At 68.0% G+C, this 54,809-nt stretch carries 55 protein-coding genes and 1 other RNA gene (2 of these 56 only partly in view); 27 read left to right on the top strand and 29 right to left on the bottom strand.

The genetic code is table 11. The annotated features are described in order from the left end of the window. From AC07YS_RS03605 to AC07YS_RS03580, 6 genes are all read right to left on the bottom strand, one after another. Window positions 1-997, bottom strand: partial view of a 2-isopropylmalate synthase gene (locus tag AC07YS_RS03605; protein ID WP_070060915.1) — the 5' portion only. 542 nt of this gene lie to the left of the window's left edge; only the first 997 of its 1,539 coding nucleotides appear in the window; the start codon lies at window positions 995-997; the stop codon falls past the left edge of the window. Window positions 998-1,050: 53 nt separating this feature from the next. After that, window positions 1,051-2,754 (bottom strand): 2-isopropylmalate synthase, encoded by a 1,704-nt coding sequence (gene leuA, locus AC07YS_RS03600; RefSeq protein WP_495267498.1) that lies wholly within the window; start codon window positions 2,752-2,754, stop codon window positions 1,051-1,053. Window positions 2,755-2,962: 208 nt separating this feature from the next. Beyond that, the gene (gene pssA / locus AC07YS_RS03595; protein WP_062478071.1) at window positions 2,963-3,787 is read right to left on the bottom strand and encodes a CDP-diacylglycerol--serine O-phosphatidyltransferase; all 825 of its coding nucleotides are present in this window, start codon (window positions 3,785-3,787) and stop codon (window positions 2,963-2,965) included. Window positions 3,788-3,980: 193 nt separating this feature from the next. Further along, window positions 3,981-4,997: a ketol-acid reductoisomerase gene (ilvC, locus tag AC07YS_RS03590; RefSeq protein ID WP_062478069.1), complete on the bottom strand. Its 1,017-nt coding sequence runs from the start codon at window positions 4,995-4,997 to the stop codon at window positions 3,981-3,983. Between the two features lie 148 nt (window positions 4,998-5,145). Then, window positions 5,146-5,637: an acetolactate synthase small subunit gene (gene ilvN / locus AC07YS_RS03585; protein WP_062478068.1), complete on the bottom strand. Its 492-nt coding sequence runs from the start codon at window positions 5,635-5,637 to the stop codon at window positions 5,146-5,148. A 129-nt stretch (window positions 5,638-5,766) separates the two neighbouring features. Further along, complete coding sequence (locus AC07YS_RS03580; RefSeq protein WP_062478065.1) at window positions 5,767-7,551, bottom strand: acetolactate synthase 3 catalytic subunit; 1,785 nt, start codon at window positions 7,549-7,551, stop codon at window positions 5,767-5,769. 283 nt (window positions 7,552-7,834) lie between these two features. Between AC07YS_RS03580 and AC07YS_RS03575 the strand changes: the two genes are divergently transcribed. Genes AC07YS_RS03575 through AC07YS_RS03550 form a run of 6 tightly spaced genes read left to right on the top strand, consistent with a single transcriptional unit; the run spans window position 7,835 to window position 11,288 of the window. After that, window positions 7,835-8,401 carry an RNA polymerase sigma factor gene (locus AC07YS_RS03575; RefSeq protein WP_062478063.1) on the top strand — a complete coding sequence of 189 codons (567 nt, stop codon included), beginning with the start codon at window positions 7,835-7,837 and terminating at the stop codon, window positions 8,399-8,401. Next, the gene (locus tag AC07YS_RS03570; protein ID WP_062478060.1) at window positions 8,398-8,823 is read left to right on the top strand and encodes a DUF3619 family protein; all 426 of its coding nucleotides are present in this window, start codon (window positions 8,398-8,400) and stop codon (window positions 8,821-8,823) included. The genes AC07YS_RS03575 and AC07YS_RS03570 overlap by 4 nt, the downstream gene beginning before the upstream one ends. Window positions 8,824-8,882: 59 nt before the next feature. Further along, a complete protein-coding gene (locus AC07YS_RS03565) occupies window positions 8,883-9,698 on the top strand; it encodes a DUF3106 domain-containing protein (protein WP_495267497.1) in 816 nt (271 codons plus the stop codon). 12 nt (window positions 9,699-9,710) lie between these two features. After that, a complete protein-coding gene (locus AC07YS_RS03560; RefSeq protein ID WP_495264208.1) occupies window positions 9,711-10,271 on the top strand; it encodes an RDD family protein in 561 nt (186 codons plus the stop codon). Then, window positions 10,268-10,666: a diacylglycerol kinase gene (locus AC07YS_RS03555; protein WP_062481435.1), complete on the top strand. Its 399-nt coding sequence runs from the start codon at window positions 10,268-10,270 to the stop codon at window positions 10,664-10,666. Before AC07YS_RS03560 ends, AC07YS_RS03555 begins: the two co-directional genes overlap by 4 nt. A 31-nt stretch (window positions 10,667-10,697) precedes the next feature. Next, entirely contained in the window at window positions 10,698-11,288 is a 591-nt protein-coding gene (locus AC07YS_RS03550; protein WP_095950203.1) for an LOG family protein, read from the top strand. A 132-nt stretch (window positions 11,289-11,420) separates the two neighbouring features. On the opposite strand, the gene AC07YS_RS03545 is transcribed toward AC07YS_RS03550, so the two are convergent. Next, on the bottom strand, window positions 11,421-11,759 hold the full coding sequence (locus AC07YS_RS03545) for a P-II family nitrogen regulator (protein WP_056580191.1): 339 nt from the start codon (window positions 11,757-11,759) through the stop codon (window positions 11,421-11,423). Beyond that, window positions 11,756-13,453, bottom strand: a complete 1,698-nt coding sequence (locus AC07YS_RS03540; RefSeq protein WP_062481432.1) for an NAD+ synthase — start codon at window positions 13,451-13,453, stop codon at window positions 11,756-11,758. The genes AC07YS_RS03545 and AC07YS_RS03540 overlap by 4 nt, the downstream gene beginning before the upstream one ends. 19 nt (window positions 13,454-13,472) lie before the next feature. On the opposite strand from AC07YS_RS03540, the gene AC07YS_RS03535 reads away from it, so the two are divergent. Beyond that, window positions 13,473-14,714 carry a GNAT family N-acetyltransferase gene (locus AC07YS_RS03535; RefSeq protein WP_495267496.1) on the top strand — a complete coding sequence of 414 codons (1,242 nt, stop codon included), beginning with the start codon at window positions 13,473-13,475 and terminating at the stop codon, window positions 14,712-14,714. Window positions 14,715-14,791: 77 nt separating this feature from the next. Continuing rightward, window positions 14,792-15,544: a hypothetical protein gene (locus AC07YS_RS03530; RefSeq protein ID WP_495267495.1), complete on the top strand. Its 753-nt coding sequence runs from the start codon at window positions 14,792-14,794 to the stop codon at window positions 15,542-15,544. Window positions 15,545-15,585: 41 nt separating this feature from the next. Here AC07YS_RS03530 and ppa read toward each other — a convergent pair whose 3' ends face one another. Further along, a complete protein-coding gene (gene ppa, locus AC07YS_RS03525; protein ID WP_007834256.1) occupies window positions 15,586-16,113 on the bottom strand; it encodes an inorganic diphosphatase in 528 nt (175 codons plus the stop codon). A gap of 254 nt (window positions 16,114-16,367) precedes the next feature. On the opposite strand from ppa, the gene AC07YS_RS03520 reads away from it, so the two are divergent. The 7 genes from AC07YS_RS03520 (at window position 16,368) to AC07YS_RS03490 (ending at window position 24,830) form a co-directional block, all read left to right on the top strand. After that, window positions 16,368-18,884 (top strand): sodium-translocating pyrophosphatase, encoded by a 2,517-nt coding sequence (locus tag AC07YS_RS03520; RefSeq protein WP_495267494.1) that lies wholly within the window; start codon window positions 16,368-16,370, stop codon window positions 18,882-18,884. A 1-nt stretch (window position 18,885) separates the two neighbouring features. Further along, entirely contained in the window at window positions 18,886-19,254 is a 369-nt protein-coding gene (locus AC07YS_RS03515) for a nuclear transport factor 2 family protein (RefSeq protein ID WP_495267493.1), read from the top strand. 73 nt (window positions 19,255-19,327) lie between these two features. Beyond that, window positions 19,328-20,059, top strand: a complete 732-nt coding sequence (locus AC07YS_RS03510; protein WP_495267492.1) for a MerR family transcriptional regulator — start codon at window positions 19,328-19,330, stop codon at window positions 20,057-20,059. Between the two features lie 5 nt (window positions 20,060-20,064). Beyond that, the gene (locus tag AC07YS_RS03505) at window positions 20,065-21,501 is read left to right on the top strand and encodes a TolC family protein (protein WP_495267491.1); all 1,437 of its coding nucleotides are present in this window, start codon (window positions 20,065-20,067) and stop codon (window positions 21,499-21,501) included. A gap of 2 nt (window positions 21,502-21,503) precedes the next feature. Beyond that, the gene (locus tag AC07YS_RS03500) at window positions 21,504-22,490 is read left to right on the top strand and encodes an HlyD family secretion protein (protein WP_495267490.1); all 987 of its coding nucleotides are present in this window, start codon (window positions 21,504-21,506) and stop codon (window positions 22,488-22,490) included. 13 nt (window positions 22,491-22,503) lie between these two features. Next, the gene (locus tag AC07YS_RS03495; protein WP_495267489.1) at window positions 22,504-23,688 is read left to right on the top strand and encodes an ABC transporter permease; all 1,185 of its coding nucleotides are present in this window, start codon (window positions 22,504-22,506) and stop codon (window positions 23,686-23,688) included. Then, entirely contained in the window at window positions 23,688-24,830 is a 1,143-nt protein-coding gene (locus AC07YS_RS03490) for an ABC transporter permease (protein ID WP_495267488.1), read from the top strand. Before AC07YS_RS03495 ends, AC07YS_RS03490 begins: the two co-directional genes overlap by 1 nt. Here AC07YS_RS03490 and AC07YS_RS03485 read toward each other — a convergent pair. Further along, window positions 24,827-25,456 (bottom strand): TetR/AcrR family transcriptional regulator, encoded by a 630-nt coding sequence (locus tag AC07YS_RS03485; protein WP_062473073.1) that lies wholly within the window; start codon window positions 25,454-25,456, stop codon window positions 24,827-24,829. The genes AC07YS_RS03490 and AC07YS_RS03485 overlap by 4 nt on opposite strands. Before the next feature lie 118 nt (window positions 25,457-25,574). On the opposite strand from AC07YS_RS03485, the gene AC07YS_RS03480 reads away from it, so the two are divergent. Next, window positions 25,575-26,411 carry a metal-dependent hydrolase gene (locus tag AC07YS_RS03480; RefSeq protein ID WP_495267487.1) on the top strand — a complete coding sequence of 279 codons (837 nt, stop codon included), beginning with the start codon at window positions 25,575-25,577 and terminating at the stop codon, window positions 26,409-26,411. A 15-nt stretch (window positions 26,412-26,426) separates the two neighbouring features. On the opposite strand, the gene AC07YS_RS03475 is transcribed toward AC07YS_RS03480, so the two are convergent. From AC07YS_RS03475 to AC07YS_RS03440, 8 genes are all read right to left on the bottom strand, one after another. Beyond that, the gene (locus AC07YS_RS03475) at window positions 26,427-27,020 is read right to left on the bottom strand and encodes a hypothetical protein (protein ID WP_095950214.1); all 594 of its coding nucleotides are present in this window, start codon (window positions 27,018-27,020) and stop codon (window positions 26,427-26,429) included. 226 nt (window positions 27,021-27,246) lie between these two features. Continuing rightward, the gene (locus AC07YS_RS03470; protein ID WP_056580179.1) at window positions 27,247-27,495 is read right to left on the bottom strand and encodes a hypothetical protein; all 249 of its coding nucleotides are present in this window, start codon (window positions 27,493-27,495) and stop codon (window positions 27,247-27,249) included. Further along, the gene (locus tag AC07YS_RS03465; RefSeq protein WP_370680636.1) at window positions 27,482-27,841 is read right to left on the bottom strand and encodes a hypothetical protein; all 360 of its coding nucleotides are present in this window, start codon (window positions 27,839-27,841) and stop codon (window positions 27,482-27,484) included. Before AC07YS_RS03465 ends, AC07YS_RS03470 begins: the two co-directional genes overlap by 14 nt. A gap of 26 nt (window positions 27,842-27,867) precedes the next feature. After that, window positions 27,868-28,779 carry a DUF6999 family protein gene (locus tag AC07YS_RS03460; RefSeq protein WP_095745535.1) on the bottom strand — a complete coding sequence of 304 codons (912 nt, stop codon included), beginning with the start codon at window positions 28,777-28,779 and terminating at the stop codon, window positions 27,868-27,870. Next, window positions 28,763-30,682 (bottom strand): iron-containing redox enzyme family protein, encoded by a 1,920-nt coding sequence (locus tag AC07YS_RS03455; protein WP_495267486.1) that lies wholly within the window; start codon window positions 30,680-30,682, stop codon window positions 28,763-28,765. Before AC07YS_RS03455 ends, AC07YS_RS03460 begins: the two co-directional genes overlap by 17 nt. Window positions 30,683-30,686: 4 nt before the next feature. Continuing rightward, the gene (locus AC07YS_RS03450) at window positions 30,687-31,628 is read right to left on the bottom strand and encodes a fatty acid desaturase family protein (protein ID WP_495267485.1); all 942 of its coding nucleotides are present in this window, start codon (window positions 31,626-31,628) and stop codon (window positions 30,687-30,689) included. Continuing rightward, a complete protein-coding gene (locus AC07YS_RS03445) occupies window positions 31,609-32,382 on the bottom strand; it encodes a sterol desaturase family protein (protein WP_095745538.1) in 774 nt (257 codons plus the stop codon). Before AC07YS_RS03445 ends, AC07YS_RS03450 begins: the two co-directional genes overlap by 20 nt. Window positions 32,383-32,391: 9 nt before the next feature. Continuing rightward, window positions 32,392-33,957 (bottom strand): phospholipase D family protein, encoded by a 1,566-nt coding sequence (locus AC07YS_RS03440; RefSeq protein ID WP_062473093.1) that lies wholly within the window; start codon window positions 33,955-33,957, stop codon window positions 32,392-32,394. A 131-nt stretch (window positions 33,958-34,088) separates the two neighbouring features. Here AC07YS_RS03440 and AC07YS_RS03435 point away from each other — a divergent pair, with 131 nt between their 5' ends. Further along, complete coding sequence (locus AC07YS_RS03435) at window positions 34,089-34,646, top strand: peroxiredoxin (protein ID WP_307588537.1); 558 nt, start codon at window positions 34,089-34,091, stop codon at window positions 34,644-34,646. Window positions 34,647-34,701: 55 nt separating this feature from the next. Next, entirely contained in the window at window positions 34,702-36,135 is a 1,434-nt protein-coding gene (locus tag AC07YS_RS03430) for an aldehyde dehydrogenase family protein (protein ID WP_095950218.1), read from the top strand. Between the two features lie 25 nt (window positions 36,136-36,160). Here AC07YS_RS03430 and AC07YS_RS03425 read toward each other — a convergent pair whose 3' ends face one another. Next, window positions 36,161-37,084 (bottom strand): ZIP family metal transporter, encoded by a 924-nt coding sequence (locus AC07YS_RS03425; protein WP_492676802.1) that lies wholly within the window; start codon window positions 37,082-37,084, stop codon window positions 36,161-36,163. Window positions 37,085-37,103: 19 nt separating this feature from the next. Then, on the bottom strand, window positions 37,104-37,742 hold the full coding sequence (locus AC07YS_RS03420) for a superoxide dismutase (RefSeq protein ID WP_495267484.1): 639 nt from the start codon (window positions 37,740-37,742) through the stop codon (window positions 37,104-37,106). A 239-nt stretch (window positions 37,743-37,981) separates the two neighbouring features. Between AC07YS_RS03420 and AC07YS_RS03415 the strand changes: the two genes are divergently transcribed. From AC07YS_RS03415 to moeA, 4 genes are read left to right on the top strand one after another with little or no spacing between them, the layout of a single operon-like run. Continuing rightward, entirely contained in the window at window positions 37,982-39,271 is a 1,290-nt protein-coding gene (locus tag AC07YS_RS03415) for a serine hydrolase domain-containing protein (protein ID WP_495267483.1), read from the top strand. 49 nt (window positions 39,272-39,320) lie between these two features. Next, on the top strand, window positions 39,321-40,460 hold the full coding sequence (moaA, locus tag AC07YS_RS03410; protein ID WP_070060941.1) for a GTP 3',8-cyclase MoaA: 1,140 nt from the start codon (window positions 39,321-39,323) through the stop codon (window positions 40,458-40,460). Window positions 40,461-40,471: 11 nt separating this feature from the next. Continuing rightward, window positions 40,472-41,116 (top strand): molybdenum cofactor guanylyltransferase MobA, encoded by a 645-nt coding sequence (mobA, locus tag AC07YS_RS03405; protein ID WP_495267482.1) that lies wholly within the window; start codon window positions 40,472-40,474, stop codon window positions 41,114-41,116. Next, a complete protein-coding gene (gene moeA / locus AC07YS_RS03400) occupies window positions 41,113-42,429 on the top strand; it encodes a molybdopterin molybdotransferase MoeA (RefSeq protein WP_495267481.1) in 1,317 nt (438 codons plus the stop codon). Before mobA ends, moeA begins: the two co-directional genes overlap by 4 nt. A 22-nt stretch (window positions 42,430-42,451) precedes the next feature. Here moeA and rnhA read toward each other — a convergent pair whose 3' ends face one another. Together rnhA and AC07YS_RS03390 are read right to left on the bottom strand one after the other, a co-directional pair. Continuing rightward, complete coding sequence (gene rnhA, locus AC07YS_RS03395; protein ID WP_095745544.1) at window positions 42,452-42,901, bottom strand: ribonuclease HI; 450 nt, start codon at window positions 42,899-42,901, stop codon at window positions 42,452-42,454. 66 nt (window positions 42,902-42,967) lie between these two features. Continuing rightward, the gene (locus tag AC07YS_RS03390) at window positions 42,968-43,729 is read right to left on the bottom strand and encodes a class I SAM-dependent methyltransferase (protein WP_223301333.1); all 762 of its coding nucleotides are present in this window, start codon (window positions 43,727-43,729) and stop codon (window positions 42,968-42,970) included. Here AC07YS_RS03390 and gloB point away from each other — a divergent pair. The 3 genes from gloB to AC07YS_RS03375 all read left to right on the top strand — a co-directional run bounded on the left by gloB (window position 43,728) and on the right by AC07YS_RS03375 (window position 47,933). Next, complete coding sequence (gloB, locus tag AC07YS_RS03385) at window positions 43,728-44,507, top strand: hydroxyacylglutathione hydrolase (protein WP_492676791.1); 780 nt, start codon at window positions 43,728-43,730, stop codon at window positions 44,505-44,507. The two genes, AC07YS_RS03390 and gloB, sit on opposite strands and share 2 nt — an antisense overlap. After that, the gene (locus tag AC07YS_RS03380; protein WP_495267480.1) at window positions 44,504-46,108 is read left to right on the top strand and encodes a transglycosylase SLT domain-containing protein; all 1,605 of its coding nucleotides are present in this window, start codon (window positions 44,504-44,506) and stop codon (window positions 46,106-46,108) included. Before gloB ends, AC07YS_RS03380 begins: the two co-directional genes overlap by 4 nt. A 64-nt stretch (window positions 46,109-46,172) precedes the next feature. Next, window positions 46,173-47,933, top strand: a complete 1,761-nt coding sequence (locus tag AC07YS_RS03375; RefSeq protein WP_492696939.1) for a monovalent cation:proton antiporter-2 (CPA2) family protein — start codon at window positions 46,173-46,175, stop codon at window positions 47,931-47,933. Window positions 47,934-47,951: 18 nt separating this feature from the next. On the opposite strand, the gene AC07YS_RS03370 is transcribed toward AC07YS_RS03375, so the two are convergent. The 7 genes from AC07YS_RS03370 to dnaX form a co-directional block, all read right to left on the bottom strand. Further along, on the bottom strand, window positions 47,952-48,785 hold the full coding sequence (locus tag AC07YS_RS03370; protein WP_062473112.1) for an ABC transporter permease: 834 nt from the start codon (window positions 48,783-48,785) through the stop codon (window positions 47,952-47,954). Beyond that, window positions 48,782-49,597, bottom strand: a complete 816-nt coding sequence (locus AC07YS_RS03365) for an ABC transporter ATP-binding protein (RefSeq protein WP_307586782.1) — start codon at window positions 49,595-49,597, stop codon at window positions 48,782-48,784. Before AC07YS_RS03365 ends, AC07YS_RS03370 begins: the two co-directional genes overlap by 4 nt. 52 nt (window positions 49,598-49,649) lie before the next feature. Then, the gene (locus AC07YS_RS03360) at window positions 49,650-50,687 is read right to left on the bottom strand and encodes an ABC transporter substrate-binding protein (protein WP_062473116.1); all 1,038 of its coding nucleotides are present in this window, start codon (window positions 50,685-50,687) and stop codon (window positions 49,650-49,652) included. A 138-nt stretch (window positions 50,688-50,825) separates the two neighbouring features. Beyond that, window positions 50,826-51,218: an MAPEG family protein gene (locus AC07YS_RS03355; RefSeq protein ID WP_070060948.1), complete on the bottom strand. Its 393-nt coding sequence runs from the start codon at window positions 51,216-51,218 to the stop codon at window positions 50,826-50,828. Between the two features lie 51 nt (window positions 51,219-51,269). Then, on the bottom strand, window positions 51,270-51,860 hold the full coding sequence (recR, locus tag AC07YS_RS03350) for a recombination mediator RecR (protein ID WP_062473120.1): 591 nt from the start codon (window positions 51,858-51,860) through the stop codon (window positions 51,270-51,272). A gap of 7 nt (window positions 51,861-51,867) precedes the next feature. After that, complete coding sequence (locus tag AC07YS_RS03345; protein ID WP_007836669.1) at window positions 51,868-52,200, bottom strand: YbaB/EbfC family nucleoid-associated protein; 333 nt, start codon at window positions 52,198-52,200, stop codon at window positions 51,868-51,870. 73 nt (window positions 52,201-52,273) lie between these two features. Continuing rightward, entirely contained in the window at window positions 52,274-54,121 is a 1,848-nt protein-coding gene (gene dnaX / locus AC07YS_RS03340; RefSeq protein WP_495267479.1) for a DNA polymerase III subunit gamma/tau, read from the bottom strand. A gap of 114 nt (window positions 54,122-54,235) precedes the next feature. Here dnaX and ffs point away from each other — a divergent pair. Both ffs and AC07YS_RS03330 read left to right on the top strand, forming a co-directional pair. Beyond that, window positions 54,236-54,332, top strand: an RNA gene (gene ffs, locus AC07YS_RS03335) — signal recognition particle sRNA small type. A gap of 110 nt (window positions 54,333-54,442) precedes the next feature. After that, window positions 54,443-54,809: the 5' portion of a GNAT family N-acetyltransferase gene (locus tag AC07YS_RS03330; RefSeq protein ID WP_495267478.1), read on the top strand. It continues 56 nt past the right edge of the window; 367 of the gene's 423 nt are visible here — the first part of the coding sequence; its start codon is at window positions 54,443-54,445; the stop codon falls past the right edge of the window.

The raw sequence follows: 54,809 nt of genomic DNA, 5'->3' as shown, positions 1-54,809 counted from the left end.
TGAGCTTGCCCAGCACGATCTTGTTGGCAGTCCAGCCCACGTCTTCGGCGCGCATGATCTCGTAGGTGTCGCGCGCCTTGAGCACGCCGTCCTGGTGGATGCCCGAGGCGTGCGCGAACGCGTTGGCGCCCACCACGGCCTTGTTGGGCTGCACCACGAAGCCGGTGGTCTGGCTGACCATGCGGCTGGCGGCCACGATGTGCTGGGTGTCGATGTTCAGGTCGAGCCCGAAGTAGTCCCTGCGCGTCTTCACGGCCATGACCACTTCTTCGAGCGAGCAGTTGCCCGCGCGCTCGCCCAGGCCGTTGATCGTGCACTCGACCTGGCGCGCGCCGCCGATCTTCACGCCGGCCAGCGAGTTCGCCACGGCCATGCCCAGGTCGTTGTGACAATGCACCGACCAGATCGCCTTGTCGCTGTTGGGAATGCGCTCGCGCAGCATCTTGATGAAGTTGCCGTACAGCTCGGGGATGGCGTAGCCGACGGTGTCGGGCACGTTGATGGTGGTGGCGCCCTCGTTGATCACGGTTTCGAGCACCCGGCACAGGAAGTCGGGGTCGCTGCGGTAGCCGTCTTCGGGGCTGAACTCGACGTCGGCGATCTGGTTGCGCGCGAAGCGCACGGCCAGCTTGGCCTGCTCATGCACCTCGTCGGGCGACATGCGCAGCTTCTTTTCCATGTGCAGCGGCGAGGTCGCGATGAAGGTGTGGATGCGCCCGCGTGCCGCGCCCTTCAGGGCCTCGGCCGCGCGTGCGATGTCGCGGTCGTTGGCGCGCGAGAGACCGCACACCGTCGAGTCCTTGATCGCGTTGGCGATGGCCTTCACGGCCTCGAAGTCGCCGTTCGAACTGGCCGGAAAGCCGGCTTCGATGACGTCGACCCTGAGCCGCTCCAGCAGCTTGGCGATGCGCAATTTTTCGTCGCGCGTCATCGAGGCGCCGGGCGACTGTTCGCCATCGCGCAAGGTGGTGTCGAAAATAATGAGTTGGTCGGTCATCGTGGATCTCCTTGGTTCGTTCCCACCTTGCGCGTGCGGCTGGTGCCGGTGCGTCAGGCGACTTCAGCCACCGATTGTGCGCTGCGCGCGCCCCGGCCCCTGGCCCGCTGCACCCCCGACACGATCGCCTTCAGCGAGGCCGAGATCACGTTCGCATCGATGCCGACGCCGAACAGCGTCTGCGACTCGTCCACGCGCAGCTCGAGATAAGCCACCGACTTGGCGTCGGCGCCCGCGCCGATGGCGTGCTGGTGATAGTCCATGACGCGCACCGTGTGGCCGGTGGCCTGGCTCAGCGCCTGCGTGAAGGCGTCGATCGGGCCGTTGCCGCGTCCTTCGATGGCACGCGTTTCACCGTCCCACGGCAGGTCGCCGCGCAGCACCACGGTGGCCTCGGCGCCCTCGCCTTCTTCCTGGATCACGCGATGCTGCAAGGCCTTGGCGGTCTCGATGCCGTACTCGTTCACGAAGATCTGCCAAAGGTCGGCGGCGGTGAGCTCCTTGCCGCCCACGTCCATCACGCGCTGCACGACCTGCATGAATTCCATCTGCAGGCGGCGCGGCATCTCGAGGCCGTACTCGCTCTCGAGCAGGTAGGCCATGCCGCCCTTGCCCGACTGGCTGTTCACGCGGATCACGGCTTCGTAGCTGCGGCCCACGTCCTTCGGGTCGATGGGGAGGTACGGAACGTCCCAGATGTCGCCGTCCTTGCGCGCGGCGAACGCCTTCTTGATCGCGTCCTGGTGCGAGCCCGAGAACGAGGTGTAGACGAGGTCGCCGACATACGGATGGCGCGGGTGTACCGGGATCTGGTTGCAGTGCTCGACCGTGGCACGGATCTCGTCGATGTTCGAGAAGTCGAGTTCCGGCGAGACGCCCTGCGTGTAGAGGTTGAGCGCGACATTCACGAGGTCGAGGTTGCCGGTGCGCTCGCCGTTGCCGAAGAGGCAGCCTTCGATGCGCTCGGCGCCGGCCATCAAGGCCAGCTCACCAGCCGCGGTGCCGGTGCCGCGGTCGTTGTGCGGGTGCACGCACAGCACGATCGAGTCGCGGCGTGCGAGGTTGCGGTGCATCCACTCGATCATGTCCGCGAAGATGTTCGGCGTGGAATGCTCCACCGTGGTGGGCAGGTTGACGATGCACTTGCGCTCGGGCGTCGGTGCCCAGACTTCGGTGACCGCGTCGACCACGCGCTTGGAGAAGACCACGTCAGTGCCCGAGAACATCTCGGGCGAATACTGGAAGGTCCACTTCGTGTTCGGCTGCTTTGCGGCGAAGTCGTTGAACATGCGGGCATGGCTGCTCGCGAGTTCGACGATCTGGTCTTCGTCCATGCCGAGCACCACGCGGCGCATCACGGGGGCCACCGCGTTGTAGAGGTGGACGATGGCGCGCGGCGCACCTTGCAAGGCTTCGAAGGTGCGTTCGATGAGGTGATCGCGCGCCTGCGTGAGCACCTGGATCGTCACGTCGTCGGGAATGCGGTCTTCCTCAATGAGCTTGCGAACGAAATCGAATTCGACCTGCGACGCAGAGGGAAAGCCGACTTCGATTTCCTTGAAGCCGATGGCCACGAGGGTTTCGAACATGCGCATCTTGCGCGCGATGTCCATGGGTTCAACCAAGGCCTGGTTGCCATCGCGCAGGTCCGTCGACAGCCAGATCGGGGCCTTGGTCAGCACGGCATCGGGCCAGGTGCGGTCCTTGAGACCGATCGGGGCGAATGCGCGGTATTTGGCTTGAGGTTGCTTGAGCATGTCGATTTCTCTGTGATGGTTGGAACTCAACCAGCAACCCCAAAAGACAAACGGCCCGTTGCTGGTGCGAACGGGCCGTGATGAAGGATTAGCGCGTGCGCTACCGTCTCCGCCCGTGAGGGAGGGCTAGTAGGGCCAGCAGCGAAATCTTGGTCATGAGGGTTGCGAATGTAGCACAGCCTTCGCGGGCCTGTGAAGGCCCGGGGCTTCAGTTGTGCAGCCCCCGCTCGTCGGGCTCTTCGGTCGAGGTGCTGATCACGCTCACCGGCTGGCCCTTGGCCTTGCGCCACGCGTACACCACGTAGCCGCTCAGGCCATAGGCCACGAAGAGGCTGAACAGCACCGTCGGCGGATGGATGTTGATGACCGCGATGCCCAGCGCGATCAGCACGATCACGACAAAGGGCACGCTCTTCTTCATCTGGATGTCCTTGAAGCTGTAGAACGGCGCATTGGTCACCATGGTGAGGCCCGCGTACAGCGTGAAGGCGAAAGTGACCCAGGTGATCTGCGTCCACGAGAGGTACAGCACCTCGCCACCACGCTTGCCCCATTCGTTGACGAGCCAGATGAAGCCCGCCACGAGCGCCGCGGCCGCCGGCGACGGCAGGCCCTGAAACCAGCGCTTGTCGACCACGCCCGTGTTGACGTTGAAGCGCGCGAGCCGCAACGCGGCGCAGGCACAGTACACGAAGGCGGCGATCCAGCCCCAGCGTCCGAGGCCCTTGAGCGACCACTCGTAGGCAATGAGCGCGGGCGCGGCGCCGAACGACACCATGTCGGACAGCGAATCCATCTGCTCGCCGAACGCGCTCTGTGTGTTGGTCATGCGGGCCACGCGCCCATCGAGGCTGTCGAGCACCATCGCGGCGAAGACGCCGAGCGCGGCCAGGTCGAAGCGCGCGTTCATGGCCATCACGACCGAGTAGAAGCCGCCGAACAACGCCGCCAGCGTGAACAGGTTCGGCAGGATGTAGATGCCCTTGCGACGCTTGCGTGGCTGCGCGTCGTCGGGGACGGTGTCGTCATGCATTGAATTGGCCTCCGTCCCTCGTGGGAACTGCCCGGTCAGCTATCCATTCGATAGCATCTTGGTCTGTGAATCGCATGCTTCGCAGTGTAGTTCAGGGGACCTGTGCGCTCCCCTTCAAACAAAAGGGCCACCGCGACGGGTGGCCCTCCGAAACAGGGTGCCGAAGCACCCCGTTGGCTCTTGCCTCTGAAGATCAGTTGCGGGTCTGGTCGACCAGCTTGTTCTTCTTGATCCAGGGCATCATCGCGCGCAGCTTTTCGCCGACGACTTCGATCTGATGCTCAGCGTTCAGGCGACGGCGGCTGATCAGCACCGGCTGGCCGGCAGCGGCTTCGAGCACGAAGCTCTTGGCGTATTCGCCGGTCTGGATGTCCTGCAGGACCTTCTTCATGGCCTTCTTGGTCTCGTCGGTCACGATGCGCGGGCCCGTGACGTACTCGCCGTATTCGGCGTTGTTCGAGATCGAGTAGTTCATGTTGGCGATGCCGCCTTCGTAGATCAGGTCGACGATCAGCTTCAGCTCGTGCAGGCATTCGAAGTACGCCATTTCGGGCGCGTAGCCGGCTTCCACCAGCGTTTCGAAACCAGCCTTGATCAGCTCGACCGTGCCGCCGCACAGAACCGCTTGCTCGCCGAACAGGTCGGTCTCGGTTTCTTCGCGGAAGTTGGTCTCGATGATGCCGGCCTTGCCGCCGCCGTTGGCGGTGGCGTAGCTCAGCGCGAGGTCACGCGCCTTGCCGCTCTTGTCCTGGTGCACCGCGATCAGGTGCGGCACGCCGCCACCTTGCGTGTACGTGCCGCGCACGGTGTGACCCGGAGCCTTGGGAGCGACCATCCACACGTCGAGGTCGGCGCGCGGCTGCACGAAACCGTAGTGCACGTTGAAGCCGTGCGCGAAGACGAGCGAAGCGCCTTCCTTGATGTTCGGGGCCACGTCGTTCTTGTAGACGGCGGCGATCTGCTCGTCGGGCAGCAGGATCATGACGACGTCGGCCGACTTCACGGCGTCAGCGACTTCAGCGACCTGCAGGCCGGCCTTGCCGACCTTGTCCCACGAAGCGCCGCCCTTGCGCAGGCCGACCACGACCTTGACGCCGCTGTCGTTCAGGTTCTGCGCGTGTGCGTGACCTTGCGAGCCGTAGCCGATGATGGCAACCGTCTTGCCCTTGATCAGGCTGAGGTCCGCGTCCTTGTCGTAATAAACCTTCATGATGTTCTCCAGATAGATAAGCGAGTTGCAGTGTGTTGTTGTGCCGTTCGTCCTGAGCCTGTCGAAGGGCTCAATGCAGTCCCCGCTCGCGCGGAGGCTTCGACAAGCTCAGCCCGAACGGGCAGCGACTGAGCTCCGAATCATGGTGTCAGACCCGCAGGATGCGTTCGCCGCGCCCGATGCCGCTGGCGCCGGTACGCACCGTCTCGAGGATGGCGCCACGGTCGATCGCTTCCAGGAAAGCGTCGTTCTTGCCGTGGTCGCCAGTCAGCTCGATGGTGTAGCTCTTGTCGGTCACGTCGATGATGCGGCCACGGAAGATTTCCGCCATGCGCATCATTTCCTCGCGTTCCTTGCCCACCGCACGCACCTTCACCATCATGAGCTCGCGCTCGGTGTAGGCGCCTTCGGTCAGGTCGACCACCTTCACGACCTCGATGAGGCGATTCAGGTGCTTGGTGATCTGCTCGATCACGTCGTCCGAGCCGTTGGTGACGATGGTCATGCGCGAGAGGCTTGCGTCCTCGGTCGGCGCCACGGTCAGCGATTCGATGTTGTAGCCACGGGCCGAGAACAGGCCCACCACGCGGGAAAGAGCACCCGGCTCGTTTTCCAGCAGCACTGCAATGATGTGTTTCATGTTGGCGTGACTCCTCTTTTCGCCTACGCGGAAGCTTTCGCTTTCGCCGCCCTCCCCCGTGCACGGTAATGCGCGGGCTTGGCGGGCAATAGATTCGTCAGTAAAGGTTGAACGAACGAATGTTCCGGATCAGAGATCTTCGGAACCCAGCAGCATCTCGGTGATGCCCATGCCGGCCTTGACCATCGGGAACACGTTCTCGGTGGGGTCGGTACGGAAATCCATGAACACCGTGCGGTCCTTGAGCTTGCGCGCCTCGCGCAGCGCCGGCTCCACGTCTTGTGGACGCTCGATTAGCATGCCGACGTGGCCATAGGCCTCGGCAAGCTTCACGAAGTTGGGCAGCGCATCCATGTAGCTGTGGCTGTAGCGGCCGGAGTATTCGATCTCCTGCCACTGGCGCACCATGCCCAGGTAGCGGTTGTTGAGCGAGCAGATCTTGATCGGCGTGTTGTACTGCAGGCAGGTCGAGAGCTCCTGGATGCACATCTGCACCGAGCCTTCGCCGGTGATGGTGAACACTTCCGAGTCTGGCTTGGCGAGCTTGATGCCCATGGCGTAGGGAATGCCCACGCCCATGGTGCCCAGGCCGCCCGAATTGATCCAGCGGCGCGGCTCGTCGAAGCGGTAGTACTGGGCGGCCCACATCTGGTGCTGGCCGACGTCCGACGTGATGTACGTGTCGGCGTCCTTGGTCATGTTCCAGAGGGTCTCGACCACGAACTGCGGCTTGATCACGTCCTTGTTGTCGCGGTCGTACTTGAGGCAGTCGCGCGAGCGCCAGCTTTCGATGGTCTTCCACCAGTCGGCCAGCGCGCCGGCGTCGGGCTTGGTGGTGCTCTCGCGGATCATCGAGATGAGCTCGGTGAGCACGTCCTTCACGTCGCCGACGATCGGGATGTCAACCTTCACGCGCTTGGAGATGCTCGACGGGTCGATGTCGACGTGGATGATCTTGCGTTCGTTCTGCGCGAAGTGCTTCGGGTTGCCGATCACGCGGTCGTCGAAGCGCGCGCCCACGGCCAGCAGCACGTCGCAGTTCTGCATCGCGTTGTTGGCTTCGATGGTGCCGTGCATGCCCAGCATGCCCAGGAACTTGCGGTCGCTCGCCGGGTAGGCGCCCAGGCCCATCAGCGTGTTCGTGACGGGGTACCCCAGCATGTCGACCAGCGTGCGCAGTTCGTTCGTGGCGTTGCCCAGGAGCACGCCGCCGCCGGTGTAGATGTAGGGGCGCTTGGCCGCCAGCAGCAGTTGCAGCGCCTTGCGGATCTGCCCGCCGTGGCCCTTGCGCACCGGGTTGTACGAGCGCATCTCGACCTTGTCGGGATAGCCGCTGTACGGAATCTTCTTGAAGGACACGTCCTTCGGCACGTCCACCACCACGGGGCCGGGACGGCCGCTGCGTGCGATGTGGAAGGCCTTCTTCATCGTCATGGCCAGATCCTTCGGATCCTTGACGAGGAAGTTGTGCTTGACGATGGGACGCGTGATGCCGACCGTGTCGCATTCCTGGAAGGCGTCCAGGCCGATCGCGGCCGTCGGCACCTGGCCGGAAATGATCACCATCGGGATCGAGTCCATGTACGCCGTCGCGATGCCGGTGACCGCATTGGTCAGGCCGGGACCGGAAGTGACCAGTGCCACGCCGACTTCGCCGGTGGCGCGCGCATAGCCGTCGGCTGCGTGCACGGCGGCCTGCTCGTGGCGCACCAGCACATGCTGGATGGTGTCCTGCTTGTAGAACGCGTCGTAGATGTAGAGAACCGCGCCGCCCGGGTAGCCCCAGATGTACTGGACGCCTTCGGCCTGCAGTGCCTTGACCAGCACTTCAGCGCCCATGAGTTCTTGCGTGGTGTTGCCGGCGCCAGAGGACGCGGCTGCTGCGGAAGCGAGTTCCGCCTTCGAGATTTCCATGATCAACCTTTGTGTTTTTTCGGGAACGAAAAACCTTGGGTGCCCCTTGCCAGCCCTTGTGGGGCCGCGCCAGGACTTGAGGCCAAAGCCATGAGCGGACTGATGTTCCGCCGGACCGTGACCCGTTTGCCTTTTGACTTGCAAGGCGGATTATGACACTACCAGCGCGTTCAGACTCGCTTCAGGTGCCCTGTCTTGGCACAAAGGCATAATCCGCGGCATAAAAACATGAGCGTTCGCCAAACATCCTCCCCACGCGGCGCGCCCCGCCGCCCCCTCTCATTTGGCTACTGAACACGAACTCTCCGACTTCCTGAAAAACGTCGAACGACGGGCCTTCAAGCGCTCGGTCTATCACGTGCGGGACGAAGAAGCGGCCTTGGACATCGTGCAGGACAGCATGATGAAGCTGGCCCAGCACTACGGCGACAAGCCTGCCGAGGAACTGCCGATGCTGTTCCAGCGCATCCTGTCGAACTGCACGCTCGACTGGTTCCGCCGCCAGAAGACCCGCCGCGCCCTTTTTTCCAACCTGAGCGACTTCGAACCGGCCGACAACGGCGAGGATTTCGACCTGCTGGAGAACTTTGTCTCGCCAACCGACTCCAGGGAATCGGAGAGCGCCGAAGACACCACCCGCCGCAGCCAGGTCTTTCACGAAATAGAAGAACAGATCGCGGCTTTGCCCGGCCGTCAACGCGAGGCTTTCCTGATGCGTTACTGGGAGGAAATGGACGTCGCAGAGACGGCCGCCGCAATGGGCTGCTCCGAGGGCAGCGTCAAAACCCATTGTTCGCGAGCTGTCCACGCTCTGAGCAAGGCGCTCAAGGCCAAGGGAATATCGCTATGAACACTAAGGTTCCAACCTCTCAATCCAGCGCAGCAGAAGACCGCTTCGGCCAACGGCTGGCGGCCCGGCTGTCGGACGGCAATCAAGCGTTGCCGCACGACATCAGCGAGCGTCTGCGCGTTGCCCGTTCGCAGGCCGTGGCCGCGCGCAAGCAGGCGCCGCAGCTGCGCACGGCGCCCGTCGCGGTCCAGTCGGGCCACACGGTCACGCTGGGCGGCAGCTGGTGGACGCGCATCGGTTCCGTGGTACCTCTCATCGCCCTGGTGGCCGGCCTGATCACCATCAGCGTGCTGCAGGACGACGACCGCGCCAGCGAACTCGCCGAGGTCGACTCGGCCCTGTTGACGGGCGACCTGCCGCCCGCCGCCTACACCGATCCCGGCTTCGCCCAATTCCTGAAGTCCGACAGCGCCTCCGACTGAACACCTTGCCCGACCGAATGCGACGCCGCTCCGTTTCCCGTGCGAAAGCCCTGCTTCCGTTGCGCCCGCTCCCGGCGGGCGCCGTCGTTTGGGCGGGTGCGCTGGCAGCCGCTGCCTTCGGCCTGACGCTGGCCGATGCACAGACGCTGCCCGAAACCGCCAAGCCCGCCACGCACGCCGCAGCCACCAATGGCGCGGCAAGCCCCAAGGCCGTTGCCACGACCAAGCCCCTGTGGAACGAACTGAGCAACGAGCAGCAGCACGCCCTGAAGCCGCTGGCTTCGCACTGGAACACGCTGAACGCCGGCCAAAAGCGCAAGTGGCTGGCCTTGTCGCGCAACTACGCGAACATGCCCGCCGACGACCAGGTCACGCTGCACAGCCGCATGATCGAATGGGCGGCGCTGAGCAACCAGCAGCGCGCCCAGGCCCGCCTGAATTTCGCCGAGGTCAAGCGCTTGCCTGCCGACGAGCGCAAGCTCAAGTGGGAGCAGTACCAGGCGCTGAGCGAAGAAGAAAAACGCAAGCTCGCCGAGAGTGCCCCGCCCAAGCCCCGCGGCGCCGCCCTGCCGGTGCGCCCGGTCTCGTCGCAGAAGCTCGTGCCCGTGCCGGCCGTCACGCCGCCCGGGCAGCACACGCCCCGGATCGTGCCGGCCACGCCGCCCACGCCCGTGCTGCCGCCGGCGGCCATCGTGGTGAGTTCGCCGGCGACGCCCCCTGCCGCCGCGGAACGCCCCGCAGTGCCGGCCAGCACCGTGGTCGCCCCGGCGGCGTCGGCGCCGAGCAGCCTCACGCCGCCGCCGGTGCCCGCCGAGGCCCAGGTGCCAGCGCCGTCCGCGGCCACGGCGCCTGCGGCCTCGTCCTCCGCCCCCTGACCGAAGGTTTCGATGGTTTCCAGTTCGCCCGAGGCCTCGGGACCCGGCCAATCGGCCTCGCCCTCTTTATCCACCCCCAACGCTCCCGCGGTGCCTGGCCTGTGGCGGCGCATGGCCTGCTGGCTCTATGAGGGCATGCTGCTGTTCGCGGTCGTGTTCGTGTCCGGCTGGCTGTTCAGCACGCTGGGCCAGATGCGCGACGCCATGGACGAACGGCGGCACCTGCTGCAGGCCTTCCTCTTCGTGGTGTTCGGCGTCTACTTCGTCTGGTTCTGGGCCAAGGGCCAGACGCTGGCCATGAAGACCTGGAACATCCGCATCGTCGACCGCCACGGCCGGCCCGTCAGCCAGGGCCGCGCCCTGGCGCGCTACCTGCTGAGCTGGGTCTGGTTCCTGCCGCCGCTGGCCGCCATCGCCCCGTTCAAGCTGTCGGGCGGCGAGTCGACCGTCCTGATCTTCGGCTGGGTCGCCATCTGGGCGCTGCTGGCCCGTTTTCACCCCGAGCGCCAGTTCTGGCACGACGCCTGGGCCGGTACGCGGCTCATCACCTCCAAGCCGATGAGCCGCCAATGAGTGCCCTGCCCGACCCCGCCGTGAATCCGCAGAAGGCCCGCAAGGGCTTCGAGCGCGTCTGGCATGCCACCCTGATCTCGCTGCACGGCCTGCGCGCCGGCTGGAGCGAGCCGGCGTTCCGCCAGGAAGCCATCCTGTCGATGCTGATGATCCCGGCCGCCTTCTGGCTCGGGCGCAGCTGGGTCGAGGTGGCGCTGCTCGCCGGCAGTGCCATCCTGGTGATGATCGTGGAGCTGCTCAATACGGCGGTGGAAGCCGCCATCGACCGCATCGGCCCCGAATGGCACGACCTCTCCAAGCGCGCGAAGGACATGGGCAGCGCCGCCGTCCTGCTGTCGCTCACGCTGTGCGGCGGCATCTGGGCCGCGGCCCTGTGGCAACGCTTCGTGTCATGAGCAGGTCCGCCGCCTGCGGCATGATCGCAGGATGACCCCTGAATTTTCGATTTGCGTGTATTGCGGCTCGCGCCCCGGCGAGCGCCCCGAGTTTTCCCAGGCCGCCCAGGCCGTGGGCCAGTGGATCGGCAGCCACGGCGGCCAGCTCGTCTACGGCGGTGGCCGCACAGGCCTGATGGGCACGGTGGCCGAGGCCACCCGCCAGGCCGGCGGCCGCGTCGTCGGCATCATCCCCAAGGCCCTGGTCGACAAGGAGCTGGCCAACCCCCTGTGCGACGAGCTGCACGTGGTCGACACCATGCACGAGCGCAAGGCCATGATGGGCGAACGCGCCGACGCCTTCCTCGCGATGGCGGGCGGCATCGGCACCTTTGAAGAACTGTTCGAGATCTGGACCTGGCGCCAGCTCGGCTACCACGACAAGCCGACCGGCATCCTCAACACCGCCGGCTACTACGACGGCCTGCTGAGCTTCCTGGCGCACAGCGTGCGCGAGGGCTTCATGGGCGAATGGCAGATGGACCTGGTGCGCACCGGCACCGACGTGCCTGAGCTGCTGACCGCGCTGCGCGCCGAAGTCCCCCTGCACCCCCGCGACGACAAGCTCTCAGAAAACCTCTGACCCGAAAACCCCAAAAGCCTCGGGGTCCCATTCCAGCGAACACCGCGGAACCGGCTTTGCCGGGCCGCAGGTGTTGCCCCCGGCAGGGGGTTGGCGAAGCGACACGAAGTGCGCGAAGCCTGGGGGCGAGCTCTAGACTGCGTTTTCGTTTTCTTCGCCGGTGCGGATGCGCACGATGCGCTCCACCTCGGTCACGAAGATCTTGCCGTCGCCGATCTTGCCGGTGCGCGCCGAGCTCACGATGGCCTCGATGCAGCGCTCCACGTCGCTCTCGTTGACGACCACTTCGACCTTCATCTTGGGCAGGAAGTCGACCACGTACTCCGCGCCGCGGTACAGCTCGGTGTGGCCCTTCTGGCGGCCGAAGCCCTTGACCTCGGTCACCGTGAGGCCGGTGACACCCACCTCGGCGAGGGCTTCGCGCACGTCCTCGAGCTTGAAGGGTTTGACGATGGCGGTGATCTGCTTCATGGTTTTTGTGCTCCGGCGGTTTCGTTGAACTTGCTGGTGATAGGGTAACGCCAATCCTTGCCGAAGCTTCGGTGGGTGACCCGGATGCCTACGGGCGCCTGGCGCCGCTTGTATTCGTTGATCCTGATGAGCCGCGCAACCCGCTCGACCACCGCGCGGTCGTAGCCCGCGGCAATGATCTCGTCGATGCCTTCATCGTCCTGCATGTAGCGTGCCAGGATGCCGTCCAGCACGTCGTAGGGCGGCAGGCTGTCCTGGTCGGTCTGGTCGGGGCGCAGTTCGGCGCTCGGGGGCCGCGTGATGATGCGCTCGGGAATCGGCGCCGCGCCGGTGCCATAGGGGTCGTGGGCATTGCGCCAGCGCGCCAGCGCGAACACCGTGGTCTTGAGCAGGTCCTTGATGACCGCAAAGCCGCCCGCCATGTCGCCGTAGAGCGTGCAGTAGCCGGTGGCCATCTCGCTCTTGTTGCCGGTGGTCAGCACGATGGCGCCGAACTTGTTCGACAGCCCCATCAGCAGTGTGCCGCGGATGCGGGCCTGGATGTTCTCCTCGGCCGTGTCTTCCGGCCGGCCCGCGAACTCCCCGGCCAGCGCGGCCTTGAAGGACTCGAAGGTGTGCTTGATCGAAATCTCGTCGTAGCGCACGCCCAGCCGGCCGGCCATGTCCCGCGCGTCGATCCAGCTGATGTCGGCCGTGTAGGGCGACGGCATCATCACCGCGCGGACCTTGTCCTTGCCCAGCGCGTCCACCGCGATCGCGAGCACCAGTGCCGAGTCGATGCCGCCCGACAGCCCCAGGATCGCGCCCGGAAAACCGTTCTTGCCGACGTAGTCGCGCACACCGAGCACCAGCGCGTCCCACAGCTGCGCCTCGGCGTCGCGCGGCGCGGCGATGGCCGACGGATCGGCCACGACGGCGACGCCGCCCTGCGCCCCGCGCGCGAGCTCCATGAAGACCAGCCGCTCGCGAAAGCTCTCGGCCTGCGCGGCCAGCGCGCCGTCGGCCTGCAGCGCGAACGAGGCGCCGTCGAACACCACCTCGTCCTGCCCGCCCACCAGGTGCGCGTAGACCAGCGGCAGCCCCACGGCGCGTGCGCGGTCGGCCATGCGCGCCACGCGCTCGCCTTCCTTGCCCACGTGGTACGGCGAGGCGTTGATCACCGCCAGCACCTCGGCGCCGCCGGCGCGCGCCAGCTCGGCCGGTGCGTCGAACCAGGCGTCCTCGCAGATCAGCAGCCCGACCGACACGCCGCCCGCCTCGAACACGCAGGTGCCCTGCCCCGGCGTGAAGTAGCGGCGCTCGTCGAACACCTGGTAGTTCGGCAGTTCGCGCTTGGCGTAGGTCTCGAGGATGCGGCCTTCCTTGAGCACGCTGGCCGCGTTGTGGCGCAACTGCACGGCCACAGATCGGCTGCGCAGGCTGCCGCCGCTGGGATGCCCCACCACCACGACCATGTCTTTGAGGTCGGCCAGCGCGGCGGCGATGCCTTTCACGGCATCATCACAGGCTTCGGTGAAGGCGGGACGGAGGAACAGGTCTTCCGCCGCGTAGCCGGCAATCGAGAGTTCGGGTGTCAGCAGAAGGCGCGCGCCTTGCGCGTAGGCCTCGCGTGCGGCGCCGACGATCTTCTGCGCATTGCCGACGAGGTCGCCCACCACAAAATTGAGTTGCGCGATGGCGAGCTTGAGCGTCATACAGAAGGAAGAAAAAGGCTTGAACGATTATGTCATTCGGGTTCTGGCGTCGCCGTCGGACATCGACCCGCAAGCCTGGAACGCCCTGCTCGCCGCGCAGCCCGAGCCCTCGCCCTTCATGCGCCACGAATACCTCGCGGCGATGCACGACAGCGGCAGCGCCTCGCCCGAGCGCGGATGGACACCGCAGTTCGTCACGCTGTGGCGCGGCGAGGTGCTCGAAGCCGCCTGCGCGCTCTACCTCAAGGACCATTCCTATGGCGAGTACGTGTTCGACTGGGCCTGGGCCAACGCCTACGAACAGCACGGGCTGGCCTACTACCCGAAGGCCGTGGTGGCAGCGCCCTTCACGCCCGTGCCCGGCGCCCGGCTGCTGGCACGCGACGCGCCAAGCCGCACGCTGCTGGTGCAGGCGCTGGTGGCGGTCTGCAAGGAACAGGAACTTTCGTCTTTGCATCTGCTGTTCGGCGCCGACGCCGACATCGCCGCGTGCACCGAAGCCGGGCTCATGCAGCGCCATACGGTGCAGTTTCACTGGACGAACGTGGCCCCCACGCTCGGCACTGACGTGTCCTCGCTGCCCCCCGAGGGGGCGCGTTTCGCCTTGGGGCGGCCCGGCGGCGAAACCGAACCCGGCTACACCAACTTCGACGCCTTCCTCGCCAGCCTCTCGCACGACAAGCGCAAGAAGATCCGCCAGGAGCGCCGCAAGGTCGCCGAGGCCGGCGTCAGCTTCCGCTGGTCGCGCGGCACCGACATCGCCGCCGCCGACTGGGATTTCTTCTATCGCTGCTACGAACGCACCTACCGCGAGCACGGCAACCCGCCCTACCTCACGCGCGATTTCTTCCAGCGCATGGCCGACACGCTGCCCGAGGCGTGGTTGCTGTTCGTCGCAGAGCGCGACGGGCACCCCATCGCGACCAGCCTGATCGCGCTCTCCACCGACAAGGCGCAACCGCTGGTGGCCTACGGCCGCTACTGGGGCGCGCTGGAGCGCGTCGACTGCCTGCACTTCGAGGCCTGCTACTACCAGCCCATCGCCTGGTGCATCGCGCACGGCGCGGGGCGTTTCGAAGGCGGCGCGCAGGGCGAGCACAAGATGGCCCGCGCGCTGATGCCGGTGCGCACCACCAGCGCCCACTGGCTCGCCCACCCGTCGTTCGCCGATGCCGTTGAGCGCTTCCTCGAGCGCGAAGGTGCCGGCATCGAGAACTACCTGGACCACCTCGGCGAGCGCAGCCCGTTCAAGGCGACCTGATCGGTGCGGGAGCGCCGGGGGCTGCTATAAAGCCGCCCGGCACTCAAACAACCACACACAACACACAGGGAGCACCGATGCCATTCGTCGGACTGGGACTGCACATCCTCATCGCGCTGTACTTCGCCGTGCATGCCATGCGCCACGGCAAGCAGATGTACTGGCTCATCATCCTCTTCAGCTTTCCGCTGCTCGGCAGCATCGTGTACTTCGTGGTCGAGTACCTGCCGGCCTCGCGCATGCAGCGCACCGCGGGCAAGGTGGCGAACGCGGCCATCGGCTTCATCGACCCCGAGCGCGAATACCGCGCCGCTGCCGACGCCTACGACCTCGCGCCCACGGCGCAGAACAAGCTGCGCCTGGCCAAGGCCGCGCTGGACCGCGGCCAGGCGGCCGACGCCGTCGGGCACTACCGCGACGCACTGAAAGGCCCCTTCGCCTCCGACCCCGAACTGCAGTTTGGCCTGGCCAGCGCGCTGGTCGCCGAAGGCAGCCCGGCCTCGGCCCGCGAAGCCTCGCAGGCACTGCAGAGCCTGCGTGCCACGCGCGATGACTACCGCAAGGACGAGGTCGCCGTGCTGAACGCCCGCGCGCTGGCCGCCGAGGGCCGCACGCCGGAAGCGCGCGAAGCCTTCGAGACTGCGCTGAGCACCTACAACACGGTGGAAACGCGCGCCCGCTACATCGCGTGGCTGGCGCAGCAAGGCGACACCGCCGGTGCGCAGCGCCATTGGAACGAGCTGCGGCAGGCGGCGCGCCACTGGAACGCGCATGCGCGAGGCGTCAACCGCGAGTGGATGCGGCTGGCCGTGGATGCGGTCCGGGGCTGACGGCCCGGAGCATCCAGGCCGTTTCTTTCAAACGAAAGAAATTACTTCTTGTACGCGGCGATGCCGTCGAGAACTTCCTTCTTGGCGGCGTCGATGCCTTCCCAGCCCAGCACCTTGACCCACTTGCCGGCTTCCAGGTCCTTGTAGTGCTCGAAGAAGTGGCTGATGGCCTTCAGGCGCATCGGGTTCACGTCGTCGACCGACTTCCAGTGGCTGTAGATCGGCAGCACCTTGTCGGTGGGCACGGCCAGCACCTTGCCGTCGACGCCGGCTTCGTCTTCCATCATCAGGATGCCCAGGGGGCGGCAGGGCACGACCACGCCCGGCAGCAGCGGGTACGGGGCGATCACCAGCACGTCGACCGGGTCGCCGTCGCCCGACAGGGTCTGCGGCACGTAGCCGTAGTTGGCGGGGTAGTACATGGCCGTCGTCATGAAGCGGTCCACGAAGATCGCGCCCGATTCCTTGTCGACTTCGTACTTGATCGGGTCGGCGTTCATCGGGATTTCGATCACGACATTGAAGGCGTCGGGGACGTTCTTGCCGGGGGAGACTTTGTCGAAGGACATGACGTTTTTCGAGTAGTTGAAAAGTATGAGACGGATGGGGACAAACCCGGAGTTTACTTTCCGTGTCACGGGCCGGTCGCACGCGTGTGTGTTTTTGCCTGTAAATTGCAAGCGTTGGCCAATCGGCTCCGCACCTCCGGTGCAGTGAGCTTCGAGGAAGCAACGCGGCGGAGAACATGGTCCCGTACGCGTTGCGCGCAGGGCCCAGGCTGTCCGTCTCCACAAGTCACAACGAACGAATGGAGAAGCAAAGCATGAGCGGCAACACCCCCCTGATTCTTGCCATCGTCTGCGGCCTGGTGGCCGTAGGCTACGGTTTCTGGGCCCGAAGTTGGATTCTCGCCAAGGACCCGGGCAACGCCCGGATGCAGGAAATCGCCGCGGCCATCCAGGCCGGCGCCTCGGCCTACCTCGCCAAGCAGTACACCACCATCGCGGTGGTGGGCGTGGTGCTCGCGGTGCTCATCGCCCTCTTCCTCGACCTGACCACGGCCGTCGGCTTCGTGGTCGGCGCGGTGCTCTCGGGCGCCTGCGGCTTCATCGGCATGAACGTGTCGGTGCGCGCCAACGTGCGCACCGCGCAAGCCGCGACCAAGGGCATCGGCCCGGCGCTCGACGTGGCATTTCGCGGCGGCGCCATCACCGGCATGCTGGTGGTGGGCCTGGGCCTGCTGGGCGTGACGGGCTTCTACTGGTTCCTGGCCGGCAGCGCGCCGAAGGCGGACCACAGCCTTGCAGCCATCCTCAATCCGCTGATCGGCTTTGCCTTCGGCTCCTCGCTGATCTCGATCTTTGCGCGCCTGGGCGGCGGCATCTTCACCAAGGGCGCTGACGTCGGCGCCGACCTGGTGGGCAAGGTCGAAGCCGGCATTCCGGAAGACGACCCACGCAACCCGGCGGTGATCGCCGACAACGTGGGCGACAACGTCGGCGACTGCGCCGGCATGGCGGCCGACCTGTTCGAGACCTACGCGGTGACGCTCATCGCCACCATGGTGCTGGGCGCGCTGATGGTCACGGCGGCGCCGCTGGACGCGGTGCTGTACCCGCTGGCGCTGGGCGGCGTGTCGATCATCGCGTCGATCATCGGCTGCTTCTTCGTGAAGGCCTCGCCGGGCATGGTCAACGTGATGCCGGCGCTCTACAAGGGCCTGGCGGTGGCGGGCATCCTGTCGCTGATCGCGTTCTGGTTCGTCACGAGCTGGATCATTCCGGACAACGCCATTGCCGCGAGCGGCAGCCAGCTGAAGCTGTTCGGCGCCTGCTTCGTGGGCCTGGCGCTCACGGCCGCGCTGGTGTGGGTCACCGAGTACTACACCGGCACGCAGTACAAGCCCGTGCAGCACATCGCGCAAGCGTCGACCACCGGCCACGGCACCAACATCATCGCGGGCCTGGGCGTGTCGATGCGTTCGACGGCATGGCCGGTGATCTTCGTGTGCATCGCGATCCTGGCCTCCTACGCCCTCGCGGGCCTGTACGGCATCGCGGTGGCCGCGACGTCGATGCTGAGCATGGCCGGCATCGTGGTGGCGCTGGACGCCTACGGCCCCATCACCGACAACGCCGGCGGCATCGCCGAGATGAGCGAGTTGCCCGCCAGCGTGCGCGACATCACCGACCCGCTGGACGCGGTGGGCAACACCACCAAGGCCGTGACCAAGGGCTACGCGATCGGCTCGGCCGGCCTGGCCTCGCTGGTGCTCTTTGCCGACTACACCCACAAGCTGGAGAGCTTCGGGCTGAACATCAGCTTCAACCTGAGCGACCCGATGGTGATCGTGGGCCTGTTCATCGGCGGCCTGATCCCCTACCTCTTCGGCGCGATGGCCATGGAGGCCGTGGGCCGCGCGGCCGGTGCGGTGGTGGAAGAAGTGCGCCGCCAGTTCCGCGAGATCCCCGGCATCATGGAAGGCACCGGCAAGCCCGAGTACGGCAAGGCCGTGGGCATGCTGACCGGCGCGGCCATCAAGGAAATGATGATCCCGTCGCTGCTGCCGGTGGTGGTGCCGATCCTGGTCGGCCTGGTACTGGGACCGAAGGCGCTGGGCGGCCTGCTGATGGGCACCATCGTCACCGGCCTGTTCGTCGCCATCAGCATGTGCACGGGCGGCGGCGCCTGGGACAACGCCAAGAAGTACATCGAAGACGGCCACCACGGCGGCAAGGGCTCCGAGGCGCACAAGGCGGCCGTCACCGGCGACACCGTGGGTGACCCCTACAAGGACACGGCCGGCCCGGCGGTGAACCCGCTGATCAAGATCATCAACATCGTGGCGCTGCTGATCGTGCCGCTGGTGGTCAAGTTCCACGCCGGCGATGCGGCAGCGGCCGTGCCGACCAAGGTCGAGACGCCGCCTGCAGCCACGGCCCCCGCCGCGATGGCGCCGGCGGCCACGCCGGCCGCCACCCTCGCCTCGGCGGCCGTCGGGGCCACCGAAGCCGCCGCCGTGAAGGTCGAGAACGGCATCGTGAAGTTCTACTTCGCGAGCGCCAGCGCCGAGGTCGCGCCCAACGCCAAGGAAGCGCTGTCCGATGTCATCAAAGCCGTGCAGAGCGGCAGCACCGTATTGGTGAGCGGCTACCACGACGCCAGCGGCGACGCAGCCAAGAACGCCGAGCTGGCCAAGCAGCGCGCCATGGCCGTGCGCGACGCCATCAAGGCGGCGGGCGCGCCCGAAGACAAGATCGAACTCGCCAAGCCCGAGCAGTCGCAGGCCGACGGCCCGGCTTCGGAAGCGCGCCGCGTCGAAGTGAAAGTGAAGTCCTGACATGCCCACGCCCGCCCGGCTCGAAGCCTTCATTGCCGCCGTCGAAGGCGGCGCGCATGCGCAGGTCATCGAAGATTTCTACACCGAAGACGCCACGATGCGCGAGAACCAGGCCGAGCCGCGGCGCGGGCGCAGCACGCTCGTTGCGCAGGAAAGCGCCGTGCTCGCGCGCACCGAGTCGGTGGCATCGACCTGCGTGCGGCCGGTGCTGGTGAACGGCGACCACGTCGGCATCCACTGGATCTTCGAGTTCACGTTCAAGGGCGGCGGCCGCATGCGCATGGAAGAGATCGCCTGGCAGCGCTGGGACGGCGAGCGCATCACCGAAGAACAGTTCTTCTACGACCCGGCGCAGCGCAAGCCGGGCTGAGGATGCCCCGCCCGGACCGCGCGATCCGGGCTGGTTTTATGCAACATTTTCGATGTAACATTGAAACTGTCACATGAACGCATCCATCGCCACACCCGATTCCACGGCCCCGCAGGACCTCTCCATCGAGGCCCTGGCGGCGCGCACGGGTGTCACGGTGCGCAACATCCGCGCCTACACCACGGGCGGCCTGCTGCCGCCGCCGCGGCTGCAGGGCCGGCTCGGCCTGTACGGCCCCGACCATATCCAGCGCCTGGCGCTGATCCGCGAACTGCGCGAACAGGGCTTCGGCATCGAGGCGATCCGCCGCATCTTCACGCGCGCGCCGGCCTCCACCTGGCCCGACCTGCTGGCCGTGGCCCGCTCGGTGTCGGGCAGCCTGTTCGCCGAAGAAACGCCCGTGGTGGTGTCAGCCCAGGCGCTGGCCACCAAATGGCAGGGCCAGATGACGCCCGCCCTGCTCGGCCGCGCCACCCGCGCCGGCCTCATGCGCGAACTGCCCGACGGCCAGGTGCAGGTGCTGAGCCCGGCGCTCGGCCAGGTCGCCGAACAGCTGGCCGCGCTGGGCCTGCCGCTCGAAGCGGTCATCGGCATGCAGGAAACCATGGTGCGCACGCTGCGCACCGTGGCGCGGCGCTGGCTGCGCACGCTGGCCGACAGCCTGCTTTCCGGCGACACCCTCGATGCCGGCCGCGCCGCGCAGCTGCTCGAGAAAGCACGGCCGCTGGCCACCGGGGCGGTGCAGGCCGCCTTTCCCGTGATCCTGCAGCAGGAGCTCGACGCCCTGCTGCACAAGACCGCCTGATGCCGATGACACGACCTCGCCTCGCCCTTCTTCCGTCCCTGCTGCTCTTGCCGGCCTTCATCGGCGGCGCGGCTTTTGCGCAGCAGCAGGCCCGCGGCGACACCACCTCCACGCTGGCGCTGAGCTTCGACGCCGCGCGCCAGCGCATGGTCGAGCGCTCCGACAAGCTGGCCGCCGCGCGCATCGCCGTCGAGGCCAAGGAGCTGCAGAGCGAGGGCGTCAAGCGCCTGGGCGGTCCGGTGGTCAGCATCTCGGGGCTGGCCTATGCGTACAACGCGAACCTGAACCTCGACCTCGACCCGCTCAACCAGAAGCTCGGCCAGATCGGCTCGTCGCTGCCGCCGTCGATCCAGAGCTTCGTCTCGCGCGTGCCGATTCCGCAGCTGCCCAACAGCTACACGCTGAACCGCCACGACACCGGCGCCAACGCCTCGGTGTCGGCCGTGTGGCCGCTCTACCTGGGTGGCGCGACCGACGCGGTGCGCGGCTTTGTCTCGGCGCAGGCGCGCGAAGCCCAGGCCGACGCCGAACAGGCCGGCCACGAGGTCGACACGCTGCTGGTGCAGCGCTACTTCGGCGCCCAGCTCGCGCAGCGCGCGGCCACGCTGCGCCTGCAGGCCGAGCGCACCATCGCCCAGCACGACGCGGCGGCGCAGAAGATGCTCGCCGCCGGCGTCATTTCCCGCGTCGAACGGCTGCAGGCCAGCGCCGCGTACGAAGAAGCGCGCCGCAATGCCCGCAAGGCCGAGAACGACGCCGCACTGGCCGGCGTGGCCCTGGCGCGCACGGTGCGCGCCGAAGGCAGCGTCACCCCGCAGACGCCGCTGTTTCTCATCAGCGCGCCGATCGAGCCGCTCGGCCACTTCATCGATGCGGCGCTCACGCGGCATCCGGGCCTGGGCAAGGTCGCAGCCAAGAAGGCACAGGCCGAGCAGCTGCACGAAGGCGAAGAAGCCTTGCGCCGGCCGCAGGTGATTGCCTTCGGTACGCGCGAGATCAAGAGCGGCAACGCCGACTGGGTGGCCGGCCTCGGCGTGCGCTGGACGCTGTACGACTCGGTCGACCGCAACGCGCTGTCGGCCGCCTCGCACAAGCAGGTCGAACAGGCCGAGCGCACCGACCTGCAGGCGCGCAGCGACATCTCGCTGCTGGTCGAACGCAACTGGCGCGCGCTGGACAACGCGCGCCGCCAGTACCTCGAGATGAAGGTCTCGGTCGAGCTTGCCCAAGAGGTGGTCAAGCTGCGCACCGCCGGGCTGCGCGAAGGCACCAGCACCACGCTCGACCTGATCGACGCCGAGACCAACCAGGCCAAGGTGCTGACCGAACGCGCGCAGGCCGCCAACGACTACGTGCAGGCGCTCGCGCAGCTGCTCGAGAGCGCGGGCCTGTCCGAGACTTTTTCCGACTACATCGCGCGCGCCGACGTGAAGGTGAACTGACCATGATGAGTGCCAAGACCCGCCGACTGATCGCCATCGCCGCCGCACTGCTCGTGCTGGTGCTGCTCGTCTGGGGCTTCTGGCGCGCCGCGCAGCCGGCGCCCGAGGTGTTCCAGGGCCAGATGGAAGCGCGCGAGACCGACGTGGCCGGCAAGGTCACCGCCCGCATCGCCGAAGTGGCGGTGAAGGAAGGCGACCGCATCCAGGCCGGCGCCCTGCTGGTGCGCATGGACAGCCCCGAGGTGCGCGCCAAGCTGGCGCAGGCCACCGCCGCCGAACAGGCCGCGCAGGCCGTGGCCGACAAGGCGCAGAACGGCGCCCGCCCGCAGGAGATCGAAATGGCGCGCATGCAGTGGCAGCGCGCCGAGACCGCCGCCCAACTCGCGCAGACCTCGTTCCGCCGTGTCGACGGCCTGGCGCGCGACGGCCTCGTGGCCGACCAGAAGCGTGACGAAGCCGAAGCCAACTGGAAGGCCTCGCGCGACGCCGCCGTGGCGGCCAAGGCGCAGTACGACATGGCGCGCACCGGCGCCCGCCCCGAGGACAAGGCCGCTGCCAACGCACAGGCGCGGCAGGTGGCCGGCGTGGTCGCCGAGGTGGAAGCCGCCAAGGCCGAGACCGAGCTGCGCAGCCCGGTCGCCGGCGAGGTGGCCAAGGTGCTCGCCAAAGTCGGCGAACTCTCGCCACAGGGCGTGGCCGTGGTCACGGTGGTCGACCTGAACGACCAGTGGGTGGTGCTCAACGTGCGCGAAGACCGGCTGGCCCGCTTCGCGCTCGACAAGGAATTCGACGCCCGCCTGCCCGCCCTGCCCAAGGACCGGCGCACCGCCCGCTTCAAGGTCACCTACAGCGGCGTGCTGCCCGACTTCGCCACCTGGCGCGCCACGCGCGGCGGCGCCGGCTTCGACGTGCGCACCTTCGAGGTCCGTGCCCGGCCGCTCAAGCCGATCGAAGGCGCGCGCCCCGGCATGAGCGTTCTGGTCGACTGAGGCCGCACCCGCCATGAGCCTGCGCGGCTTTTCCACCGCCAGCGCCCGGCGCGAATTCGCGCTGCTGCGCACGCGTCCGTGGGACCTGGCCATGATCTCGTGGGTGCCGCTGCTCGCGGTATTCCTGATCTGGTGGATCTTCTCGGCCGGCCTGCCCGAGCGCCTGCCGATCGGCGTGCTCGACCAGGACCACTCCGCCCTCTCGCGCCAGCTGGTGCGCTTCCTGGACGCCACGCCGGGCCTGCGCGTGGCGCAGCAGTACGCCGACGAAGGCGAGATGCAGCGCGCGCTCACCAGCGGCGCCGTCGATGCGGCGGTGCAGCTGCCGCGCGAGCTGAGCCGCGACGTCAAGCAGGGCCGCGTCGGGCAGGTCGTGCTGCTGCACAACGCGCAGCTGGGCACGCATTCGAGCCTGATCCAGCGCGACGTGCGCACCGCCGTCGCCACGGTGTCGGCCGGCGTCGAGCTCGCGGTGCGCAACAAGCGCGGCGAATCGATGAAGGCCGCGCGCGTGAGCATGGACCCGGTCAAGGCCAGCATGGTGGCGCTGTTCAACACCTCGACCGACTACGAGCAGTTTCTCGGCGCCGCGCTCATTCCAGCGCTGCTGCACATCCTTGCGATGACGGCCGGCGCCTGGGCCGTGGGCCGCGAGCTGCGCGACCGCAGCCTGGGCGGATGGCTCGGCGCCGCGCCGCGCTGGGCCGAAGCGCTGGCCGCGCTGGCGGGCAAGCTGGCGCTGCCGTTCGCGAGCCTGTCGGCGGTGGGCCTGGCCGCCATGCTGTGGATCACGGCGGGCCGCGGCTGGCACCCGGTCGGCTCGGTGGGATGGACGCTGTTCGCGCTGATGGTGTTCCTTGCGCTGTCGATCGCGCTCGGCGCCTTCGTGGCCAGCCTCACGCGCTCGCTGCGCACCGCGCTGTCGGCCACCGGCTTCATCACCGCGCCGGCCTTCGCGTTCGGCGGCGTGGGCTTTCCGCTGGTCGCCATGCCGGTGCTCGCACAGCTGTGGGCCGGCCTGCTGCCGTACACGCACTACATCCGCGTGCAGATGGAGCAGCTGCAGATGGGCGCGCCCCTGGCCTACTCGGCCGCCACGCCGCTGTGGATGGTGGTGGGCACCGCGGTGCTGCTGGCCGTGTCAGCCACGCTGCTGGTGCGTGCGGCCGGTGCGCCCGAGACGTGGGGAGGCCGCTGATGAGCACGCGCATCCAGGGCTTCGCCGACGCCTGGCGCGACACCGCCCTCGGCGTGCTGCGCGACAAGGGCGTGCTGCTGATCATGCTGCTCGCGCCCATCATCTACGGCTTCTTCTACCCGTGGCCCTACGGCACGCAGGCCGTCACGCGGGTGCCGGTGGCGGTGGTCGACCAGGACCACAGCGGGCTGTCACGGCAGATCGCTCGCTTCGCGATGGCCAGCCCCCGGCTGGACGTGCGCATGGTCACGTCCGACGTGCACGAGGCGCAGCAGGCGCTGTGGCGCGGCGAGATCGAGGGCTACGCGCTGCTGCCGCAGGACCTCAAGCGCAACGTGCTGCGCGGCACGCCGGCGGTGGTGAGCATCGAGGGCAACGGCGCCTATGCGCTGTTGAACAAGGCGGTGCTGTACGGATTCTCGGAGGCGGTGGGTACGGTGTCGGCCGGTGTGGAGATCCGCAAGCTGCAGGCCGGCGGCCAAAGCGCGGTGCAGGCCGCGCGCAGCCGCAGCCCGCTCAACACGCAGCTGGTGGCGCTGTTCAACCCGACCGAGGGCTACGGCAGCTACGTGGTGCCGGCGGTGGCGCTGCTGATCCTGCAGCAGACGCTGCTGATGGGCGCCGCGATGCTGGCCGGCACCTGGGCCGAAGCCGGCCGGCTGCGCGCGGGCATGGGCGCATGGCTGGGGCGGCTGGGCGCGCTGTCGGGCTTCGGCGTGCTGAGCGGCCTGTTCTATTTCGGCTGGGTGTTCTTCCTGCAGGACTACCCGCGCGGCGGCAATCCGTTCGCCGCGCTGGTGCTGCTGCTGTTCTACGTGCCCGCGATCTGCGTGCTCGGTCTGCTGCTGGGCTGCTGGTTCCGCGACCGCGAGCGTGCGTTGCAGGTGCTGCTCTTCACTGCGCTACCGATGGCTTTTCTCTCGGGCTTCTCATGGCCCGTCGAGGCCCTGCCCGCGCCGCTGCAGGCGCTGCGCTGGCTGTTCCCGAGCACGGCGGGCATCCAGGCTTCGCTGCGGCTCAACCAGATGGGGGCGCCGCTGCACGACGTGCTGCCGTACCTCGGGGCGCTGGCGGCGATGGTGGTGGTGGGGCTGCTCGTGTTGTGGGCTGCGGCCACGCCGCGCCAGAACGAGCGCGACTAACGTCGGCTGTCGGCCGCCACGGCGCGCACCAGCCGCGTGGCCGGCGCCACCAGCTCGCGCAGGTCGCCCACGCGATCCTGCTCGATGGCCTGCAACACCAATTCGTTGATGCCGCCCACCACCGTCATCGCCATCTGGCTGCTCATGTGCGCCGCGGGCACCTCGCCTGAATCGCTGCTGTTGATCGCCACCTGGATGAAGTTGGCGATCTCGCCGTTCACGCGCCGCCGCGCCGCCAGGCCGGGCAGCCCCAGCCCGAGGATCTCGACGAACAGCGTGCGCAGCAGCACCGGGTCTTGGGCGAGGTAGTCCATGTACGCGGTCATCGCCTGCTCCACCTGCGTGTGCCAGGGCTGGGCCGGGTCGAAGGCCTCGCTCACGGCCTGCAGGCCGAGCCGGCTGGCCGTTTCGTACAGGGCGATCAGGCACTCGGTCTTGGTGCTGAAGTGCTCGTAGAACGTGCGCCGCGACACGGCGGCCTCGCGCACGATGTCGGCGATGGTGGTGTCGGCGTAGCCCTTGGCCGCCACGGCATGCGCCATGCCCTGGAGCAGCCGCGCGTAGTGCTCGCTGGGCGCGCCTTCGGCGGCATCGGGCGTGGCGGTTTTGTCGATGGTGGCAGTCATGTGCGATTCATTTTCCTACGCCTTGGTACTTGACAGTACCAGTTCACAATTGCACTATGGCGGCACGCGGTACGAAGTTGTACCAACTTTTACCCACGAACTCAGGAATTGCCACCCCATGACCGAACTCGTTGTCCGCCGCCTGCTGATCGACCTGCAACCGCCCTTCTCGCGCGACTGGTGCGGCGGCGATGCGTTTTCGACGGCGTTCTTCAACGCCCTGTCGATGAGCTTCCCCTTCGGCGAGCAGTTCTTCATCGACGCCGTGCGCGACGCCATGGCCACGCTGCCGCCCGAGGTGCAGGAACGCCACCGCGCCGACGTGCGCGGCTTCATCGGCCAGGAGGCGACGCACCGGCGCATCCATTCGCTGTTCAACGCGCATCTCGAGCAACAAGGCCTGGTCGATCGCTGGACCGCGCGCGCCAGCCAGCGCATGGAACTGATGGACGGCGCCGATCCGCGCCACGCGCTGGCCGTGACGGCCGCCACCGAGCACTTCACGGCCATGTTCGCCGAGTGGCTGCTGGCCCGCCCCGAGATCCTGGACGGCGCCGAGCCCCGGCTGCGCACGATGTGGCTGTGGCACAGCGCGGAAGAGCTGGAGCACAAGAGCGTGGCCTTCGATATCTACAAGGCCGCGGGCGGCTCCGACGAATGGCGCACACGCTGGTTCCGCCGCGTGACGGTGATGTTCCTCGGCGACCTGATGCGCCAGACGGTCGACAACCTGCGGCATGAAAAGCAATTGTGGAAGTTGGCCACCTGGAAGAGCGCCGCGCGCATCCTGCTGGGCCGAGGGGGCCTGCTGCGGGGCAATCTCGCGGGCTGGCGCCAGTACCTGCGCAGCGACTTCCACCCCGACCAGCAGGACAGCAGCCTCTCGGCGCGCTGGCTGGCCGACAACGGCGCGCAGTTCACGCCCGTGGGCGCGCCTGCGGCAACGTCGGCCTGAGTTCGTCAGCCGGGGTCAGTAGATGCTGGCGCGGTGCGGGCTCAGCGCGCCCGCCTGCGTCGGCTGCCCGTCGGCGCGCAACGTGAGGTCGTGCAGCGTGTCGAAATCGGACGGCGCGTCGGGCACGCGCATCACCACTTCGAGTTCGTGCATGGACGCCACCCAGCGGCCGGCCGGCGATTCGGCCGGTTCGTCGTTGGCGAACACGCCGTCGCGGATGTAGAGCGTTTCGCCTTCGGGGCGTTCGCTGTGCAGTTCGATCAGGCGTGCGATCGAGAAGTTGTAGGTCACGAGCTTTTCGCGCGTGCGGCGGTCCTTGCCGCCGCAGTTGAACGAGCCCTCGGCCGCGATCACGATGCAGGAGCCGTCCACCCCGCCGTCGATGGCGATCTCGTTGCCCGAGCGCCAGATGGCGTTGGGCAGGCGCACGCGCACCTTGTCGATCACGAGGTCGCGTTGCTTGTTGAGGGCGCCCAGCGGCGGCACCAGCGAGCGCAACTGACGCAGGCGCTCGGCGAAGTTGTCGTCCATGAGGAATTCGACATGGTGCGTGGCGCTGCCGGACGAGCGCTTGACGACCTGCATGACGACGTGACGTGGCTTGTTCACAGCTCAGGCCCTCCACGCAGAGAAAAATCCACGCCCGCTGCGGGGCACCGATCGCCTTCTTGCTGGATTTGAGTGGTCATCGGCTACAAATTAGAACTTTAGATTAAATGCAATTACTTGCATCATTTGTGTCCAACTGTATATCGATTGCGACCGGGATGGAAGGCAATCGACGACATGCCGATGAGGCCATGTCGCCAACGCGACGCGGCGTCGTGCTAGGCGCTCAGCTCGACGATGCTTCGGCCTCGAGGGCCTCGTCGAGCGCCTTGCACGAAGGCGCGCAGACGGTCTGCGACTTGCCCAGCACCTGGCGCGTGCGCAGCTGCGAACGCACGCGGTGCTTGCCGCACATGAAGCAGGACATCGTGGCCCCGCTGAACGACGCCGAGGCGCGGAACGGCGAACCCGGCGCCTTCGATTTGTAGCGCAGCCCGTCCGCCACCACTGCCGTTTTCACTTCACCCTTGGCCATGCATCTTGTCCTTGTTCGATTCGTCACCGCGCATGGCGCGGGCAATGGCTTCCCTGGCTGCGCCTTCGGCGGCCAGGGAAACGTCCAGCGCCGAGCGGCAAAGGCCGGCGTGCTGGTAATTCATATTTTCGTAGACCTCGGAGGCGGCCGGATAGGCATCGAGCAACTGCCCCAGTTCGGCACCGGGCTCGACGTCTTCGAATTCATGCACCAAGTGCTCGACCACCGAGCGGTACTGCTCGGCGCCAACCGGCACGGCGCTGTGCTCAAGCCTCTCCAGCAGTTGAGCCAGCACGTGGGTCACCGCCAGATCGGTCTTGGGGGACGGATTTCGGGTCGTGTTCATGGTTTGCATGTGGGGACAGCATACCCCTATGCAAGGGGCGGGTCGCGCGGAAGTGTCTCTGCCGACATGGCTTCCTGCGCCGCGCGCATGCGCTGGAGCAGGCTGTGAAGCATTTCGGTCGACAGGCCGTGGATCACCAGCCGGTGCCCGGCCCGCAAAGTCGACAGCGGCACCAGCGGATGCTTGTTGTTGACCAGTATCAGGTGCTCCGGCGCGTTCAGGATCGTCGCCGCGTAGATGCCGATGGTTTCGTCCAGTTGCAAGGAGTTGGCGGCGCGCCAGAAATCGTTGTCGGTCAACATCAGTTGGTACAACGGCGTGAACAGCTCGATGGCGCTTTGCAGGTCGAGAAAATTGAGCTTGCCCTGGGGCATGTCTTCCAGCCGCAACGCCGGCGGCTGGATCATCGAGAAATCGACCTGCTCGGCCTTGCACAGCGCCAGCCCCTTGTCGCGCAGCGCCGTGTTCAGCCGGATCACGAAATTGAACAGGTTCAGGTCGTGCTTCAGGAACATCTCGTCCTTCAGCGCGTCGATGTCGGCCGGCTCCAGCGGCGACGTGCCCACGGGCGCGGGCGAGTTGCGGCCGATGAAGGCCAGCACCTGCGAGCCCAGGTGAAAGTGCCGCAGGATCAGCCAGTTCGCCTCGGGCGACACGAAGCGCTTGAGCCCCCACGCCAGGAAGCGGTGCAGCAACATCGAGTGCGACCAGTTGCGCGGCACGAACACCTTCACGATCTGGATCAGGATGATCGTCAGCCGCGCGATCGGCCGCAGGAACGGCAGCAGGTACTGGCGCGAGGCCGAGCTCGAATCGGCCAGCCACGCGGCCTTCACGTCGTCGGGCAGCGGCGTGCTCTGGTCGAGGTACAGCGCCAGCCAGGGGCTGGGGTCGCGCTCGTCGTGGGCTTGCTTCAGGAACTCAGGTGTTCGATCCATGGGGCATTCGTTCGGTGATGTGCTGGAACTGCATCAGGTACAGCGCCGCCGTATGGCGCGCGGTGTCGGCAATCTGGCGGGCGGCGCGGGCCTGCCCTTCTACAGCCATCACCATCTCGACCGCGGCGAGCCAGCGATTCAGGTGGTGCTCGTCGTTGTGGCCGTGGTACTCGAGGAAACGGAAGGCGTCGGGCGGCAGCTTCAGGCTGGCCTTGAGCAGCGGCAGCAGCGCCGGCACGATGCGCTGGCCCGTGCCTTCGATGATGTAGATCGCGCCCAAAAGGCCGATCGGGTCGCGCGTGGCGGCCAGGCCGTGCAGGTAGGCGTTGAGCGCCTCGCCGCCCGGGTTGCGGCGCAGTTCGTCGATCGACTCGACCGTGCCGCCGGCCTTGCGGTAGTCGCTGAAGAGGATGTTGAAGTCGTTCTGCTCCTCGCCCGCGTGCACGTCGATCAGCGACGACAGCATGCGGTACGGCTCGCTCAGCGAGGCAGCGCCTTCACGCATCCACAGGCTGCCTTCGCGCACCTGCGGCACCCACTGCTCCATCCAGTTCAGGTAGTCGGGCACGGCAAAGCGGCGCTCGCGGATCTGGCGGATCAGCGGCGTGCGCCACACGCGCGAGCGGTAGTCGTGCCAGATGGCGGCCAGTTCGGTCAGCAAGGCGCCCAGGCCTTCAGGCGCGGCGGCCGGGTCGTGCGGCGGCGCGATGACGAGGTCGTCGTCGGGCACGACCGCCGCCGCGCGGGGCGCGATCACGACGGGCGCCGCATCGACGGCCTCGACCTCGAGCAGCATGTACGCTGCCATGAAGCGCCCCGACTCCGGCACATAGCAGAAGATCTGCTCGCCCGGCTTCAGCGCCTTGGTGTGCAGGAACTCGGCGAGCATCACGAGGATCGATGCCGCGCCCGTGTTGCCGCGCCAGGCCAGGTTGCTCCACCAGCGCTCGCGCGGAATCGCCAGGTCGGCCTTGGCCATCAGGTCTTCGACCACCGGGATGAATTTTTCCGACGAGTAGTGGCAGAGGAAATGGTCGACCCGCTTCGGATCGACCCAGCCGTCGCGCACCAGGCCCGCGTATTCGTGAATACCGATGTCGAACAGGTGCGGCAAGAGGCGGATGTCCTGGCGCAGCGACAGCGCGCCGGCCGCCTCGGCCTCGGCCCACGAGCCGAAATCGAGGTGGCCACGCGCACGGTCTTCGGTGAGGCCGAGCTGCATGCAGACCGGGTAGTCACCCGAGAAAGCGCGCTGGTGCACCCACTTCAGCTTCAGGCGCAGCCCCGGCTTGCCGGCCAGCGCGGGCGTTCCGTCGGACAGCAGCAGCGCGCCTGCGCCATCGGACAGCATCCAGCGCAGGAAGTGCGAGTCGAAGTCGGTCTCGTAGCCGCGCGCGGCAAAGCGCGAGCGCTTGAACAGGCGCGACGGCATTTCGCTGGCCACCGCCAGCGCCGAACGGTGCGCGCCCAGCTCGATGCCCTGCGCGGCCGTCTGGATCGCCGACACGCCGGCCGCGCAGATGCCGTGCACCGAATGCGTTTCCATCGGCTGCGCCGCCAGCTCGCCCTGGATCATGTTGGCGAAGCCGGGCATCAGCGTGTCGCCGCCCGAGGAGCCGCTGGCCAGCAGCGACACGCGCGACAGCTCGGCCCCGCCGCGCTGCAGGCAGTCGCGGATCGCGCCGGCCGCCAGCTGCGCGTTGGTGTGGCGCGTCACGCCTTCTTCGTCGATCGCGTAGTGCCGCGTGAGGATGCCGTTCTCGGCCAGGATGCGGCGCTTGATGCGTTCCGACATGCGGTTGAGCGGCGCGATGTACGCGTCCATGCGGTCGTTGGGAACAGGCTCGCCGGGCATGAAATAGCCGGCGCTTGCGAAGTACACGCGTTGGAATGAAACGGGCATGGGTTCAGGAGAAGGGTGAATCGGGAGGCATCAGCGAGCGGCTGCGAAAACGCGGCCACACGGTCCCCAGCACGAAGACGCGCACCATGTACGGCACCAGCCCGCCCTCGTTGAGCGCGGGCGCCACCCGCGCGCGGTAGCGCGTGTGATGCAGGTGCGTGAGCTCGGACCAATGGGCATGCGGGTTCTCGTGGTGTGCGGTGTGCAGCCCGATGTTGAACAGCAAGGGGTTCACCAGCCCCTCGAAATTGCGCGCGTAGTTCAGCTGGCTACCGCGGGTATCGCCGGATGCCTCCTTGCGCAGCGTCTTGCGGCCGTCGGCGTGCGCATGCTGCAGGTAGTTGGTCGCCAGCAGCCAGTGCAGGCCGTGCAGCTGCGGCACGATCACGAACAGCAATGCCTTGCGCCAGTCGATCGCCAGCAGCACGGTCCAGCTGGCCAGCCACAGCGCGTACTGCGCCATGCAATAGCGCCAGGCGCCGCGGTGGTGCCGATGCAGCCGCGCGAGCCAGCCGAAGAACAGCGGCATCAGCACCCACACGGCCTGGAACGGGTGCAGCAGGTAGCCCCACAGATGGTTGGTGTCGCCGCCGAAGCGGTAGGTGCGCGCCACGTCCTTCGGTCCATGACGATGGCGATGGTGGTTGGCCACGTGCGCGGGCCAGAAGACGAAGGTCGGGTGGCCCTGCAGCAGCGTGATCCAGAAGTCGGTGAGCCGGTTCATGCGACGACCACGCCACATGCGCAGGTGCACGTGGTTGTGGTGGATCACGCCGATGCCGAGCGTGAGGAACAGCATCAGCGCATATAGCGCCACATGAAAGCCGTGCACCCACTGCCACGCGGCCAGCGCGGGCAAGGCGACGAGGTACGCCAGGCTTTGCCAGTCGCGCCAGTGGCGCAGCCGCGGCAGCCGATGGCGCGCGTCAGGCCGTCGTGGCGCCATGCTTCTTTCGAAACGCCTGGAACAGCGGCTCGGCCGCGTCGGCCGCGATGCGCGTGCGGAACAGCCGGTCCATGAAAGTGAACTGGAAGCCGTAGTTGCCGTTGTGCACGGCGTGGTGCAGGTGGTGACGGCGGCTCGCGGCGAACCAGTGGCTGTACGACACGCCGGGCACGAAGTCGTAGTTCGAATGCCCGACGCAGTTGAAGAACAGACTGAACACCGGCACCGACGCCAGCGACCAGAAGCTGAAGTCGTGCAGCACCATCGGCAGCAGGATCACGTTGCCGAGCATCAGCGCCTCGATCGGGTGAAAGCTGTATGTGGCCCACGGCGTGGTCACGAACGAGCGATGGTGCGGACCATGGAAGCGGCGCAGCCAGCGCGTGTGCAGCAGCCGGTGGTTGAGCCAGAAATGCACGTCGTTCCACACCGCGAGCACGAGGATCTCGAGCCCGATGCGGCGCCAGCCCGCGTCGGGCTCGAGTCGCGCCCAGCCCAGCTGCAGCAGACCCCACGGAAACACCATGCCCAGCCCGAAGATCAGCACCGAGATGCCCGACTGCGTGAGTTCGCGCCGCAGCTGGCCGGGCTGCAGCGGCCGCGGGTCGAGCGCGCGCCCGATGCCCAACGCCGGCAGCACCCGCTTCGTAAGCAGCCAGGTGAGCGCGCCGAAACCCAGGTAGATGCCCCCGAAGAACAGCAGGCCCCACAGCATGACCTGCGGGGCCGAAAGAGAAGTGAAGGTCTGCGCCATCCCCCGAGGCTACAACAGCATCTCGGGCACCAGCGGGGAGATCAGGGTGTTGTACAGGCGCTGGAAGAAACCCGACTCGGGTTCCGAGGTGAGGATCACCTCTTTCTCGCCGTCGTTCGTGAGCCATTCGAGCGTGCCGCCCTCCTTCGACAGCCGCAGCCGGTACGAGTTCTGCAGCTTGCTCACGTGGATGATGCGCAGCATCTCACGCGCCAGCTGCGGGTTGTCGACCACCACGCCCATCTCGGTGTTCTGGCTGGCCGAGCGCGGATCGAGGTTCATCGAGCCGATGAAGATGCGCGTCTTGTCGATGGCGGCGGTCTTGGCGTGCAGCCGGCCCAGCGAATTGCCGAAGCTGCCGAAACGCATGCTCGCGGTGGTGCGCTGCGGGCTCAGCTCGTACAGGTCGGCGCCGCCTTTCAGCAACCGCTCGCGATAGCGCGCGTAGCCGGTGTGCACCAGCGGCTCGTCGTTGGCCGCCAGCGAATTGGTCAGCAGCGTGAGCTTGACCTTGCGCTTGGCCAGGTCCTCGAAGGCCGCCATGCCGCGCTCGCCCGGCACGAGGTAGGGCGAGGTCAGGTCGACTTCGGTCTTCGCGTCGAGCAGCAGCGCCCAGACCTTCATCGTCACGCTGGTGGCAATGGCATCTTCGGCCGTCAGCGTCGTGGGCTTGGACGGCGGGTCGGCGATGGCGCGGGCCTCGCCCCACAGCAGGCCCATGCGGCCGCCGTCGAGCTCTTCGGCGATGGGGCCGTAGCCGAGGATGTCCGAGGGCGGCAGCACGACCTTCGGCGGCGGGCCCGACATGCCGATCTCGGCATCGAAGGTGGCGGCGCCGGCCTCTTTGCGCACGATCTCGGCAATGGGCCAGATCTGGTCGCTGTTCCAGTAGGCGTCGAAGATGCTCTCCAGCTGCGGCACCACCTTGCCGACCACCAGCGCGTCCATGTCGATGAAGTTCTGCGCTTCGCTCAGCACGAAGTACTCGTCGGCGATGTTGCGCCCGCCCACCACCGCCATCGCGCCGTCAGCAATGAAGAGCTTGTTGTGCATGCGGTGGTTGAGCCGGTGGATGTCGAAGATCGACACCACGAAGCGCGACAGGAACCCGTCGCGCGCGCAGCAGAACGGGTTGAACAGGCGCACCGACACATTGGGCGTCTCGGACAGCGCCAGCAACAGCTGCTGGCTCTTCACCGTGTACAGGTCGTCCACCAGCACCCGCACCTTCACGCCGCGCGCCGCCGCCTCGCGCAGCGTGCGCAGCAGCAGCCGGCCGGTGGCGTCGTTCTCGAGCTGGTAGTACTGCACCACCAGCGAGCGCTCGGCGCGCTGCGCGAGCTGCAGGCGCGCGTCGAGCGAGTACACGCCCAGCGGCATCAGCCGGAAGCCCGAATGCTCGCCGGGCGGCGTGGAGGCCGCGACGATCTTCGCGAGCGCGGTGCCCGGGTCGGCGGCGGCGGCGTGCTCGGCCGGGCGTTCGCGCGCCGGCGGCAGCGAGCCGCACGCGCCGAGCAATGCCAGCAGCACGCCGGCCAGCGCCGTGCGCAGAAGAGATCGGGCCCAGGCGTTCATGGTCGGGTTCCTCTTGTCGTTGTGGATGCCACTGCCCTGATGTACGCCGGTCCTCCCGCGGCGGTTTCAACGGGGCCCATTTGGCGAAGCGTCGTCCTAGAATTCGATTCACTTCGCTTCGGAGTTACATCATGGCCCGATCGCTCCTTTTGCGCACCGCTTTGTGGGCCGCGGCCCTCGCCGCCGGGGTACCCCATGCCCACGCCGCACTCGACATCGGCGACCCGGTGCCCAAGTTCACGGCCACCGCCGCGCTCGGCGGCAAGACCTTCCGCTACTCGCTGGCCGAGGCGCTGGCCAAGGGGCCGGTGGTGCTGTACTTCTTTCCGGCGGCCGACTCCAACGACTGCTCCATCGAGGCCCACGCCTTCGCCGAGGCGGTCGACCAGTTCGCCGCGCTGGGCGCCTCGGTGATCGGCGTGTCGGCCGACGACATCGACACGCTCTCCAAGTTCTCGGTCAAGTCCTGCCAGAGCCGCTTTCCGGTGGCCTCCGACCAGGGCAAGACCGTGATCCAGGGCTTCGACGCGCTGATGCAGACCCGGCCCGACTTCGCCAACCGCCTGTCGTACGTGATCGCGACCGACGGCAAGGTCGCCTACTACTACCAGAACCTCAACCCCGACAAGCACGTCGAGCGCATGCTGAACGCCGTGCGCGCGCTGCCCAAAGCCACCGCGGCGAAGTAAGGCGGGCCGGCCGGGGCTCCACGCGCGGGGCGGGCTTCGCGCAAAATCTCGCCCCATGCAGCTCAACTACATCGCCAACGCGGACGTTCCCTCCGCCTCCGGCCGCACCCTCCCCGTCATCGACCCGTCGGACGGCCAGCCTTTCGACGAGATCCAGCGCAGCAACGCCGCCGACATCGATGCCGCCGTGCGCGCCGCGCGCGACTGCTTCGAGGGCGTGTGGCACAAGGTCAGCGCCGCCGACCGCGGCCGCCTGCTCTTCAAGCTCTCGCAGAAGATCGCCGAGCACGTCGACGAGCTCGCGCTCATCGAGCAGCGCGACTGCGGCAAGCCCGTGAAGCAGGCCCGCGCCGACGCGGTGGCGCTGGTGCGCTACTTCGAGTTCTATGCCGGCGCCTGCGACAAGCTGCACGGCGAGACCATTCCCTACCAGGACGGCTACAGCGTCTTCACCTGGCGCGAGCCGCACGGCGTCACGGGCCACATCATTCCGTGGAACTACCCGATGCAGATCTTCGGGCGCAGCGTGGGCGGCGCCCTGGCGGCCGGCAACGTGTGCGTGGTCAAGCCGGCCGAGGACGCCTGCCTGTCGCTGATCCGCGTGGCGCAGCTGGCGGCCGAGGTGGGCTTTCCGGCCGGCGCGCTCAACATCGTGACGGGCTACGGCCATGAGGTGGGCGACGCGCTCGCGCGCCACGAAGGCATCGACCACATCAGCTTCACGGGCAGCCCGAAGATCGGCACGCTGATCCAGCAGGTGGCGGCCGAGCGGCACTGCCCGGTCACGCTCGAGCTGGGCGGCAAGAGCCCGCAGATCGTGTTTGCCGACGCCGACCTGGACGCGGTGATTCCCGTGGTGATCAACGCCATCGTGCAGAACGCCGGCCAGACCTGCTCGGCAGGCTCGCGCGTGCTGATCCAACGCGACATCTACGAGCCCCTGCTCGAGCGCCTGGGCCACGCCTTCGAAGCCCTGCGCGTGGGCCCCGCGGCGATGGACCTCGACGTCGGCCCGCTGATCCGCCAGACGCAGCAGCAGCGCGTGTGGGACTTTTTGAGCGACGCGCAGCACGCCGGCATCCCGATGGTGGCGCAGGGCGTCGTCGTCGAGGAAGCGCCCGAGACCGGCTTCTACCAGGCGCCGACCCTGCTGCGCGACGTGCCCGTGGGCCATCGCCTGGCGCAGGAAGAAGTGTTCGGCCCCGTGCTCGCCGCGATGCAGTTCGCCGACGAGGACGAAGCCGTGGCCCTCGCCAACGCCACCCAGTTCGGCCTCGTGGCCGGCGTCTGGACGGCAGACGGCGCGCGCCAGTTCCGCATGGCCCGGCGCGTGAAGAGCGGCCAGGTGTTCATCAACAACTACGGCGCGGGCGGCGGCGTGGAACTGCCGTTCGGTGGCGTGAAGTCGTCGGGCTACGGGCGCGAGAAGGGTTTCGAGGCGCTGTACGGCTTCACGACGCTGAAGACCGTCGCCGTCAAGCACGGCTGAAGCTGACCGACGCCGCGCCCGGGCGTCAGCCCAGCGCGGTGTCCAGCAGCATCATCAGCACGAAGCCGATCATCAGCCCGCTGGTCGCATAGGCCTCGTGCCCCTTGCGGTGCGACTCGGGAATGATCTCGTGGCTGATCACGAACAGCATCGCACCCGCCGCGAAGCCCAGCCCCCAGGGCAGCAGCATCGCCGAATGCCCCACCACCGCCGCGCCGAGCACGGCGCCCAGCGGCTCCACCAGCCCCGAGGCCATGCCGATCAGCACCGCGAACAGGCGGCTGTAGCCGGCGGCCAGCAACGCCACGGCCACCACCAGCCCCTCGGGCACGTCCTGGATCGCGATGCCGGTGGCGAGCGCATCGGCGCGCACGCCATTGTTGGCCGCGTAGCCGACGCCGATGGCCAGGCCCTCGGGCACGTTGTGCAGCGCGATCGCGAACACGAAGAGCCAGGTGCGGCGCAGCTGCCGCCCGCTCTGCCCTTCGCGGCCCTTGATGAAATGCTCGTGCGGCAGCACGCGGTCCATGGTCATCAGCACCAGGCCGCCCAGCAGGATGGCCGTGCCGATCACGCCGCCGGCCGCCCAGTCGCCACCGCCGAAGACGCCCGTCGACTTGGCGGCGTCCAGCCCGGGAATGATCAGCGAGAAGGCACAGGCCGCGAGCATCACGCCGGCGCCGAAGCCGAACAGCGTGTCCTGCAGCTTGTCGGGCAGCTTCTGCGAGAACAGCACCGGCAGCGTGCCCAGCGCGGTCGCCAGCGCCGCCACCGAGCCGCCGCGCAGCGCGTTCCACACCAGTGGGTCGGCGCGCACGAAGGACCAGAACTGCGACGCCAGCGCCAGCGCGCCGGCCGCGACGATGGCAAAGCCGATCCATTCGCGCAACGGGCGCGGCGACCTCGGCGGCGGCGCTGTGGCCACCGTGCCCTGCGGCGTGTCGTTCATGGGCGGGCTCCTCTTCGGCTCATCGGCCGCCGGTCGCGGCGACATGGCGGCGGGCGACCTCGGCCCAGTTCACCACGTTGTAGAAGGCCGCGATGTATTCCGGGCGGCGGTTCTGGTACTTCAGGTAGTAGGCGTGCTCCCACACGTCCAGGCCCAGGATCGGGGTCTTGCCCGAGCCGATGCCGCGCATCAGCGGGCTGTCCTGGTTGCCGCTGCTTTCCACGGCGAGCTTGCCGTCGGCGCCGACGACCAGCCAGGCCCAGCCGCTGCCGAAGCGCGTGAGCGCGGCCTTGGTGAAGGCGTCCTTGAAGGCATCGAAGCCGCCCAGGTCGGTGTCGATGGCCTGCGCGAGCGCGCCCGAAGGCGCCCCGCCGCCACCCTCGCCCACCGGGGCCATGACGGTCCAGAACAGGCTGTGGTTGGCGTGGCCGCCGCCGTTGTTGCGCACGGGGGCGCGCAGCGCCTCGGGCAATTCCTCGACACCGGCGATGAGGGCTTCGACCGGCGTGTCCGCAAGCGGCGTGTCTTTCAACGCCGCATTCAGGTTGTTCACGTAGGTCTGGTGGTGCTTGCCGTGGTGGATTTCCATCGTCTGCGCGTCGATGTGGGGTTCGAGCGCGTCGAAGGCATAGGGCAAGGCTGGCAGGGTGTACGGCACGGTTGGGAAGCTCCTTGTTGGAAGAGAGCCCTTTGCGTGGTGCTTGTGCTGCGTACTCAGGCGTTCAAATGATAGTAATTCTCATTGTCTGCGTCAAGATATCGGCGCCATAGATGCCGCCAATCGGCCAGCACGCCATCGCCGAAGCGCCGATACACTGCCCCGCGACCGGCTCGCACGGACGGCGCCAAGACCGTCCTGCCGGTTCCATCCATCCACCACCGACGGAGACAACACGCATGACCTTCCTGAAGCGCCGCGCCCTGGTGCGCACGGCCCTGCTCGGCCTGAGCCTCGCCCTGCCGCTGCTCGCCACCGCCCAGTCGCTGCCCACCGCCCGGCCCGAGTCGGTGGGCCTGTCGGGCGAACGCCTGCAGAAGCTCACCGACGTGCTCAAGGCCGACGTGGCCGCCGGCAAGATCCCCGGCGCGGTGCTGCTGGTCGCGCGCCAGGGCAAGGTCGCGTGGTTCGAACCCGTCGGCAAGCTCGACGCCACCGCCGGCACGCCGATGCCGCGCGACGGCATCTTCCGCATCTACTCGATGAGCAAGCCCATCACCACGGTCGCCGCGATGATGCTGGTGGAAGACGGCCGCATGAAGCTGGACGACCCGGTCGCGATGTACCTGCCCGAGTACGCCCGCATGACGGTCGGCATCGAGAAGCCCGGCGCCGACGGCAAGCCGGTGCTCGAGACCGTGCCCGCGCGCCGCCCGATCACCGTGCAGGACCTCATGCGCCACACCTCGGGCCTGACCTACGGCTTCTTCGGCCCGGGGCTGGTGAAACAGGCCTACAACACCGCCAACCTGGCGGAAGGCGATCCGACCAGCGCCGAGTTCTCGCAGCGCCTGGCCAAGCTGCCGCTGGCCTACCAGCCCGGCACGACCTGGGACTACAGCTACTCGACCGACATCCTGGGCCGCGTGGTCGAGGTGGTGTCGGGCCAGTCGCTGTACCAGTTCGAAAAGGCGCGCCTGTTCGACCCGCTGGGCATGAAGGACACCACGTACTACGTGCCTGAGCCGGCGCGCCAGCCGCGCATCGCCGAGCCGCTGCCGAGCGACCGCAGCTTCGGCGTGGGCGCCGACCTGAACGACCCGCGCATCGTGCGCAAGTTCGAATCGGGCGGCGGCGGGCTGGTGTCGACCGCGTCCGACTACGCGCGCTTCCTGCAGATGCTGCTCAACGGCGGCACGCTCGACGGCACGCGCTACCTCGGCCCGCGCACGCTGGCCCTGATGACGACCGACCATTCGAACGCCGGCGCCGGCATCGTGCCCGGCCCACTGTACCTGCCGGGCCCGGGCTACGGCTTCGGCCTGGGCTTCGCGGTGCGCCGCAACGACGGCGAGGCGCCCTACCCGTCCGGCGGCGGCGAGTACAACTGGGGCGGCGCGGGCGGCACCTACATGTGGGTCGATCCGAAGAACGAGCTGTTCGTGGTGCTGATGCTGCAGTCGCCCAAGTACCGCACCCACTACCGAAGCCTTGCGCGCAACATGGTCTATGCAGCAGTGCTGAAGTAGCCCGCATGGCGCGCGGTCGCGGGCCATGGCGCAAAATCGGCATCGCCCCATGAAGAAAAGCAGCAGCACCGTCATTCCGATCGCCCCCGCGGGCCACGCCGTCGTGGCCGCGCCGGACATTGCCGTGCCCGCCACCGGCCTGCTGGCCGACCGGCTGGGCCGTCCGCTGACCGACCTGCGCATCAGCGTGACCGACCGCTGCAACTTCCGCTGCAGCTACTGCATGCCAAAGGACGTGTTCGACAAGGACTACCAGTACCTGCCGCACAGCGCCCTGTTGAGCTTCGAGGAAATCACGCGCCTGGCGCGCCTGTTCGCCTCGCACGGCGTGCACAAGATCCGCCTGACCGGCGGCGAGCCGCTGCTGCGCAAGCACATCGAGGGGCTCATCGCCCAACTGGCCGAGCTGCGCACGCCCGGCGGCGACCCGCTCGAGCTCACGCTCACCACCAACGGCTCGCTGCTGAAGCGCAAGGCCGCCGCGCTGAAGGCCGCCGGCCTGCAGCGCGTGACCGTGAGCCTGGACAGCCTGGACGACGCCGTGTTCCGCCACATGAACGACGTCGACTTTCCGGTGGCCGACGTGCTGGCCGGCATCGACGCAGCCCTGGCGGCGGGCCTGGGCCCGATCAAGGTCAACATGGTGGTCAAGCGCGGCACCAACGAGCAAGAAATCTTGCCGATGGCGCGCTACTTCCGCGAGCACCACGGCGGCAAGGTCGTGCTGCGCTTCATCGAGTACATGGACGTGGGCGCCACCAACGGCTGGCGCATGGACGAGGTGCTGCCCTCGGCCGACGTCATCGCCCGCATCGCGGCCGAATTTCCGCTCGTGCCGCTCGAAGCCACCACGCCCGGCGAGACCGCCCAGCGCTGGGCCTATGCCGACGGCGGCGGCGAGATCGGCGTGATCAGCAGCGTGACCCAGGCCTTCTGCCACGACTGCAGCCGCGCGCGCCTATCGACCGAGGGCAAGCTGTACCTGTGCCTGTTCGCAAGCCACGGCCACGACCTGCGCCCGATGCTGCGCGACGGCGCGAGCGACGGCGACATCGCCTCCGCCATCGGCCACATCTGGCAGGGCCGCGCCGACCGTTATTCCGAGCTGCGCGCACTGCGCGGCCCCGACGACAGTGCCCCCGACGCGGCGGCGCCCCGGCGCGTCGAGATGAGCTACATCGGCGGATGAGGCCGCCAGCCATGGGTACCGCACCGGCCATCGCAGCGGCCGACATCACGGGCCTCGTGCTCGCCGGCGGGCGCGGCACCCGCATGGGCGGGGTCGACAAGGGCCTGCAACTGCTCCAGGGCGAAGTGCTCGCCGCACATGCGGTGCGGCGACTGCGCCCGCAGGTCGGCGTCGTGCTGGTCAATGCCAACCGGAATTTCGCGGCCTACGAAGCGCTGGGCGTGCCCGTGTTCGCCGACAGCGTGCCCGACCACCCCGGCCCGCTGGCCGGCATGCTGAGCGGGCTCGAACACTGCCCCACGCCCTGGCTGCTCACCGTGCCCTGCGACACGCCGCGCTTTCCGCCCGACCTGGCAGCGCGGCTGGCCGAAGCGCTGGCCGCCGAGGGCGCCCACGCGCGCATCGCCATGGCCGCCGCGCCTGAAACCGAGGCCGACGGCCGCACGGTGCTGCGCCGCCAGCCGGTGTTCTGCCTGCTGCACATCGCGCTGCGCGACAGCCTGCGCCGCTTTGTCGAGGAAGGCGGCCGCAAAGTCGGCGCCTGGACCGCGCAGCACAACGCCCTGACCGTTCCCTTCGACCGCCCCGGCGACGCGCTCGACGCCTTCTTCAACGCGAACACGCTGGCCGACCTGCAGACGCTCGAACAGCCATGAGCCGCATCGCCGCCATCGCCGCCGACCTCGCGGACTACGACGCGGGCGACCTCGACGTCGACACCGTCGCCGCCTTTCTCGCGCGCCTGGTCGCACCGCTGGCCGTGGCCGACACCGAAGAGGTCGCGCTGCGCGACGCGCTCGGCCGCGTGCTGGCCGACGACCTCGTCTCGCCGGTGAGCGTGCCGCCGCATGACAACTCGGCCATGGACGGCTACGCCTTCGACGGCGCGCTGCTGCCGGCCGATGCGCCCATCGACCATTCGCTCACGCTGCGCGTGGCGGGTACGGCGCTGGCCGGCTCGACCTGGCGCGGCGCGCTCGGGCCGAACGACGCGGTGCGCATCATGACCGGCGCGATGATGCCGGCCGGCCTGGACACCGTGATCCCGCAGGAGTTCTGCAAGGTCGACGGCGACCAGGTCTGCTTTCCGGCCCGCGTGCTGGGCCGCGGCGACAACCGGCGCCTGGCCGGCGAAGACCTGATGCAGGGCCAGCCGGCGCTGCGGCGCGGCGAACGCCTGTCGCCGGCCGCGCTCGGCATGGTCGCCAGCCTCGGCCTGGCGCGCGTGACCGTGCGGCGCCGGCTGCGCGTGGCGTACTTCTCGACGGGCGATGAAATCCTCTGCCTGGGCGACACGCCGCGCGAAGGCGCCGTGTACGACAGCAACCGCTACACCCTGTTCGGCCTGCTCACGCGGCTGGGCTGCGAGGTGGTCGACCTCGGCCTGGTGCACGACGACCCCGCCACGCTCGCGGCCACGCTGCAGCGCGCGGCGCGCGAGGCCGAAGCCATCGTCACCAGCGGCGGCGTGAGCGCGGGCGCGGCCGACCACACGCGCGACGTGATGCAGCAACTGGGCGACATGGCCTTCTGGCGGGTCGCGATGCGGCCCGGGCGGCCGCTGGCGGTGGGGCTGATTCCGCGTCCGCGCGAGGCCACCGCCACGTCGGCCGTGCTGTTCGGCCTGCCGGGCAATCCGGTGGCGGCGATGGTCGCCTTCCTGGCCTTCGTGCGGCCGGCGCTGCTGCGGCTGATGGGCTGCCACGACGAAGCCTGCGCCCCGCCGCCGCTGCTGCGCGCACGCAGCGCCGGGCCCATCCGCAAGAAGCCGGGGCGCACCGAGTACCAGCGCGGCGTCGTGCGCCAGGTGCCGGGGTCGCTGCCCGAGGTGCGGGTGGCGGCGCACCAAGGTTCGGGCGTGCTGAGCTCGATGCTCGAGGCCAACGGGCTCGTGGTGCTGCCCCACGAGCAGGGCCATGTCGACGCCGGGCAAGAGGTCGACGTGATGATCTTCGACGGGCTGATCTAGCCCCTGGCCCTACCGTTGATGGTCAGATCCGGCCCAGGGCCTTGTCCACGCCCTTGTTGGCCAGCATGTCGGCCCGCTCATTGCCCGGGTCGCCCGAGTGCCCCTTGACCCAGCGCCACTCGATCTGGTGGCCGCCCTCGGACACCAGCTTGTCGAGCTTCTGCCAGAGCTCGACGTTCTTCACGGGCTGCTTGGTCGAGGTGAGCCAGCCCTTGGCCTTCCAGCCGCGAATCCACTCGGTGATGCCCATGCGCACGTACTGGCTGTCGAGGTACAGCAGCACCTTGCAGGGCCGCTTGAGCGCGGCCAGCCCTTCGATCACGGCCGTGAGTTCCATGCGGTTGTTGGTGGTGTTGAGTTCACCGCCGAACAGTTCCTTCTCGGTGGGGCCCGACTTGAGCCACGCGCCCCAGCCGCCCGGTCCCGGGTTGCCCTTGCACGCGCCATCGGTGTAGATCACGACTTCGTTCAAACTGACTGTTCCTTTTTTCTCTAGCGTCATGCGGGCGATGCCGCCCGCGTCCATGGATTCGTTCGTTCACTGCTTGCTGCGGTGCACCTTGCCCGCGATGGGCACCGGTGCCGTCGCCCGCGCGCCGCTGCGGCGCCAGTCGGCGCTCAGCAGGCGCATGCCGCGCACGCGCTTCACCGCCACCAGGAAGTAGGCGGCGCCGAAGATCGGCCACCAGCGCTCGCCGGCGGCGTCCATCCAGCGCGAGCGCTCCAGCCAGGCGTCGCTGCGCACCGCCGGCCGGTAGATGCCGAAACGGCCCGACTCCACCTCGAAGCTCAACAGGCGCAGCCAGTCGCGCATGCGCCAGTAGCCGATGAACTCGCCGGCCTCGGGCAGGAAGGTCTCGCCCAGGCCCAGCCGGCGGTACAGGTGCCCGCGGCGCTGCCGCAGGCCCCACAGGCTGGTCGGGTTCAGGCCGCAGATCACCACCCGCCCCTCGGGCACCAGCACCCGCTCGACCTCGCGCAGCGTGGCGTGCGGATCGGGACTGAGTTCCAAGGCGTGCGGCAGCACCACGAGATCGAGGCTGTTGGCCGCGAACGGCAAGGCGGCGAAATCGGTCACCAGCGTCGCCTTGCCAGCCCGCACCGGGTCGGTCAGGGCCAGCCAGCGGTGCGGCATGCGGTTGGCGCGCAGCCCATCGACCTCGGCGGCCCCGAGCTGCAAGGCGTGGTAACCGAAAACATCGGCCACCGCCTCGTCGAACTGGGCCTGCTCCCAGGCCAGGAGGTAGCGGCCGGGGGGGGTCGCGAACCAATCCTGCAAACCTATAATTTGACCGCTCATGACCCTTGTTCCGCTGCCCGCTTTTGCTGACAACTACATCTGGATGCTGCACGACGGGCACCACGCCATCGTGGTGGACCCGGGCGATGCCCAACCGGTGTTCGATGCGTTGGCGCACCACAAGCTGCAGCTGGCCGCGATTCTAGTCACGCACCACCACCCCGATCACACGGGCGGCGTGGCCGCGCTGCATGCGGCCACGGGCGCGAAGGTGTGGGGCCCGGCGCGCGAGCGCATCCCCGAGCCTTTCACACCGCTGGTGCAGGGCGACATCGCGCAGGCCCTGGGCCTGCGCTTCGAGGTCATCGACGTGCCGGGCCACACGGCCGGGCACATCGCGTACTTCCTGCCGGCCTCGGCCGCGCAGGCCCCCGTGCTGTTCTGCGGCGACACCCTCTTCTCCGGCGGCTGCGGCCGCCTGTTCGAAGGCACGCCCGCGCAGATGCTCGCCTCGCTCGACGCGCTGGCCGCGCTGCCCGGCGACACGCGTGTGTGCTGTGCGCACGAATACACACTTGCTAACCTGAAGTTCGCCCGCGCCGTGGAACCCGGCAACGACGAACTCACTCACTACAACGCGCATTGCGAAAGCCTGCGCGCACAGGGGCAGCCCACGCTGCCCTCGCAACTGGCGATCGAACGCCGGATCAACCCCTTTCTTCGCAGCCGCGAAGCCACCGTCTTTCGAGCAGTGCGGGCCCATGCCGAGCTTTCCGCGGATGCCGCCGAAGCCGAGGTATTCGCCGCGCTGCGCCAATGGAAAAACGACTTCCGATGAAATTTATCGTTGCCACCTGCCTTGCAGGCTCCCTGGTACTCGCGGGCTGCGCGGGCACGGACAACAGCGCTTCTTCCTCCACCTCCGCCAAGGCCGGCGCCTCCGCCGGCGGCACGGGCGCCCGCCCGTCAGGCAGCGCCACGCCGGTCTATCCGCGCGACAGCAACCTCAGCCCGCTCACCAGCGGCCAGGCCCGTTCGCAGAGCGTGGTCACGCTGGCACCGCCCGCCGACATGTGGGACCGCATCCGCCGCGGTTTCAAGATGCCCAACCTGGAAAGCGACCTGGTGCGCGATCGCGAGCAGTGGTACGCCAGCCGGCCCGACTACATCCAGCGCATGACCGAGCGCTCGAACAAGTACATCTTCCACATCGTCGAGGAGCTCGAGCGCCGCAACATGCCGACCGAGCTGGCGCTGCTGCCGTACATCGAGAGCGCCTTCAACCCGCAGGCCGTGTCCAGCGCGCGCGCCGCCGGCATGTGGCAGTTCATGCCCGCCACCGGCACCGACTTCGACCTCAAGCAGAACATCTTCCGCGACGACCGCCGCGACGTGGTGGCCTCCACCCGCGCCGCGCTCGACTACCTGCAAAAGCTCTACGGCATGTTCGGCGACTGGCAGCTCGCGCTCGCCGCCTACAACTGGGGCGAAGGCAGCGTGGGACGCGCCATCGCCAAGAACCAGCGCCTGGGCCTGCCCACCACCTACAGCGACCTGTCCATGCCGGCCGAGACCCGGCTCTACGTGCCCAAGCTGCAGGCCGTGAAGAACATCGTGGCGAACCCGCAGGCCTTCAACGCCGAGCTGCCGCTGATCGCCAACCACCCCTACTTCCAGACCGTGCCGCTCACGCGTGACCTCGACGTGGAACTGGCGGCCAAGCTGGCCGACGTGCGCATCGAGGATTTCCGTGCGCTCAACCCCGCTGCCCACAAGCCCGTGCTCATCGCGGCCGGCACCTCCGAGATCCTGCTGCCCTGGGACAACGCGGCGGTCTTCAAGCGCAACTTCGACGCCTACACGCAGGGCCAGTACGCCAGCTGGACCGCCTGGGTCGTGCCCACCACGATGACGGTGGCCGACGCCGCCCAGCGCTCGGGCATGAGTGAGTCGGACCTGCGCGCGCTCAACAACGTGCCGCCGCGCATGCTCATCAAGGCCGGCTCCACGCTGATCGTGCCGCGCGGCGCGCGCGTGAAGGAAGACGTGGCGGCGGTCGTGGCCGACGGCGGCCACCTGAGCTTCCAGCCCGAGATCATCACGCGCCGCACCACCGTCAAGGCCGGCCGCTCGGACAACGTGGCGAGCATCGCGCGCCGCTACAACCTCAAGCCCGCGGCCGTGGCCGACTGGAACGACGTCAATCAGAACCACGCCTTCAAGCGCGGCTACAGCGTGGTCGTGTACCTGCCGGTGCGCGCCACGCCCGCGGCGCGTGTCGGCTCGGGTGCAGCGCCTGCACGCGGCCGGGGCGCGGCGGTGGTCACGTCCAAGCGCGGCGGCGCGCCAGTGAAGGCCGCCGCACGCGGCAGCAGCAGCGCCAAGCAGGCGGTGGTGCGCCAGCCGCGCGGCGGCACGCCGTCCAAGCGCAAGCGCTGATCCCTGCCCTGCCGGCGGGCGGTGCCGGGCCCGGACCAAAAAAGCGACATCAGGAGGACAGGCCATGGCAGTCGAAGGAAGCGCGGGCGATCTCATCAAGGTCGTCACGCTGTTGGGGGCCGCTGTCGTGGCCGTGCCGCTGTTCAAGCGGCTCGGGCTGGGCTCCGTGCTCGGCTACCTGGCGGCGGGCCTGGCCATCGGGCCCTTCGGCTTCGGCCTTTTCTCCGACCCGCAGACCATCCTTCACACGGCCGAACTCGGTGTCGTGATGTTCCTCTTCGTGATCGGGCTCGAGATGCGCCCGTCGCACCTGTGGAGCATGCGGCGCGACATCTTCGGCCTGGGCAGCCTGCAGGTGGTGGTGTGCGGCATCCTGCTGACCGGCGTGGGCATGGCCTTCGGCTTCCCGCTCGCCGTCTCGTTCGTGTGCGCGATGGGCTTCGTGCTCACCTCCACGGCCATCGTGATGCAGCTGCTCGGCGAGCGTGGCGACATCGCCGCGCCGCGCGGCCAGAAGATCGTTGCCGTGCTGCTCTTCGAAGACCTGCTGATCGTGCCGCTGCTGGCCATCGTCGCCTTCATCGCACCGGTCGATGCGGCGCAGCAAGCCATTGCGCCTTCGCGCTGGATCGGCATCGGCATTGCCGTGGGTGCGCTCGCGGCGCTGGTGGCGGCGGGCATCTGGCTGCTCAACCCGCTGTTCCGCGTGCTCGCCAACTCCAAGGCGCGCGAGGTGATGACGGCCGCGGCACTGCTCGTGGTGCTGGGCGCGGCGCTGCTGATGCAGGTCGGCGGCCTGTCGATGGCCATGGGCGCCTTCCTGGCCGGTGTGCTGCTGTCCGAATCGACCTTCCGCCACCAGCTCGAAGCCGACATCGAACCCTTCCGCGGGCTGCTGCTGGGCCTGTTCTTCATCGGCGTGGGCATGTCGCTCGACCTCGCGGTGGTGGCGCAGAACTGGCAGCTCATCGTCGCGGGCGTGATCTCGATGATGGTGGTCAAGGCGCTGTGCATCTACGGCGTGGCGCGGCTTGCCAAGAGTTCGCCCGCCGATGCGCTCGACCGCGCCGTGCTGATGGCGCAGGGCGGCGAGTTCGCCTTCGTGCTGTTCTCGTCGGCGCTCGCCGCCAAGGTTATCAGCCCGACGGTCAACGCCAACATGACGGCAGTGGTCGTGCTGTCGATGGCGCTCACGCCGCTCGTGGTGCTGGTGCATCGCCGCTTCGCGCCCACCGCACAGGCCTCGATGGAGGGCGTGGAGAAAGCCGAGGAACTGGCCGGCAACGTGCTCGTGATCGGTTTCGGCCGCTTCGGGCAGATCGCGATCCAGGGCGCGCTGGCGCGCGGCGCATCCATCTCGATCATCGACAACGACACGCAGGTGATCCGCGACGCCGCCGACTTCGGCTTCAAGGTGTACTACGGCGACGGCGCACGCGCCGACGTGCTGCATGCGGCCGGCGCACACAATGCGCGCGCGATCATGGTGTGCATCGACAACCGCGCCGTGGCCACACGCATCGCCGAACACGTGAAGGCCGAGTTCCCGCATGCGCACCTGATGGTGCGCGCCTTCGATCGCGAGCATGCGGTGGAGCTCGTGAAGCTCGACGTCGACTACCAGATCCGCGAGACCTTCGAATCGGCGATGGCCTTCGGCCGCCAGGGCGTGGTCGCGCTGGGCGCCACGCCCGAGGAAGCCGACGAGGTGATCGACGACCTGCGCCGCCGCGACAAGGAACGGCTGGTGCTCGAGATGTCCGGCGGCCTCTTCGCGGGACGCGCGCTGGTGCAGGTCAACACCGAGACGCGCCAGACCCACTGAAGGCACTGAACGCGCGGCTCAGAGCTTCTCTGTCTCGCCGCTGCGCGGCTGCCACTTCATGAGCCGCTTCTCGATCAGGCCCACGAGCCCGTCGAGCGCCAGCGCGAAAGCCGTGAGCACCACGATGCCGGCGAAGACCGTGTTCACGTCGAAGGTGCCCTCGGCCTGCAGGATCAGGTAGCCCACGCCGCGCGCCGAGCCCAGGTACTCCCCCACCACCGCACCGACGAAGGCCAGGCCCACGGAGGTGTGCAGGCTGGAGAACACCCAGCTCGTGGCGCTGGGCAGGTACACCGTGCGCAGCAGCTGCCGCTGGTTGGCGCCCAGCATCTTCGCGTTGGCCAGCACCACCGGACTCACTTCGCGCACGCCCTGGTAGACGTTGAAGAACACGATGAAGAACACCAGCGTGACCGCCAGCGCCACCTTGCTCCAGATGCCCAGCCCGAACCACAGCGCGAAGATCGGCGCGAGGATCACGCGCGGCATCGAGTTGGCGGCCTTGATGTACGGATCGAGGATCAGGCTCGCCGTGGGCGCCAGCGCCAGCCACAGGCCGCAACCCAGTCCGAGCGCCGTGCCGATGCCGAAGGCCAGCACCGTTTCGAGCAACGTCGTGCCCAGGTGGCGGTAGATGTCGGCGTTGCCCTTCAGGCCTTCGGGAAACAGCAGGTTCGGCGGCACCTCGAAGGGCAGGAACCAGCTCCAGATGCGCCCCGCCACCACGATCGGCTGGCCAAGGAAGAACGCGATCTGGTCGTTGCGCGAGGCCACGTGCCACAGCACAAGAATCACAGCGAGCAGCGCGAGCTGCCAGAAGCGCGCATGGCGTGCATCGAGGCGCGGCATCATGCGGCCTTCCTCAGTTGCTGCGCGTAGCCCTTGAGCACCTCGTCGCGCAGCACCTCCCAGATCTGGCGGTGCAGCTCCACGAAGCGCGGCTGCGTGCGCACCTCGGCCACGTCGCGCGGGCGCGGCAGGTCGATCACGAACTCGCCGATCGGCCGCGTCGCGGGGCCGGCCGACAGCACCACCACGCGGTCGCTCATCGCAATCGCCTCGTCGAGGTCGTGCGTAATGAAGAGCACCGCCTTCTTCTTCGCGCTCCAGAGTTCGAGCACTTCGTTTTCCATCAGCTGCCGCGTCTGCACGTCGAGCGCACTGAAGGGCTCGTCCATGAGGATGATGTCGGGGTCGAGCACCAGCGTCTGCGCCAGCGCCACGCGCTTGCGCATGCCGCCCGAGAGCTGGTGCGGGTAGCGGTCGCCGAAGCCCGTGAGGCCCACGCGCGAGAGCCACGCCTCGGCCTGCGCGTGCGCCTCGGCGTCGGGCACGCCGCGGTACTGCAGCCCCACCTTCACGTTGTCGATGGCGCTGCGCCACGGCATCAGCGCCTCGGTCTGGAACATGTAGCCCGCGCGCTTGTTCACGCCCGTGAGCGGCTGGCCGAAGACCTTCACCCCGCCCGACGACGGCTCGAGCAAGCCCGCGCCCACGTTCAGCAGCGTCGACTTGCCGCAGCCCGTGGGCCCGACCACCGAGACGAACTCGCCCGCGCCGATGCGCAGCGTGGTGTCGTCCACCGCCGTGTAGCGCTGGCCCGGGTCGTCCTTCGAAAGGAAGGTGCAGCGGATGGAAAGGAGTTCGAGGGCGTAGTCGGACATGGCGCTCCGGAAGAAAAAACCCGGCCGAAGCCGGGTTGCTGAACGTTCGCAATCAGGCTTTGAACCTGTCTTTCGCACGCTTTGCAAAATCGTTGGTGTAGGTCCTGGCGAGGTCGATCTTGTCGGCCTTGACCGAGGTGTCGAAGCTCGCGATGGCGTTGAGCGCCGTCTTCGGCCCTTCGGCCGGCACGAGGCCGTCGGTGGCGATGGACTCGCGCACCTTGTCGAACGACGCGAGGTACAGCGCGCGGTCGCCCAGCAGGTAGGTCTCGGGCACGGTCTTGATGATGTCGCCCGGCCCCGCCGTCTGCAGCCACTTGAGGCCGCGCACGATCGCGTTGGCCAGCGCCTGGCAGGTGTTGGGATGCTTCTGGATGAAATCGATCGGTGCGTAGAGGCAAGCGGCGGGCATCGGTCCGCCGAACACCTGCTCGGTGCCCTTGAGCGTGCGCGTGTCGCTGATGATCTTCACGTCGCCCTTCTGCTCCAGCATGGTCATCACCGGGTCGGTGTTGCTGATGGCGTCGATCTGGCCCGAGCGCAGCGCGGTGAGCGCACCCGCCGCCACGCCCACGCCGATGAAGCTCACGTCACTGGCCTTGAGGCCGCCGCGCGAGAGCACGAGGTTGGCCACCATGTTGGTCGAGGAGCCCGGCGCCGAGACGCCGATCTTCTTGCCCTTGAGGTCCTGGATGCCGGTGTAGCCCGCCATGTTCTTCGTCGACACGCCCACCGCGATCTGCGGTGCGCGGCCCTGCAGCACGAAGGCCTGGAAGAACTGGTTCTTGGCCTGCAGGTTGATCGTGTGCTCGTAGGCGCCCGAGCAGACATCGGCCGAGCCGCCCACCACCGCTTGCAGTGCGCGCGCGCCACCGGCGAAGTCGGAGATTTCCACTTCGAGCCCTTCGGCCTTGAAGTAGCCCAGCTGCTCGGAGATGGTGAGCGGCAGGTAGTAGAACGCCGCCTTGCCGCCCACCGCGATCGAGACCTTGGTTTTCTCCAGCTTGGCCTGCTGCGCAAAGACCCGCGGCAATGCAATCGCTGCGGCAGCGACTGCGGAGGCGGAAATGAGGGTTCTGCGATGAAGCATGGCGCGGTCCTGCGGGCTCTGTGATTCTGGTGAACTGAATCGAGCTTAGGCGTGCGCCCTGTGGGCCTGCATCGGGGTCATCCCGTGCGGGTTTTCACGTAAGCACGAAGGCCTCCTGGAGAAGCCTTCGCCAAGGCGCTATCGCGCCAGAAAAAGTATCGCGATATTGACCAGGAACGCGAGTGCCCAGACCGCGCTGCGCGCGCTCGGCGCGCCGCGGATGTAGAGCGCGAGATAGATCACGCGCAGCACCACATAGGCCACGGCGAGCATGTCGAGCCGCGCCTGCGCCACGCCGAGCTGGTGCGCAATGACCACCGCGCCGATGAAGAACGGCAGGCCTTCGAAGCTGTTGGCCTGCGCACTGTTGGCGCGTGCGCGCCAGCCGCTTTGCTTGGCAGCCCAGTCGCGCGGATGCATGTTGTCGCGCACGCCGAAGCTGCCCGCCTTCGCGATCCATGCCGCGAGGTACGGCAGGCCGCAGGCGATGAACACGCACCAGTAGGCGACGGTGAGCAAGGAGAAGGTCATGGTGACGACAACAGGAGGAAAGAACGAACGCGGCCTTGAACAGGCCGCGCGTCAGCGGCGATCGACCAGCGCGTGCGCGATGGTGCCGAGGTCGACGTACTCGAGCTCGCTGCCGGCCGGCACGCCGCGCGCCAGACGCGTCACGGTGAGCCCGTGCTGCTTGAGCGCCTCGCCGATCACATGCGCCGTGGCCTCGCCTTCGGCGGTGAAGTTGGTCGCGAGGATGACCTCGCTCACCGTGCCGTCGCGTGCGCGGTCGAACAGCTTTTGCAGGCCGATGTCCTTCGGCCCGATGCCGTCGAGCGGACTGAGCTTGCCCATGAGCACGAAGTAGTAGCCGCGAAAGGCGCCCGTGCGTTCGAGCGCGGCCTGGTCGGCCGGCGTCTCGACCACGCACAGCTTGGTGCCGTCGCGCCGCGAGTCCATGCAGACATGGCAGATCGGCGCTTCGGTGAAGGTGTTGCACAGCTCGCAGTGCCGCACCTGGCCTGCCGCCTGCTGCAACGCGCGCGCGAGCAGCTGCGCGCCCTCGCGGTCGTGCTGCAACAGGTGGAAGGCCATGCGCGAGGCCGACTTGACGCCGACACCGGGCAACCGGCGCAGCGCATCGACCAGCGCATCGAGCGAACTGGCGTCTGCCATGCCTCGCTTAGAACGGGAGCTTCATGCCGGGCGGGAGACCGGGCATGCCGGCCGTCAACTTGCCCATCTTCTGCTCGCTGGTTTCCTCGGCCTTGCGCACGGCGGCGTTGAAGGCGGCAGCCACGAGGTCTTCGAGCATGTCCTTGTCGTCGGCCAGCAGGCTGGGGTCGATGGTGATGCGCTTGACGTCGTGCTTGCAGGTCATGACGACCTTGACGAGACCGGCGCCCGACTCGCCTTCGACCTCGATGTGCGCCAGTTCTTCCTGGGCCTTCTTGAGGTTGTCCTGCATTGCCTGCGCCTGCTTCATGAGGCCGGCCAGTTGTCCTTTGTTGAACATCGTTGGTCCTGTCTGTGATGGGTTGGTGATGGAAAGAATACGGTCGAAAAATGAGGCGACTGCGGCGCCGGCGTCAGAGGGGCTTCAGCGATCCGGGCACGATCTTCGCATCGAAGTCGCGCATCAGCATCTGCACCTCGGGGTCGCTGCGGATGGCTTCCTCGGCCACCCGCTGGCGCTCGTCGGCCGCCTGCTTGTTGCGGCGCGCCGGGCTGTCGACCACGCCGCCGATCTCGATGGCCAGCCTCACATTGTGGCCGAGGCCCTGCAGCGCCGCCGTGAGCTTCTCGCGGCTGGACGGCTGGTTGAGGGTTTCGCGCTCAATGCGCAGCATCCACTGGTCGGTGTCGCGCGCCACCAGCTGCGACTGCAGCGCGAGCTCGCGCGCCAGCGCCGCGACGCTTTCGGCCGCGACGAGCTGCATGACCGTGGCATGCCAGAAGTCGCCCTCTTCGCTCGGCGGGATCGGGGTGTAGGTGCTGCGCTGTTCTTCTTCGCGCGGCACGTCGCGCTGGCCGGGCGGCGGCTGCACGCGGATCGGCACGCCGACGACATGGGCTGCGGGGGCGTCGGACGCCTCCTGCGGGGCAGGCCGGGGCATGGGCTGGCGCTGCGGGGTATCGACCACCGCGAGCCGCTGGCCGGCCGGCGCGGGTTGTGCGGACGGTTGCGAAGGCGCGGCAGCGGGTGCCGGATCGGGCACCGAAGGCCGGAAAACCGGGGCAGCTTCGCGCGCGGGAGCCCGCGGCGCGGCGCCGCCGGCGTCATTCAGAGTTTTTTTTTCCGTGGAGGCCGTCGAGGCGGCCGCGTGGGAGGGCTTGAAGGCCAGCAGCCGCAACAACACCATGGTCAGCGCCGCGTACTCGTCGGGCGCCAGGCCCAGCTCGCCGCGCCCGTGCAGGCACAGGCTGTACAGCAGCTGCGTCTCGTCGGCGGGCATCAACGACGCCAGGCGCGCCGTGTCTGCCGCATCGGGGTCGGTGGCCGCGTCGGCCGATTCGGCGCGCGAGGGCACGGCCTGCAGCACGGCCATGGCCTGCAAAACCGCCGTCATCTCTTCGAGCGTGGACGCGGCGGACATGCCGTCGCGACGCAGCGCCTCGGAGGTGTCGACGACGGTCTTGCCGTCGCCTTGTGCCAGCGCTTCGATCAGGCGGAACACATGGCCGCGATCGACGCTGCCGAGCATCTGGCGCACGCCGGTCTCGAGCAGCTCACCGTTGCCGAAGGCGATGGCCTGGTCGGTGAGCGAGAGCGCATCGCGCATCGAGCCGCGCGCCGCGCGCGCGAGCAGGCGCAGGGCTTGCGGCTCGGCCGGCACCTGTTCGGTCTGCAGCACGCTCGTGAGGTGTTCGAGCACCGTCTCGGGCGCCATCGGCCGCAGGTTGAACTGCAGGCAGCGCGACAGCACCGTGACCGGCACCTTCTGCGGATCGGTCGTGGCCAGCACGAACTTGAGGTACTCGGGCGGCTCCTCGAGCGTCTTGAGCATCGCGTTGAACGCGGTGTTCGTGAGCATGTGCACTTCGTCGATCATGAAGACCTTGAAGCGCCCCTGCACCGGCTTGTAGACCGCCTGTTCGAGCAGCGACTGCACTTCGTCCACGCCGCGGTTGGAGGCCGCGTCGAGCTCGGTGTAGTCGACGAAGCGGCCCGAGTCGATGTCCTGGCAGGCCTGGCACACGCCGCAGGGCGTGGCCGTGATGCCGCCCTGCCCGTCCGGGCCCTGGCAATTGAGCGACTTGGCCAGGATGCGCGACACCGTGGTCTTGCCCACGCCCCGCGTCCCGGTGAACAGATAGGCGTGGTGCAGGCGCTGCGTCGTCAGCGCGTTTTCCAGCGCCTGGACCACATGCCCCTGACCGACCATCTCACCGAAGGTTTTCGGACGGAACTTGCGAGCGAGCACGAGATAAGACATTGCGGGCATTCTAAAAGGCGCGGCGGGGGTCACTTCACGCTTGTTTCCCATCCGCCGTCGAAATGATTCACGCCCCGGCCAAGGGGGCAAATCCGCGCGGTTAGAATGCAGGCTGACGGGCCTCCCTGCATGGTGAAGTGGCCAACCGGGTCAGGTGGGGAACCAAGCAGCCCTAACTGCGTAGTCAGTGCCAGGGGTAAGGCTCGTCAACCTAACATCCAGAAGCCGTGAGTTCCTTTGCAGAGAACTTACGCGCCGTGTCCAGGGGTTACCGACCCGGACACCTCAAATTCCCAGAACTTAGCGCAGCCCTCCATGAACTTGGACATCCGGCCCGCCCGCATCAGTGATCTCGAAGCGTTGGTGCGCCTCGACACCGTGGCCGCGCGCGATGCGCACCGCGCCGTTCAGATCAAAGGCTGGATCGAAGATCGCTTTTGCCATGTGATCGAGACGAATGGCGAGATCGCCGCCTACGGCGTGCTGCACCACCACTTCTTCGACTGCGGCTTCATCGAGATGCTCATGGTCGGCGAGCCATTTCGCCGCAGGCGACTCGGCCTGAGGCTCGTCGATCACTTCCAGTCGATCTGCGAACGCCCCAAGCTCTTCACCTCGACGAATCGCTCCAACACGGCGATGCACGCGCTGCTGAAAGAAGCCGGGTTCAGGGAGAGCGGCCACATCG

Source organism: Variovorax sp. GW458-11-26-14-LB1 (assembly GCF_059423965.1).
The sequence above is the reverse complement of the archived record's forward strand: the minus strand, read 5'-3'. Positions and strand labels throughout refer to the sequence as shown.

Excerpts from the sequence above, each read along its gene's own strand:
- AC07YS_RS03500 (WP_495267490.1), top strand. The coding sequence starts at position 21,504 with ATGATGAGTGCCAAGACCCGCCGACTGATCGCCATCGCCGCCGCACTG.
- AC07YS_RS03550 (WP_095950203.1), top strand. The coding sequence starts at position 10,698 with ATGACCCCTGAATTTTCGATTTGCGTGTATTGCGGCTCGCGCCCCGGC.
- AC07YS_RS03425 (WP_492676802.1), bottom strand. The coding sequence starts at position 37,084 with ATGAACGACACGCCGCAGGGCACGGTGGCCACAGCGCCGCCGCCGAGG.
- AC07YS_RS03465 (WP_370680636.1), bottom strand. The coding sequence starts at position 27,841 with ATGAACACGACCCGAAATCCGTCCCCCAAGACCGATCTGGCGGTGACC.
- mobA (WP_495267482.1), top strand. The coding sequence starts at position 40,472 with ATGGGTACCGCACCGGCCATCGCAGCGGCCGACATCACGGGCCTCGTG.
- AC07YS_RS03520 (WP_495267494.1), top strand. The coding sequence starts at position 16,368 with ATGAGCGGCAACACCCCCCTGATTCTTGCCATCGTCTGCGGCCTGGTG.
- AC07YS_RS03460 (WP_095745535.1), bottom strand. The coding sequence starts at position 28,779 with ATGGATCGAACACCTGAGTTCCTGAAGCAAGCCCACGACGAGCGCGAC.
- AC07YS_RS03415 (WP_495267483.1), top strand. The coding sequence starts at position 37,982 with ATGACCTTCCTGAAGCGCCGCGCCCTGGTGCGCACGGCCCTGCTCGGC.
- ilvC (WP_062478069.1), bottom strand. The coding sequence starts at position 4,997 with ATGAAGGTTTATTACGACAAGGACGCGGACCTCAGCCTGATCAAGGGC.
- recR (WP_062473120.1), bottom strand. The coding sequence starts at position 51,860 with ATGGCAGACGCCAGTTCGCTCGATGCGCTGGTCGATGCGCTGCGCCGG.
- ilvN (WP_062478068.1), bottom strand. The coding sequence starts at position 5,637 with ATGAAACACATCATTGCAGTGCTGCTGGAAAACGAGCCGGGTGCTCTT.
- AC07YS_RS03445 (WP_095745538.1), bottom strand. The coding sequence starts at position 32,382 with ATGGCGCAGACCTTCACTTCTCTTTCGGCCCCGCAGGTCATGCTGTGG.
- AC07YS_RS03480 (WP_495267487.1), top strand. The coding sequence starts at position 25,575 with ATGACCGAACTCGTTGTCCGCCGCCTGCTGATCGACCTGCAACCGCCC.
- dnaX (WP_495267479.1), bottom strand. The coding sequence starts at position 54,121 with ATGTCTTATCTCGTGCTCGCTCGCAAGTTCCGTCCGAAAACCTTCGGT.
- AC07YS_RS03545 (WP_056580191.1), bottom strand. The coding sequence starts at position 11,759 with ATGAAGCAGATCACCGCCATCGTCAAACCCTTCAAGCTCGAGGACGTG.
- AC07YS_RS03530 (WP_495267495.1), top strand. The coding sequence starts at position 14,792 with ATGCCATTCGTCGGACTGGGACTGCACATCCTCATCGCGCTGTACTTC.
- AC07YS_RS03505 (WP_495267491.1), top strand. The coding sequence starts at position 20,065 with ATGACACGACCTCGCCTCGCCCTTCTTCCGTCCCTGCTGCTCTTGCCG.
- AC07YS_RS03355 (WP_070060948.1), bottom strand. The coding sequence starts at position 51,218 with ATGACCTTCTCCTTGCTCACCGTCGCCTACTGGTGCGTGTTCATCGCC.
- AC07YS_RS03580 (WP_062478065.1), bottom strand. The coding sequence starts at position 7,551 with ATGGAAATCTCGAAGGCGGAACTCGCTTCCGCAGCAGCCGCGTCCTCT.
- AC07YS_RS03560 (WP_495264208.1), top strand. The coding sequence starts at position 9,711 with ATGGTTTCCAGTTCGCCCGAGGCCTCGGGACCCGGCCAATCGGCCTCG.
- AC07YS_RS03540 (WP_062481432.1), bottom strand. The coding sequence starts at position 13,453 with ATGACGCTCAAGCTCGCCATCGCGCAACTCAATTTTGTGGTGGGCGAC.
- gloB (WP_492676791.1), top strand. The coding sequence starts at position 43,728 with ATGACCCTTGTTCCGCTGCCCGCTTTTGCTGACAACTACATCTGGATG.
- AC07YS_RS03440 (WP_062473093.1), bottom strand. The coding sequence starts at position 33,957 with ATGAACGCCTGGGCCCGATCTCTTCTGCGCACGGCGCTGGCCGGCGTG.
- AC07YS_RS03390 (WP_223301333.1), bottom strand. The coding sequence starts at position 43,729 with ATGAGCGGTCAAATTATAGGTTTGCAGGATTGGTTCGCGACCCCCCCC.
- ppa (WP_007834256.1), bottom strand. The coding sequence starts at position 16,113 with ATGTCCTTCGACAAAGTCTCCCCCGGCAAGAACGTCCCCGACGCCTTC.
- leuA (WP_495267498.1), bottom strand. The coding sequence starts at position 2,754 with ATGCTCAAGCAACCTCAAGCCAAATACCGCGCATTCGCCCCGATCGGT.
- AC07YS_RS03495 (WP_495267489.1), top strand. The coding sequence starts at position 22,504 with ATGAGCCTGCGCGGCTTTTCCACCGCCAGCGCCCGGCGCGAATTCGCG.
- AC07YS_RS03380 (WP_495267480.1), top strand. The coding sequence starts at position 44,504 with ATGAAATTTATCGTTGCCACCTGCCTTGCAGGCTCCCTGGTACTCGCG.
- AC07YS_RS03370 (WP_062473112.1), bottom strand. The coding sequence starts at position 48,785 with ATGATGCCGCGCCTCGATGCACGCCATGCGCGCTTCTGGCAGCTCGCG.
- AC07YS_RS03455 (WP_495267486.1), bottom strand. The coding sequence starts at position 30,682 with ATGCCCGTTTCATTCCAACGCGTGTACTTCGCAAGCGCCGGCTATTTC.
- AC07YS_RS03375 (WP_492696939.1), top strand. The coding sequence starts at position 46,173 with ATGGCAGTCGAAGGAAGCGCGGGCGATCTCATCAAGGTCGTCACGCTG.
- AC07YS_RS03345 (WP_007836669.1), bottom strand. The coding sequence starts at position 52,200 with ATGTTCAACAAAGGACAACTGGCCGGCCTCATGAAGCAGGCGCAGGCA.
- AC07YS_RS03510 (WP_495267492.1), top strand. The coding sequence starts at position 19,328 with ATGAACGCATCCATCGCCACACCCGATTCCACGGCCCCGCAGGACCTC.
- AC07YS_RS03450 (WP_495267485.1), bottom strand. The coding sequence starts at position 31,628 with ATGGCGCCACGACGGCCTGACGCGCGCCATCGGCTGCCGCGGCTGCGC.
- AC07YS_RS03470 (WP_056580179.1), bottom strand. The coding sequence starts at position 27,495 with ATGGCCAAGGGTGAAGTGAAAACGGCAGTGGTGGCGGACGGGCTGCGC.
- pssA (WP_062478071.1), bottom strand. The coding sequence starts at position 3,787 with ATGCATGACGACACCGTCCCCGACGACGCGCAGCCACGCAAGCGTCGC.
- AC07YS_RS03430 (WP_095950218.1), top strand. The coding sequence starts at position 34,702 with ATGCAGCTCAACTACATCGCCAACGCGGACGTTCCCTCCGCCTCCGGC.
- moaA (WP_070060941.1), top strand. The coding sequence starts at position 39,321 with ATGAAGAAAAGCAGCAGCACCGTCATTCCGATCGCCCCCGCGGGCCAC.
- AC07YS_RS03485 (WP_062473073.1), bottom strand. The coding sequence starts at position 25,456 with ATGACTGCCACCATCGACAAAACCGCCACGCCCGATGCCGCCGAAGGC.
- AC07YS_RS03570 (WP_062478060.1), top strand. The coding sequence starts at position 8,398 with ATGAACACTAAGGTTCCAACCTCTCAATCCAGCGCAGCAGAAGACCGC.
- AC07YS_RS03365 (WP_307586782.1), bottom strand. The coding sequence starts at position 49,597 with ATGTCCGACTACGCCCTCGAACTCCTTTCCATCCGCTGCACCTTCCTT.
- AC07YS_RS03360 (WP_062473116.1), bottom strand. The coding sequence starts at position 50,687 with ATGCTTCATCGCAGAACCCTCATTTCCGCCTCCGCAGTCGCTGCCGCA.
- moeA (WP_495267481.1), top strand. The coding sequence starts at position 41,113 with ATGAGCCGCATCGCCGCCATCGCCGCCGACCTCGCGGACTACGACGCG.
- AC07YS_RS03555 (WP_062481435.1), top strand. The coding sequence starts at position 10,268 with ATGAGTGCCCTGCCCGACCCCGCCGTGAATCCGCAGAAGGCCCGCAAG.
- AC07YS_RS03515 (WP_495267493.1), top strand. The coding sequence starts at position 18,886 with ATGCCCACGCCCGCCCGGCTCGAAGCCTTCATTGCCGCCGTCGAAGGC.
- AC07YS_RS03435 (WP_307588537.1), top strand. The coding sequence starts at position 34,089 with ATGGCCCGATCGCTCCTTTTGCGCACCGCTTTGTGGGCCGCGGCCCTC.
- AC07YS_RS03490 (WP_495267488.1), top strand. The coding sequence starts at position 23,688 with ATGAGCACGCGCATCCAGGGCTTCGCCGACGCCTGGCGCGACACCGCC.